The 54727-nt window shown below is 61.2% G+C and carries 58 protein-coding genes and 1 tRNA gene (1 of these 59 running past the window's edge); 26 read left to right on the top strand and 33 right to left on the bottom strand.

Going from position 1 to position 54727, the window contains the following annotated elements; genetic code table 11:
- Window positions 1-57 precede the first annotated feature (57 nt).
- Window positions 58-828 (bottom strand): hydroxyacylglutathione hydrolase, encoded by a 771-nt coding sequence (gloB, locus tag ACN0SY_RS12435; RefSeq protein WP_417687467.1) that lies wholly within the window; start codon window positions 826-828, stop codon window positions 58-60.
- Between the two features lie 133 nt (window positions 829-961).
- Here gloB and ACN0SY_RS12440 point away from each other — a divergent pair, with 133 nt between their 5' ends.
- Complete coding sequence (locus ACN0SY_RS12440; protein WP_417687469.1) at window positions 962-1732, top strand: class I SAM-dependent methyltransferase; 771 nt, start codon at window positions 962-964, stop codon at window positions 1730-1732.
- Between the two features lie 15 nt (window positions 1733-1747).
- Here the strand turns inward: ACN0SY_RS12440 and metW are convergent, their stop codons facing one another.
- Complete coding sequence (metW, locus tag ACN0SY_RS12445) at window positions 1748-2383, bottom strand: methionine biosynthesis protein MetW (protein ID WP_417687471.1); 636 nt, start codon at window positions 2381-2383, stop codon at window positions 1748-1750.
- A 1-nt stretch (window position 2384) separates the two neighbouring features.
- Complete coding sequence (gene metX, locus ACN0SY_RS12450; RefSeq protein WP_417687473.1) at window positions 2385-3581, bottom strand: homoserine O-acetyltransferase MetX; 1197 nt, start codon at window positions 3579-3581, stop codon at window positions 2385-2387.
- A 192-nt stretch (window positions 3582-3773) separates the two neighbouring features.
- On the opposite strand from metX, the gene ACN0SY_RS12455 reads away from it, so the two are divergent.
- From ACN0SY_RS12455 to ACN0SY_RS12465, 3 genes are read left to right on the top strand one after another with little or no spacing between them, the layout of a single operon-like run.
- On the top strand, window positions 3774-4637 hold the full coding sequence (locus ACN0SY_RS12455; RefSeq protein WP_417687475.1) for a chorismate mutase: 864 nt from the start codon (window positions 3774-3776) through the stop codon (window positions 4635-4637).
- Between the two features lie 5 nt (window positions 4638-4642).
- Window positions 4643-5770, top strand: coding sequence for a histidinol-phosphate transaminase (gene hisC, locus ACN0SY_RS12460; RefSeq protein WP_417687477.1), 1128 nt, complete (start codon window positions 4643-4645; stop codon window positions 5768-5770).
- Between the two features lie 35 nt (window positions 5771-5805).
- Window positions 5806-6735 carry a prephenate/arogenate dehydrogenase family protein gene (locus ACN0SY_RS12465; RefSeq protein WP_417687479.1) on the top strand — a complete coding sequence of 310 codons (930 nt, stop codon included), beginning with the start codon at window positions 5806-5808 and terminating at the stop codon, window positions 6733-6735.
- 10 nt (window positions 6736-6745) lie between these two features.
- Here the strand turns inward: ACN0SY_RS12465 and ACN0SY_RS12470 are convergent, their stop codons facing one another.
- Window positions 6746-7606 (bottom strand): polyprenyl synthetase family protein, encoded by an 861-nt coding sequence (locus ACN0SY_RS12470; RefSeq protein ID WP_417687931.1) that lies wholly within the window; start codon window positions 7604-7606, stop codon window positions 6746-6748.
- A 389-nt stretch (window positions 7607-7995) separates the two neighbouring features.
- Here ACN0SY_RS12470 and mtgA point away from each other — a divergent pair, with 389 nt between their 5' ends.
- From mtgA to ACN0SY_RS12485, 3 genes are all read left to right on the top strand, one after another.
- Complete coding sequence (mtgA, locus tag ACN0SY_RS12475; RefSeq protein ID WP_417687481.1) at window positions 7996-8697, top strand: monofunctional biosynthetic peptidoglycan transglycosylase; 702 nt, start codon at window positions 7996-7998, stop codon at window positions 8695-8697.
- Between the two features lie 167 nt (window positions 8698-8864).
- The gene (gene rpmF / locus ACN0SY_RS12480; RefSeq protein WP_417671222.1) at window positions 8865-9050 is read left to right on the top strand and encodes a 50S ribosomal protein L32; all 186 of its coding nucleotides are present in this window, start codon (window positions 8865-8867) and stop codon (window positions 9048-9050) included.
- A 179-nt stretch (window positions 9051-9229) separates the two neighbouring features.
- Window positions 9230-9652 (top strand): hypothetical protein, encoded by a 423-nt coding sequence (locus ACN0SY_RS12485; protein ID WP_417687483.1) that lies wholly within the window; start codon window positions 9230-9232, stop codon window positions 9650-9652.
- 20 nt (window positions 9653-9672) lie between these two features.
- On the opposite strand, the gene ACN0SY_RS12490 is transcribed toward ACN0SY_RS12485, so the two are convergent.
- The 3 genes from ACN0SY_RS12490 to ACN0SY_RS12500 all read right to left on the bottom strand — a co-directional run bounded on the left by ACN0SY_RS12490 (window position 9673) and on the right by ACN0SY_RS12500 (window position 12524).
- On the bottom strand, window positions 9673-10314 hold the full coding sequence (locus tag ACN0SY_RS12490) for a septation protein A (RefSeq protein WP_417687485.1): 642 nt from the start codon (window positions 10312-10314) through the stop codon (window positions 9673-9675).
- Between the two features lie 159 nt (window positions 10315-10473).
- Entirely contained in the window at window positions 10474-11202 is a 729-nt protein-coding gene (gene phbB, locus ACN0SY_RS12495) for an acetoacetyl-CoA reductase (RefSeq protein WP_417687487.1), read from the bottom strand.
- A 140-nt stretch (window positions 11203-11342) separates the two neighbouring features.
- Window positions 11343-12524 (bottom strand): acetyl-CoA C-acetyltransferase, encoded by a 1182-nt coding sequence (locus ACN0SY_RS12500; protein ID WP_417687489.1) that lies wholly within the window; start codon window positions 12522-12524, stop codon window positions 11343-11345.
- A 306-nt stretch (window positions 12525-12830) separates the two neighbouring features.
- On the opposite strand from ACN0SY_RS12500, the gene phaR reads away from it, so the two are divergent.
- Complete coding sequence (gene phaR, locus ACN0SY_RS12505; protein ID WP_417687491.1) at window positions 12831-13412, top strand: polyhydroxyalkanoate synthesis repressor PhaR; 582 nt, start codon at window positions 12831-12833, stop codon at window positions 13410-13412.
- Window positions 13413-13482: 70 nt separating this feature from the next.
- Here phaR and ACN0SY_RS12510 read toward each other — a convergent pair whose 3' ends face one another.
- Entirely contained in the window at window positions 13483-13914 is a 432-nt protein-coding gene (locus ACN0SY_RS12510; RefSeq protein ID WP_417687493.1) for a GlcG/HbpS family heme-binding protein, read from the bottom strand.
- 126 nt (window positions 13915-14040) lie between these two features.
- On the opposite strand from ACN0SY_RS12510, the gene ggt reads away from it, so the two are divergent.
- Window positions 14041-15636, top strand: a complete 1596-nt coding sequence (gene ggt, locus ACN0SY_RS12515; protein WP_417687495.1) for a gamma-glutamyltransferase — start codon at window positions 14041-14043, stop codon at window positions 15634-15636.
- Between the two features lie 23 nt (window positions 15637-15659).
- Here the strand turns inward: ggt and ACN0SY_RS12520 are convergent, their stop codons facing one another.
- The 6 genes from ACN0SY_RS12520 to ACN0SY_RS12545 all read right to left on the bottom strand — a co-directional run bounded on the left by ACN0SY_RS12520 (window position 15660) and on the right by ACN0SY_RS12545 (window position 21790).
- Window positions 15660-16019, bottom strand: coding sequence for a hypothetical protein (locus ACN0SY_RS12520; RefSeq protein WP_417687497.1), 360 nt, complete (start codon window positions 16017-16019; stop codon window positions 15660-15662).
- 94 nt (window positions 16020-16113) lie between these two features.
- Entirely contained in the window at window positions 16114-16446 is a 333-nt protein-coding gene (locus ACN0SY_RS12525) for a hypothetical protein (protein ID WP_417687499.1), read from the bottom strand.
- Between the two features lie 235 nt (window positions 16447-16681).
- Window positions 16682-17038, bottom strand: a complete 357-nt coding sequence (gene rplT / locus ACN0SY_RS12530) for a 50S ribosomal protein L20 (RefSeq protein WP_417687501.1) — start codon at window positions 17036-17038, stop codon at window positions 16682-16684.
- Window positions 17039-17064: 26 nt separating this feature from the next.
- On the bottom strand, window positions 17065-17262 hold the full coding sequence (rpmI, locus tag ACN0SY_RS12535) for a 50S ribosomal protein L35 (protein WP_417687503.1): 198 nt from the start codon (window positions 17260-17262) through the stop codon (window positions 17065-17067).
- 225 nt (window positions 17263-17487) lie between these two features.
- Window positions 17488-18405 carry a response regulator gene (locus ACN0SY_RS12540; RefSeq protein ID WP_417687505.1) on the bottom strand — a complete coding sequence of 306 codons (918 nt, stop codon included), beginning with the start codon at window positions 18403-18405 and terminating at the stop codon, window positions 17488-17490.
- Window positions 18398-21790, bottom strand: a complete 3393-nt coding sequence (locus ACN0SY_RS12545; protein WP_417687507.1) for an ATP-binding protein — start codon at window positions 21788-21790, stop codon at window positions 18398-18400. The genes ACN0SY_RS12540 and ACN0SY_RS12545 overlap by 8 nt, the downstream gene beginning before the upstream one ends.
- Window positions 21791-22139: 349 nt before the next feature.
- Here ACN0SY_RS12545 and urtA point away from each other — a divergent pair, with 349 nt between their 5' ends.
- The 6 genes from urtA (at window position 22140) to ACN0SY_RS12575 (ending at window position 30767) form a co-directional block, all read left to right on the top strand.
- A complete protein-coding gene (gene urtA, locus ACN0SY_RS12550) occupies window positions 22140-23387 on the top strand; it encodes an urea ABC transporter substrate-binding protein (protein WP_417687933.1) in 1248 nt (415 codons plus the stop codon).
- A gap of 98 nt (window positions 23388-23485) precedes the next feature.
- Window positions 23486-25117: an urea ABC transporter permease subunit UrtB gene (urtB, locus tag ACN0SY_RS12555; RefSeq protein ID WP_417687509.1), complete on the top strand. Its 1632-nt coding sequence runs from the start codon at window positions 23486-23488 to the stop codon at window positions 25115-25117.
- The gene (gene urtC, locus ACN0SY_RS12560; protein ID WP_417687511.1) at window positions 25114-26343 is read left to right on the top strand and encodes an urea ABC transporter permease subunit UrtC; all 1230 of its coding nucleotides are present in this window, start codon (window positions 25114-25116) and stop codon (window positions 26341-26343) included. The genes urtB and urtC overlap by 4 nt, the downstream gene beginning before the upstream one ends.
- Window positions 26344-26347: 4 nt before the next feature.
- Window positions 26348-27094 carry an urea ABC transporter ATP-binding protein UrtD gene (urtD, locus tag ACN0SY_RS12565; protein ID WP_417687513.1) on the top strand — a complete coding sequence of 249 codons (747 nt, stop codon included), beginning with the start codon at window positions 26348-26350 and terminating at the stop codon, window positions 27092-27094.
- Window positions 27095-27100: 6 nt separating this feature from the next.
- On the top strand, window positions 27101-27796 hold the full coding sequence (gene urtE / locus ACN0SY_RS12570) for an urea ABC transporter ATP-binding subunit UrtE (protein WP_417687515.1): 696 nt from the start codon (window positions 27101-27103) through the stop codon (window positions 27794-27796).
- A gap of 82 nt (window positions 27797-27878) precedes the next feature.
- Window positions 27879-30767 carry an AsmA family protein gene (locus ACN0SY_RS12575; protein ID WP_417687517.1) on the top strand — a complete coding sequence of 963 codons (2889 nt, stop codon included), beginning with the start codon at window positions 27879-27881 and terminating at the stop codon, window positions 30765-30767.
- Window positions 30768-30779: 12 nt separating this feature from the next.
- Here the strand turns inward: ACN0SY_RS12575 and phnN are convergent, their stop codons facing one another.
- From phnN to phnG, 9 genes are all read right to left on the bottom strand, one after another.
- Window positions 30780-31364, bottom strand: a complete 585-nt coding sequence (gene phnN / locus ACN0SY_RS12580; protein WP_417687519.1) for a phosphonate metabolism protein/1,5-bisphosphokinase (PRPP-forming) PhnN — start codon at window positions 31362-31364, stop codon at window positions 30780-30782.
- Window positions 31357-32499 carry an alpha-D-ribose 1-methylphosphonate 5-triphosphate diphosphatase gene (locus ACN0SY_RS12585; RefSeq protein WP_417687521.1) on the bottom strand — a complete coding sequence of 381 codons (1143 nt, stop codon included), beginning with the start codon at window positions 32497-32499 and terminating at the stop codon, window positions 31357-31359. The genes phnN and ACN0SY_RS12585 overlap by 8 nt, the downstream gene beginning before the upstream one ends.
- Window positions 32496-33230 carry a DUF1045 domain-containing protein gene (locus tag ACN0SY_RS12590; protein WP_417687523.1) on the bottom strand — a complete coding sequence of 245 codons (735 nt, stop codon included), beginning with the start codon at window positions 33228-33230 and terminating at the stop codon, window positions 32496-32498. Before ACN0SY_RS12590 ends, ACN0SY_RS12585 begins: the two co-directional genes overlap by 4 nt.
- 89 nt (window positions 33231-33319) lie before the next feature.
- Window positions 33320-34018, bottom strand: a complete 699-nt coding sequence (gene phnL, locus ACN0SY_RS12595) for a phosphonate C-P lyase system protein PhnL (protein WP_417687525.1) — start codon at window positions 34016-34018, stop codon at window positions 33320-33322.
- 18 nt (window positions 34019-34036) lie between these two features.
- On the bottom strand, window positions 34037-34828 hold the full coding sequence (gene phnK, locus ACN0SY_RS12600) for a phosphonate C-P lyase system protein PhnK (protein WP_417687527.1): 792 nt from the start codon (window positions 34826-34828) through the stop codon (window positions 34037-34039).
- A complete protein-coding gene (locus ACN0SY_RS12605; protein WP_417687528.1) occupies window positions 34825-35766 on the bottom strand; it encodes an alpha-D-ribose 1-methylphosphonate 5-phosphate C-P-lyase PhnJ in 942 nt (313 codons plus the stop codon). Before ACN0SY_RS12605 ends, phnK begins: the two co-directional genes overlap by 4 nt.
- Window positions 35763-36887 carry a carbon-phosphorus lyase complex subunit PhnI gene (locus ACN0SY_RS12610; protein ID WP_417687530.1) on the bottom strand — a complete coding sequence of 375 codons (1125 nt, stop codon included), beginning with the start codon at window positions 36885-36887 and terminating at the stop codon, window positions 35763-35765. Before ACN0SY_RS12610 ends, ACN0SY_RS12605 begins: the two co-directional genes overlap by 4 nt.
- A gap of 4 nt (window positions 36888-36891) precedes the next feature.
- Window positions 36892-37542 (bottom strand): phosphonate C-P lyase system protein PhnH, encoded by a 651-nt coding sequence (gene phnH / locus ACN0SY_RS12615; RefSeq protein ID WP_417687531.1) that lies wholly within the window; start codon window positions 37540-37542, stop codon window positions 36892-36894.
- Entirely contained in the window at window positions 37542-38030 is a 489-nt protein-coding gene (phnG, locus tag ACN0SY_RS12620) for a phosphonate C-P lyase system protein PhnG (RefSeq protein WP_417687533.1), read from the bottom strand. Before phnG ends, phnH begins: the two co-directional genes overlap by 1 nt.
- Before the next feature lie 118 nt (window positions 38031-38148).
- On the opposite strand from phnG, the gene phnF reads away from it, so the two are divergent.
- Window positions 38149-38883, top strand: a complete 735-nt coding sequence (gene phnF / locus ACN0SY_RS12625; RefSeq protein ID WP_417687535.1) for a phosphonate metabolism transcriptional regulator PhnF — start codon at window positions 38149-38151, stop codon at window positions 38881-38883.
- A 17-nt stretch (window positions 38884-38900) separates the two neighbouring features.
- Here phnF and ACN0SY_RS12630 read toward each other — a convergent pair whose 3' ends face one another.
- The 3 genes from ACN0SY_RS12630 to ACN0SY_RS12640 all read right to left on the bottom strand — a co-directional run bounded on the left by ACN0SY_RS12630 (window position 38901) and on the right by ACN0SY_RS12640 (window position 41301).
- Window positions 38901-40448, bottom strand: a complete 1548-nt coding sequence (locus tag ACN0SY_RS12630; protein ID WP_417687537.1) for a CHAD domain-containing protein — start codon at window positions 40446-40448, stop codon at window positions 38901-38903.
- Window positions 40449-40512: 64 nt separating this feature from the next.
- Window positions 40513-41031 carry a cupin domain-containing protein gene (locus ACN0SY_RS12635; RefSeq protein ID WP_417687539.1) on the bottom strand — a complete coding sequence of 173 codons (519 nt, stop codon included), beginning with the start codon at window positions 41029-41031 and terminating at the stop codon, window positions 40513-40515.
- A 185-nt stretch (window positions 41032-41216) separates the two neighbouring features.
- Window positions 41217-41301, bottom strand: a tRNA-Leu gene (locus ACN0SY_RS12640).
- A 175-nt stretch (window positions 41302-41476) separates the two neighbouring features.
- On the opposite strand from ACN0SY_RS12640, the gene ACN0SY_RS12645 reads away from it, so the two are divergent.
- From ACN0SY_RS12645 to ACN0SY_RS12660, 4 genes are read left to right on the top strand one after another with little or no spacing between them, the layout of a single operon-like run.
- On the top strand, window positions 41477-42055 hold the full coding sequence (locus ACN0SY_RS12645; protein WP_417687541.1) for a YqaA family protein: 579 nt from the start codon (window positions 41477-41479) through the stop codon (window positions 42053-42055).
- Between the two features lie 17 nt (window positions 42056-42072).
- The gene (locus tag ACN0SY_RS12650) at window positions 42073-42582 is read left to right on the top strand and encodes a disulfide bond formation protein B (RefSeq protein ID WP_417687543.1); all 510 of its coding nucleotides are present in this window, start codon (window positions 42073-42075) and stop codon (window positions 42580-42582) included.
- Entirely contained in the window at window positions 42582-42836 is a 255-nt protein-coding gene (locus tag ACN0SY_RS12655; RefSeq protein ID WP_417687545.1) for a hypothetical protein, read from the top strand. The genes ACN0SY_RS12650 and ACN0SY_RS12655 overlap by 1 nt, the downstream gene beginning before the upstream one ends.
- A gap of 53 nt (window positions 42837-42889) precedes the next feature.
- The gene (locus ACN0SY_RS12660; RefSeq protein WP_417687547.1) at window positions 42890-43321 is read left to right on the top strand and encodes a metallopeptidase family protein; all 432 of its coding nucleotides are present in this window, start codon (window positions 42890-42892) and stop codon (window positions 43319-43321) included.
- A gap of 45 nt (window positions 43322-43366) precedes the next feature.
- Here the strand turns inward: ACN0SY_RS12660 and ppa are convergent, their stop codons facing one another.
- Entirely contained in the window at window positions 43367-43906 is a 540-nt protein-coding gene (gene ppa, locus ACN0SY_RS12665; protein ID WP_417687549.1) for an inorganic diphosphatase, read from the bottom strand.
- A gap of 261 nt (window positions 43907-44167) precedes the next feature.
- Between ppa and ACN0SY_RS12670 the strand changes: the two genes are divergently transcribed.
- The gene (locus tag ACN0SY_RS12670; RefSeq protein ID WP_417687551.1) at window positions 44168-44341 is read left to right on the top strand and encodes a hypothetical protein; all 174 of its coding nucleotides are present in this window, start codon (window positions 44168-44170) and stop codon (window positions 44339-44341) included.
- Here ACN0SY_RS12670 and ACN0SY_RS12675 read toward each other — a convergent pair.
- On the bottom strand, window positions 44338-44931 hold the full coding sequence (locus ACN0SY_RS12675) for a GNAT family N-acetyltransferase (RefSeq protein WP_417687553.1): 594 nt from the start codon (window positions 44929-44931) through the stop codon (window positions 44338-44340). The genes ACN0SY_RS12670 and ACN0SY_RS12675 overlap by 4 nt on opposite strands.
- Window positions 44932-45279: 348 nt before the next feature.
- On the opposite strand from ACN0SY_RS12675, the gene ACN0SY_RS12680 reads away from it, so the two are divergent.
- The gene (locus ACN0SY_RS12680) at window positions 45280-45687 is read left to right on the top strand and encodes a DUF2794 domain-containing protein (RefSeq protein WP_417687555.1); all 408 of its coding nucleotides are present in this window, start codon (window positions 45280-45282) and stop codon (window positions 45685-45687) included.
- Here ACN0SY_RS12680 and ACN0SY_RS12685 read toward each other — a convergent pair whose 3' ends face one another.
- From ACN0SY_RS12685 to ACN0SY_RS12700, 4 genes are all read right to left on the bottom strand, one after another.
- Window positions 45688-46071 carry a GFA family protein gene (locus ACN0SY_RS12685; protein ID WP_417687557.1) on the bottom strand — a complete coding sequence of 128 codons (384 nt, stop codon included), beginning with the start codon at window positions 46069-46071 and terminating at the stop codon, window positions 45688-45690.
- A gap of 142 nt (window positions 46072-46213) precedes the next feature.
- The gene (locus ACN0SY_RS12690) at window positions 46214-46972 is read right to left on the bottom strand and encodes a Bax inhibitor-1/YccA family protein (protein ID WP_417687559.1); all 759 of its coding nucleotides are present in this window, start codon (window positions 46970-46972) and stop codon (window positions 46214-46216) included.
- A 173-nt stretch (window positions 46973-47145) separates the two neighbouring features.
- Window positions 47146-49716, bottom strand: coding sequence for an ABC transporter permease (locus ACN0SY_RS12695; RefSeq protein ID WP_417687561.1), 2571 nt, complete (start codon window positions 49714-49716; stop codon window positions 47146-47148).
- Window positions 49713-50441, bottom strand: coding sequence for an ABC transporter ATP-binding protein (locus ACN0SY_RS12700; protein ID WP_417687563.1), 729 nt, complete (start codon window positions 50439-50441; stop codon window positions 49713-49715). Before ACN0SY_RS12700 ends, ACN0SY_RS12695 begins: the two co-directional genes overlap by 4 nt.
- A gap of 132 nt (window positions 50442-50573) precedes the next feature.
- Between ACN0SY_RS12700 and ACN0SY_RS12705 the strand changes: the two genes are divergently transcribed.
- From ACN0SY_RS12705 to thpR, 3 genes are all read left to right on the top strand, one after another.
- A complete protein-coding gene (locus tag ACN0SY_RS12705; RefSeq protein WP_417687565.1) occupies window positions 50574-51212 on the top strand; it encodes an arylesterase in 639 nt (212 codons plus the stop codon).
- Window positions 51213-51257: 45 nt separating this feature from the next.
- A complete protein-coding gene (locus ACN0SY_RS12710) occupies window positions 51258-52310 on the top strand; it encodes an aldo/keto reductase (protein ID WP_417687567.1) in 1053 nt (350 codons plus the stop codon).
- Window positions 52311-52536: 226 nt separating this feature from the next.
- On the top strand, window positions 52537-53073 hold the full coding sequence (thpR, locus tag ACN0SY_RS12715) for an RNA 2',3'-cyclic phosphodiesterase (RefSeq protein ID WP_417687569.1): 537 nt from the start codon (window positions 52537-52539) through the stop codon (window positions 53071-53073).
- 10 nt (window positions 53074-53083) lie between these two features.
- Here the strand turns inward: thpR and ACN0SY_RS12720 are convergent, their stop codons facing one another.
- A complete protein-coding gene (locus tag ACN0SY_RS12720; RefSeq protein ID WP_417687571.1) occupies window positions 53084-54259 on the bottom strand; it encodes a glycosyltransferase family 4 protein in 1176 nt (391 codons plus the stop codon).
- Between the two features lie 86 nt (window positions 54260-54345).
- On the opposite strand from ACN0SY_RS12720, the gene ACN0SY_RS12725 reads away from it, so the two are divergent.
- Window positions 54346-54727, top strand: the 5' end (the start) of a protein-coding gene (locus ACN0SY_RS12725; RefSeq protein WP_417687573.1) for an alpha/beta hydrolase. It continues 386 nt past the right edge of the window; only the first 382 of its 768 coding nucleotides appear in the window; it begins with the start codon at window positions 54346-54348; its stop codon lies off the right edge, out of view.

The raw sequence follows: 54727 nt of genomic DNA on the forward strand, positions 1-54727 counted from the left end.
TCAAGATATATTTTTGATCATAAGGATTAATTTTGTACATGTCGTGTTGGGACGTAGCTACGCCTTGTCCTTGCGGGTGCGGATTTCCGCGAAGACGTCAGCGTCAGAGGCAGCGGTCATGCCAAGAGCGGCTTTGACGGATGGCTCATTGGCGCGCAGGAAGGGGTTGGTTGCCAGCTCCTGCGCCATGGTGGTCGGCAAGGTCGGCTTGCCCGCCGCACGCAGCGTGTCGACCTCGGCAGCTCGAGCTTTCAGGGCCGCATTGTCAGGCTCGATGGTCAGGGAGAAGCGGGCATTGGACTGGGTGTATTCGTGGCCGCAGTAGATGGTCGTGTCTGCGGGCAGCTTTCGCTTCAGCGTCGACAGCGATGCCCACATCATTTCGGCATCGCCCTCGAAGATGCGGCCGCAGCCGAGCGAGAAAAGCGTGTCGCCGGTATGGGCTATCTTCAGCTCAGGGAAGAACCAGGAAATCTGGTCGAGCGTATGGCCCGGCGTGCCGATTGCCTCGACGCTATAAGGCCCAACCGTGATCGTGTCGCCATCAGCGACCGTCTCGTCGAAGCCGGCAACTTTGCCACGGGACAGTTCCGGCCCGACCACATGAGCACCGGTTTTAGCCTTCAGTTCGTCCAATCCCTGAACATGGTCCCAGTGGTGGTGGGTGATCAGGATGTGGCTGAGCTGCCAGCCAGTTTCTTGCAGAACCTCCAGATACGGCTTCGCGTCGGGCACGTCGATGGCGATCGTCGTGCCGCTGTCCGGATCATGAATCAGCACGCCGAAATTGTCGGACAGGCAGGAAAACTGGCGGACTTCGGCGGGCATGGGGCTTTCTCTCCGGGAATTTGCGATCAAATCACTGCTCACAAGGTGGCAAGACTGTTGCCCCGAGACAAGGGGCGGGTTGCGAAACCTCTCGGATCAAGGTTCAATCGCGCCAGTTTGATGCGGGCGGACCATGTATCTCGACGTTGCCGATTTGCGGACCTTCTATGACCTGCCGTTGGGTCGCCTGCTCAGGGTGCTGATCGGCGGACGTGTGCGCACACTCTGGCCGAGCCTTGAGGGACAAAGCCTTCTGGGGATCGGCTATGCCGGACCTTTCATGCGGCCATATCTTGGAAGCGCAGAGCGCTGCATTGCAGCGATGCCGGCGCAGCAGGGCGCCGTTGGCTGGCCTCGAGAGGCGGACAATGCGGCGACCCTCGTCGAAGACAGTCGCTTGCCGTTTTCCGATGCCTATTTCGACAGGGTGATGGTGGTTCATGCACTCGACCATGCCGCCGACCCTTCGGCGATCCTGCGCGAAGCCTGGCGGGTTCTGGCGCCGGGTGGACGGTTGATCGCCATCGTGCCGAACCGGCGCGGCCTTTGGGCTCAGTCGGAGCTCTCTCCCTTCGGTTATGGGCGTCCTTACTCGCGCGGGCAGCTGCGCAATCTTCTCAAAAGCTGTCAGTTCGACGTCATCGGTCAGGAGGAAGCCCTGTTCCTGCCACCGTCGCGGCTTCGGTTCGTCCTGCGTTCCGCGCGGACGTGGGAGGGCCTCGGTCGTCGCCTTTGGCCGGCTTTTTCCGGGCTGTTGATCATGGAAGCGGAGAAGAAGGTCTACCGGGGAATTCCCGTGGAAGGCAGCCGCAGCGCGTTGCGGGTCTTGAGGCCGGTCTTTATTCCTGACGGTGCCCCGGCCGGTTTCAAGCCGATGCGCTACGACAATCCCGACGAGGTCTGAGGGTGCGGTCCGGCCTTATGGCCGCCTGAGAACGAAGACGGCCTGCTCGGCGACGATGTTCCAGACCCACCAGGGAGCCGAGAAGGCGATCTTGTCGCCCTGTCCGCTGAGCGCGACGGCGGTCTCCACCCGGGCCTCCAGTTCCTTGCACAGCTCGACAAAGTCGCGCAGGGAGCAGAAGTGAATGTTCGGCGTGTCGTACCATTCGTAGGGCAGGTACTTGGTGACCGGCATGCGGCCGCGGAACAGCAGCTGCAGCCGGTTGCGCCAGAAGGCGAAATTCGGGATCGAGATGATCACCTTGTCGCCGATGCGCAGAAGCTCGTCGACCACCTTCTTCGGATCGCGAGTTGCCTGCAGGGTCTGGCTCATGATGACGACGTCGAAGGACTTGTCCGGGTAATCGGCAAGGTCGGTGTCGGCATCGCCCTGGATCACCGAAAGGCCGCGCGCCACGCTCTTGTTCACGCCGTCCTGGGAAATCTCGACACCGCGTCCGTCGACCCGGCGCTCGCGGGCCAGAAGATCGAGCAGGGTGCCGTCGTTGGAGCCGATGTCCAGAACGCGCGCGCCTTCGGGCACGAAGCTGGCGACGACGCGGTGGTCGCCGCGAATGGCAAGTCCGTTGAGGCTCTGGTCCTTGGCGGTCATGTCAGTCGGACCCTCCAGGTGCGGGAATGCCGCGGGCATGGGCTGCACCCGTTATGAAGCCCCGGATGGTGGAGAACATTTCCGGCACGTCCAGAAGGAAGGCGTCGTGGCCACGATCGCTTTCGATCTCCACGAAGGAGACGTTGGCGGCGGCGGCGTTCAGCGCCTTCACGACAGCACGGCTTTCGGATGTCGGGAACAGCCAGTCCGAGGTGAAGGACATGATGCAGAAGCGTGTCTTGCTGTCCTTGAAAGCGGCAGGAAGCGACCCGAACTCCGCGGCCAGGTCGAAATAGTCCATCGCCCTGGTGACATAGAGATAGGAATTGGCGTCGAAGCGATCGACGAAGGTCATTCCCTGGTGGCGCAGATAGCTCTCGATCTGGAAATCGGCATCGAAGCCGAAGGTCAGATCTTCACGGTCCTGAAGGTTGCGTCCGAATTTCTGGTGCAGGGACTCGTCCGACATATAGGTGATATGCGCGGCCATGCGGGCAACCGCCAGACCCTTGGTCGGGCGCTTGCCTTCGGCAATGTAGCTTCCGCCGCACCAGTCCGGATCGGCCATGATTGCCTGACGCCCAACCTCGTGGAACGCGATGTTCTGGGACGAATGGCGTGCACCGGTGGCGATTGGAATCGCGGCAAAAACACGGTCCGGGTAGCTCGCCGCCCATTGCAGCACCTGCATGCCGCCCATCGATCCTCCGACGACAGCAAACAGGGTGTCGATGCCGAGCCTGTCGATCAGCCGCATCTGGGCGCGTACCATATCGCGGATCGTCACGACCGGCAGATCGAGGCCATAGGGCTTGCCGGTTGCCGCGTTGGTCGTTGCCGGGCCGGTGGTGCCGAGGCAACCGCCCAGGACATTGGCGCAAATGACGAAATAGCGGTCGGTGTCGACCGGCCGGCCCGGGCCGACCATGCGTGTCCACCATCCGGGCTTGCCGGTGATCGGATTGGTCGAAGCAACATACTGGTCGCCGGTAAGCGCGTGACAGATCAGAACCGCGTTGGTCTTGTCCGCGTTCAGCTCGCCGTATGTTTCATAAGCGATCTGCCAGGGTGCCAGCGAGGCGCCGGAATCCAGTTCCAGCGCTTCGCTCTCTCCGAAAACGGCGAGCTTGCTGCTGGGGCGGTCAGCCTCCTGCAGGGCGCGGTTGGCTGAATCTGTCGCTTGGGTCTCGTCGGCCATAACTCTTGTTTCGCTCAGGAGCGCTGTGCTTTTGCGGGTCCGGTCAGGTCGCGGCAGCCTGCCGGCCACCGGGAACATTGCAGGTAGGGTGGCTGAGGTTGCAGTGTCAATGATTTCTTTTGCGTTTAGGTACCGTGGTGCCTATGACTATCAACCTCATTTTTGCTTTTCCGCAGAGGTTCCGAGGGGTTCATGTCTTCAAGACCCGACACTGAATCGGCACGGGCGGAGCTCAGGCTCCAGCTCGATGCGCTTGATGCCAAGCTGCATGACTGTCTGATCGAACGCTCCCGGATTGTCGACGATCTTTCGCAGATCGATGCAGGTACGGGCTACTCGCTGCAGCCTGGCGATGACGCGGATTTGATGCGCCATCTTGTTGAGCATCATCAGGGAACGCTGCCTCTGCATGCGGTCGAACATATCTGGCGCATGCTGATCGCGGCCGGGCTTGGCGCAGATCGTACCGTCAATATCCATCTGGACGGCAGTGCCGACCTCCTTGGAATGCTCGACGTCGCGCGGTTCCATTTCGGTTTTTCCTGCGAACTGATCGCGGGTTCGGATGCTGCCGACGTCGTAGGCGCAATTGCCGATGGCGAAGGCGACCTCGGTCTCATTGCGCTTGAGGATCGCGCCGACCTGCCCTGGTGGCGTGGACTGAGCCTCGATGGTGCCGAGATCACGGCGCGGCTGCCATTTCTGGTCAACGACGAACGCCCGGCGGATCTGCCCGCCTTCGTGATTGCGCAGGCCTCCGCAATCGCGGTAAAAGCCGGTCGCGACACCATCGTTTATGATGCCCGCTGGAGCGGCGCGCTTCCCGGAAGTCTGATGACGCAAGGCCTTGAAGTTGTCAGCTTCCACCGGTCAATGAGCGGCGTCGACGCCCTGCTCGCCGTTTCCGCGGATCTGAGTGAAGACCAGATCCTGGCAGCCTGCGAAGAAGCCGGGGCGGTGCCGGATGTATTGCGTATGGTCGGGGGCTACAGCTCGCCGATTGATGTTGAGGGCGATGCGGACGATGATTTCGGTGCCGCAGCCGCCGAAGGATGATCTGAATGAACGACGTTTCCACGCCACAAGTCAGTGACGAAAACCTACGCCGCCCGCAGCCGCGTCCCGGTGTGATGGATATTGCGGCCTATGTGCCGGGCAAGTCCAAGGGCTCGAAGGGCGTCACCGTACACAAGCTGTCGTCCAACGAGACGCCGCTTGGCGCGAGCGAGAAGGCCAAGGCCGCTCTTGCTGCTGTCGCCGAGCATCTGGAGCTCTATCCGGACGGCGCGTCGACTGCCTTGCGCGAGGCCATCGGCGGCGTCTACGGCCTCAATCCGGAGCGCATCATCTGCGGTGCCGGTTCCGACGAGATTCTGAGCCTGATCGCCTATGCCTATCTCGGCCCGGGCGACGAGGCGATCTATTCCGAGCACGGTTTCCTGGTCTATGACATCGCGATCAAGGCAGCCGGTGCGACGCCGGTTGTGGCTCCGGAGAAGAACCTGACCACGGATGTCGATGCCATTCTGGAGCGGGTGACCGAGAAAACCCGTATGGTCTTCATCGCCAACCCGAACAATCCGACCGGCACCTATCTGCCGTTCGAGGAAGTGCGCCGCCTGCACGCGGGCCTGCCTCCGCACGTCCTGCTCGTTCTCGACGCTGCCTATGCGGAATACGTTCGCCGCAACGACTACGAGAGCGGTATGGAACTGGCAGCGACTGCGGAAAACGTCATCATGACGCGGACCTTCTCGAAGATTTACGGCCTTGCGAACCTACGCCTCGGCTGGGGTTTCGGTCCGGCACATGTCATGGATGCGCTGAACCGCATTCGTGGTCCCTTCAACGTGAACGGCCCAGCGATTGCAGCGGGCATCGAGGCGGTGAAGGACAAGGCATTTGTCGAGCGAGCGGTCGACCACAATGAAAAGTGGCTGCCGTGGGTGACGGCCGAACTGGAGAAGCTGGGTCTTGAAGTCACCCCAAGCGTGGGCAACTTCGTTCTGATCCACTTCCCGGATGTGGACGGCAAGCGTGCAGCTGACGCGGATGCCTATCTGCTGGAGCGCGGCTGTGTTCTGCGTCTCGTCGGCAACTATGGCCTGCCGAATTCCCTTCGCATGTCCATCGGCTCTGAAGTGGCCAACAAGGACGTCGTTGCCCATCTGGCCGAGTTTATTGGCTGATATCTGACCCTTCTGCCTGGCAATCTGTTTGACTGATGAGTGAACCTCTTTTTGACCGCCTGGCCCTGATCGGCATCGGCCTGATCGGATCCTCTATTGCCCGGGTTGCGCGCGAGCGCAATCTGGTGCGGGAAATCGTCATTTCGACCCGTTCGGAAAAGACGCTTGCCCGCGCCGAAGAGCTGGGCCTTGGCGACCGATATTGCCTCGATGCGGGTGAAGCAGTCGAGGGGGCGGATCTCGTCATTCTTTGCGTGCCGGTGGGTGCCAATGAATCGGTTGCGAAATGGATTGCGCCGTCGCTGAAAGCCGGCGCCATCCTGACGGATGTCGGGTCGACCAAGGGCTCTGTGGTGCGTCAGGTGCGCCCGCATGTGCCTGACGGTGTTCATTTCATCGCCGGGCACCCGATTGCAGGTACTGAACAGTCAGGTCCCGATGCCGGTTTCTCGAGCCTGTTCGAGAACCGCTGGTGCATCCTGACGCCCGATGGCTCGGGTGATGAGACCGCAATCGAAAGTCTCTCCGCATTCTGGAAAGGCTGTGGATCAAATGTGGATGTCATGGACGCGGACCATCACGATCTGGTCCTCGCCATCGTCTCGCATCTGCCGCATCTGATCGCCTACAACATTGTCGGAACGGCTGACGATCTGGAGACGGTGACAAAGTCGGAAGTGATCAAATACTCGGCCTCCGGTTTCCGAGACTTCACGCGACTTGCTGCTTCGGACCCGACCATGTGGCGGGACGTTTGCCTCAACAACAAGGACGCGATCCTGGAAATGCTGGCCCGGTTTTCGGAAGACCTGTCGGCCATGCAGCGGGCCATCCGCTGGGGGGATGGCGACGCCCTGTTCGACCTCTTTACGCGGACCCGTGGCATTCGCCGGTCGATCATCGAGGCCGGGCAGGAAACCGATGCCCCGGACTTCGGGCGCTCCCATTCGAAGAAGGACGCCTAGCGCCCGCGCCTCAGTGGTTTCGGTGTGCGATGAAGGCCGCAAGGGCAGACAGCGTCTGCGCCTTTTCGCCGAACGGCGAGAGGAGTTCCTGAGCTTCCGTCAGCAGCCTTGAGATCTCGCTTCTGGTCGCCTCGATGCCAAGCAAGCCGACGAGCGTGGCCTTGCCCGCTTCAGCATCCTTACCGGTTGCCTTGCCGGTCATCTCCGGGGTTGCCTCGACGTCGAGAAGGTCGTCAGCCAGCTGGAAGGCAAGACCGATGATCTCGCCGAAACGCGTCAGGCGCTCGACGTCATCCTCGCGGGCATCGGCAAGGATTGCACCGGCGCGGCAGGCATAGCGCAAGAGCGCACCCGTCTTCATCGCCTGAAGCGTGCGGATTTCCGCTTCGCTCCGCTCCCGGCCTTCCGATTCGAGATCCAGCATCTGGCCGCCGGCCATACCGCCGATGCCTGCAGCGCGGGCCAGTTCGCGAGACAGGCGCAGGCGCACAGCAGCATCCGCATGGACCCGTTCGTCGGCGATCACATCAAAGGCAAGCGTCAGCAAAGCGTCGCCTGCAAGGATCGCGGTTGCCTCATCGAAGGCCTTGTGCACGGTCGGCTGACCGCGGCGCAGGTCGTCGTCGTCCATGGCCGGCAGGTCGTCATGGACCAGCGAATAGCAGTGAATGAACTCGAGCGCCGCACCGGCAACGGCTGCGCCATCGTCCGTCCGGCCGAACAGGGCAGCCGCTTCGAGCACGAGGACGGGACGCAAGCGTTTGCCGCCGCCGAGGGAGGCATAGCGCATTGCCTCGACGAGGCGTTCCGGGCGAGTCGTTTCGCCTGCGCTGGCATCTGCTGTCAGCAAGTCCTCCAGAACCGCTTCCATGCGCGCAGCCTGATGCGCCAGGTGAGGCTTGATGTCGATGGTCAAGACAGGCTCCTTGGAGGATGCGCGGGCAGTTGGACGCCCCGGTCACGGAAGTTCCGGTTTCCCTGACGCCAATAGGCTGTATCGTCAAGAGCCTGGATAAAAAATCATCGTCCCGGCGTAACCGAAGGGCAATCTCGCGCGTTTCATTGATGGCGGTCCTGATGGCAGGGTTCCGGCATCTTCTGAATGTGCTATTTCAACAGTCTCATGGAATTTGCCGCCTCCGAGTTGTGGATGAAGCAGGCAGGCTGTCGCGGACAACAAACGGGATCTGAATGGGGCGGGGCAAGACATCCGATACGAAGACAAAAGGGCAGACGAGCAGGCCGTCTGAGGGCCGTTTGATGCGCCTCCGGTCCGCGCTGAAGGATCGTTCGTCATGGCGTCGCTGGATAATCCGGATGCTGGTTGTCATCGTGCTGCTTCCGCCTGTCCTGACTGTTTTGTACGCCGTGGTGCCGCCGGTCAGCACCCTCATGCTGGGCCGCTATGCCCAATTGCTCTGGGTCGACAGGCAGTGGAAACCGCTGGAAGAGATTTCTCCCCATCTGGTCCGCTCGATTATCACCTCTGAAGACAGCGGTTTCTGCGTACACGGCGGCGTGGAATGGGAGGCGTTGCAAAAGCAGGTTGATGTTCTTTTGAATGAGGGGGAAAGCCCGCGCGGTGCGTCGACCCTGACCATGCAGACGGCCAAGAACCTGTTTCTCTGGAATGGCCGGAGTTTCGTTCGCAAGGGACTGGAATTACCGCTGGCCCTCATGCTGGACGCGATGCTGACCAAGCGGCGGATCATGGAGATTTATCTGAATATCGCGGAATGGGGCGAGGGCATCTTCGGCGCGGAAGCTGCCGCCCAGGCCTGGTACGGCATTCCGGCCAAGGACCTGTCCCGGACACAGGCGGCGCGTCTTGCAACGGCGCTGCCAAATCCCCTTGGGCGCAACCCGGCGAAACCTTCGTCGGGGCACCGGAAACTGGCCGCGACGAACCTGTCCAGGGTGAAGGTTGCGGGAGATATTTTCTCCTGCGTCCTCGGATCTTGACCCCGGCCCAACTCTCCTGTACGTCCGGTCAAGAAAATTCGCTATATGGGCTGGCAAAACCTGTGCGTTGCCTGTATAACGCCGCCCATTCCAACACGCTGCGTGATGCCACGCCCCGGGCTTTCCCGGTCCGGGCCGCGCGACTATGGACCACGGAGAAGAACAAAATGGCCGTACCGAAGAGGAAAACTTCGCGCATGAAGCGCGGTTTTCGCCGTTCCGCGGACGCCCTGAAGCAGCCGACTTACGTCGAGGACAAGGATTCGGGCGAACTGCGTCGCCCGCATCACGTTGACCTGAAGAGCGGCATGTACCGGGGCCGTCAGATCCTGACTCCGAAGGACGACGTCTAAGGATCGGGATTTGCCGCCAGGCATAACGAGATCAAGGCCGGCCCATTGGGTCGGCCTTTTTCGTTTTCGACCGGCTTCCCGCCCTGGTGCATGGCCTCTCGGCGCGCCCGCTGCCGAACGAATCTGATAAGACTAATCCTGACCAGCCGCATCGGCGGCTCCTGATCGAGGAACACTCCATGGGTCTGCTTGCTTCCCTGCCGCTGACGCTCCTGCCGCTCATTGCCTACAACCTGATTGCCTTCTCGCAAGGGACAGGCGCGGCGTTCTCCGCCGAATTCCTGTCTGTTGCGATGGTCTCGGGAGCGGTGTTTTCCATGGCCGTGAGCGATCTTCTGATCGCAGGTGCCTTGGTCATGCTGTTTTTCGAGATCCTGAAAGCGACCCGGATCGGGAGAGCGGCCCTTGTCGACCATATCCTGTCGGTGCTGGTCTTCGTCGCCTATCTGGTGGAATTCCTCGTCGTCGCGAATGCGGCAACATCGGTGTTCTTCATCCTGATGGCGATCTCGCTGGTCGACGTGATCGCAGGCTTCTCGATCTCCATCACCGGTGCGCGCCGGGATGTTGCCTTCGGCCACCATGGGGACGGGCCGTATTGAGAAGGTGAAATGGCGAGGCCTCAGGCCTCGCTGCTGTCTTCCATAATCGCATGCCGCTGGATCAGCGGCAGCTGGGTCATGGTGAAGACGAGGGTGATCGGCATGACGCCGAAAACCTTGAAATTTACCCAAAAGTCCGTCGAGAAATTGCGCCAGACAACCTCGTTCAGGATCGCCAGGACGAAGAAGAACAGGCCCCAGCGCCAGGTCAGGATGCGCCAGCCCTCGTCGGTCAGCTTGAACGCACTGTCGAAGACATAGCCGAGCAGGGATTTGCCGAACAGCAGACCGCCAAGCAGGACCGCGCCGAACAGCGAATTGATGATCGTCGGCTTCAGCTTGATGAAGAGATCGTCGTGCAGCCACAGCGTCAGGCCGCCGAAGACCAGCACGACAGCGCCTGTCACGAGCGGCATGATCGGCAGCCGCTTTGTCAGCGACAGGGAGGCGACCAGTGAAATGGTGATCGCGACCATAAAGGCGGCGGTGGCCAGGAAGATCGGTTTGCCAAGCGCCTGAAGCACCGGAAAGGCTTCCGCGATCTGCTCGCCGCGTGAGTTGAACAGGAAGAAGACGGCCAGCGGTCCGAGTTCCAGTGCGAGCTTGAGAAGGGGCGAGAGTTCCTTGCGGGCCGGATCGTTCGGATCGCGTTCAAATTCCATCGTGCTCTGTTGCTCCTGCGAACTGGGTAGCCATGACTTGTACGCAGATAGGCACCCGGGGTCGGGCAGGTCAAGGTTTGACAGCGTGTGTTGGCTTGAATGACAAAAAAGGCGCCCGGTGAGGCGCCTTTCATTTGTTTCTTTCGTCAGGCTCTTGCCTTAGCCGTTGGCGATGTACTGGCCGCCGTTGATGGTCATGACGGCGCCGGTCATGAAGGCCGCTGCGTCGGAGGCCAGGTAGACTACGGTGCCGGCGATTTCCTCCGGATGGCCAAGACGGCCGACCGGGATGCCGGAGACAATGGATTCCAGAACCTTCTCGGGCATGGCTGCGACCATGTCCGTGTTGATGTAGCCCGGGCACACGCAGTTGACGGTGATGCCCTTGAAGGCATTTTCCTGCGCCAGCGCCTTGGTGAAGCCGATCACGCCTGCCTTGGCCGCCGAATAGTTGGTCTGGCCCATCTGGCCCTTCTGGCCGTTGATGGAGGAGATGTTGATGATGCGGCCGGAGCCACGGGCGCGCATGCCCTCGATCACCGGGCGGGTCATGGTGAACATGCTGTCGAGGTTGGTCGACATCACGGCCTTCCATTGGTCGAAGGACATCTTGTGGAACATGCCGTCGCGAGTAATGCCGGCGTTGTTGACGAGAACCTCGATCGGGCCGAGTTCTGCCTCAACCTTGGCGATGCCGTCGGCGCAGTCCTTCTCGTCGGCAACGTCCCACTTGTAGACGTGGATGCCGGTCTCTGCCTTGAAGGCCTCGGCCTTTTCGGTGTTGCCGGCGTAGGTTGCCGCTACCGTGTAGCCAGCGTCCTTGAGACCTTTGGAAATCGCCTCCCCAATGCCGCGTGTTCCACCCGTAACCAATGCGACCTTGCTCATTCCTTCCTCCTTGTTCACCCCGTCTTCGAGCCTTGCCGGCCCGCGTTTGCACTGTCATGGCAAAGCGCGTTTTGCCCCGCCATGACAGATATCAATTGTGGCTAGACCATTCGGCCTAGGCTGTCCGTCGGATGGCGCGCTTAGCGCTCCAGGCACATGGCGACACCCATGCCGCCGCCGATGCAGAGCGTTGCGAGACCCTTCTTGGCGTCGCGGCGGCCCATTTCGTGAAGCAGCGTGCAGAGGATGCGTGCGCCGGATGCTCCGATCGGGTGACCGATGGCGATGGCGCCGCCGTTCACGTTGACGATGTCCGGGTTCCAGCCCATGTCCTTGTTGACCGCGCAGGCCTGGGCCGCGAAGGCTTCGTTGGCCTCGACGAGGTCGAGGTCGGAAGCGGACCAGCCGGCCTTTTCCAGGGCCTTGCGGGAGGCAGGGATCGGGCCCGAGCCCATGATCGCCGGATCGACGCCTGCGGTTGCCCAGGACGCGATGCGGGCGAGCGGCGTCAGGCCACGGCGCTCGGCTTCGGCAGCACTCATGACGAGGATTGCAGCGGCGCCGTCGTTGATACCGGAAGCGTTTGCGGCGGTGACCGATCCGTCCTTGGTGAAGGCCGGGCGGAGCTTTGCAACGCTGTCGAGAGTTGCGCCGTGGCGAATGTATTCATCGTCCTCGACGATGGTGTCGCCCTTGCGGCCCTTGACCGTGACCGGGGTGATCTCGTCCTTGAATTTGCCTGCCTTCTGGGCGGCTTCGGCCTTGTTCTGCGACGCGACGGCGAACTCGTCCTGCTGCTCGCGGGAGATCTGCCACTTCTCGGCAACGTTTTCGGCGGTCTGTCCCATGTGGTAGCCATTGAAGGCGTCCCACAGGCCGTCCTTGATCATGGTGTCGATCATCTTGTAATCGCCCATCTTGTAGCCTGCACGCATAGGCGCGCAATGCGGTGACAGGGTCATGTTTTCCTGGCCGCCAGCCATCATGATGGTGGCATCGCCGCACATGATCTGCTGCGCTGCAATCGCGACGGTGCGAAGTCCGGACCCGCAAACCTGGTTCAGGACCCAGGCTGTCGAGTTCTCGGACAGGCCGGCTGCGATGGCCGCCTGGCGCGCCGTGTTCTGGCCGGCGCCTGCGGTCAGAACCTGGCCGAAGACGACTTCATCGACTTCGCTGCCGGACACGCCGGCCTTTTCGAGCGCGGCCTTCATGACCGTTGCGCCCAGCTCATGTGCCGCAACATTGGCAAATGCACCGTTGAAGGAGCCAACGGGCGTGCGTGTGGCACTGACAATCACGACATCGTTAGAAGCGCTCATCATAAACTCCGGGTGTTTTCCTCCAGGATGGGTACTTCAACGCAGCGTCACCCATGCTGCACAAGCGAAGCTACCCTCTCGAGGCTGACTAGAAACGTTGGTCCTGTTCAAGTCAACCGGATTGCCCCGTATGTGGCGGCTCTTTTTCGCACCCGCGGGATTATCCTTTCGTCGCTGCACACAAAAAGGCTGGCAAGTCCTACGCCCTTTGGCTTAGTCTGGTTGCCGGAGGAGACGGTGACAGCCTCTATGAGCTTGTCATCAAACGGGAACTTGCCGCGAGGCTCCTTGAAACGGAAGACGGGAATGGCAAAGACCAGCGAGCCAACAATCATCAAGAAATACGCGAACCGCCGACTCTACAACACGGGCACCAGCACCTATGTGACGCTCGAGGACCTGGCGGTCATGGTGAAGGGGGAAGAGGACTTCATCGTATACGACGCCAAGACGGGCGACGACATCACGCGGTCGGTTCTGACGCAGATCATCTTCGAACAGGAAGGCAAGGGCCAGAATCTTCTGCCGATCGCATTCCTGCGCCAGCTGATCCGCTTCTACGGCGACAGCATGCAGGGTCTCGTGCCCAGCTTCCTGGAATACTCGATGACGTCCCTGACGCAGGAGCAGGAAAAGTTGCGCTCGCAGATGAGTGAAGCTTTTGGCGCGACCGCGTTCGAGGCGATCGAAGATCAGGTCAAGCGGAACACCGAGATGTTCGAGCGGGCCATGAAGATGTTCATGCCGTTTTCCGCCGGCGACAACGCTGGGGCAAGCGCTGCGGCGCCGACCAAGCCGGCCCGGTCGGAAGCTTCTGATCTCGATGACATGAAGCAGCAGCTTGCCGACATGCAGGCAAAGATCAACGCCTTGAGCGACAAGAAGTAAAAAGAACAGGATTGCCGGGCCCGAAATGTGTCAGGGTCCGGCAACTCTTTTTCATCGAGTTTATCGGGCTTTAGCCGCAGTCTGCCACGAGCTCGACGGCAGCGACGCCGGCCAGCGCAGCGGCCTCGTCATTATCGGAGGTGTCGCCGGTGATTCCGACCGCGCCGACGACGTCGCCATCAGCATCCTTCATGAGAACGCCGCCCGCGACGGGAACGATCGTGCCGCCGGAGACGCCGTTCAGCGCCTGAACGAAATGCGGGCGGCTTTCGGCATTTGCGTTCAGCCATCGCGTGCCGGTGCCCACGGCAAGTGCGCCAAACGCTTTGCCGGTGGCGATCTGCGGGCGCATGATGGACGAACCATCCTGGCGCGACAGGGCAACCAGGTGTCCACCTGCATCCAGAACGGCGACCGTAAGGGGCTTCAGGTTCAATTCGGCGGCTTTGTCAAAGGCGGCGGAGATGATTTGCTCGGCCATTGAAAGAGTAAGTTTGCGCATCCGGTGTGTTCTCCCTTACAACATGGGCTCCAAAAGTACCCGAGGGCTACCAGATCGCCCGAGGAGCTACCAGCAGCATAACAACCAAAGATTTCCTCCCGGGAGGAAAAACTCTGGAGGTGGATTTTGAGACGGGATTTCGAAGCTCCGGGCCGTTCGCCGGTCTTTGCGCGGCAGGCCGCTGTGGCAACATCGCATCCGCTCGCGACCAGCGCCGCACTGGAGGTTCTGCAGTCCGGCGGGAATGCCGTCGATGCTGCAATCGCAGCCTCCGCTGTTCAGGCCGTCGTTGAACCGCAAATGACGGGGATCGGCGGCGACTGCTTTGCAATCGTGACCGAGCCGGACGGCCGGATGGCCGGGTTCAATGGCTCCGGCGGCGCCCCCAAGGCACTCAATCCCGAACTTCTGGCTGAGAAGGGCGTCGACGAACTGACGCCGACCTCTCCGCATTCCGTTACCGTCCCGGGCGCGGTTCGCGCATGGGAAACACTGTTGAAGGCGCACGGCACGCGCGATTTCAAGACCTTGTTCAAGCGCGCGATCGAGTATGCCGAAAGCGGTTTCCCTGTAGCGCCGCGCGTTCAGCACGACTGGGCGGAGAATGTCGCCCGGCTGAACACGACACCGGCCACCAAGGCGGCCTATCTGCCGGGTGGTGAAGCTCCGGTAGTCGGCCAGATCGTCAAGTTCCCGCAGCTTGCGGAAACCCTGAAGGCGATCGGCAGCGGTGGTGCCGACGCGTTTTATACCGGCCCGGTTGCTGAAGATATTGTCTCGGCGCTCAAGGGCCTTGGCGGGGTCATGACGAAGGAAGATCTCGCCGCCTGCCACACGACCGCGGTCTCACCGATCATGCGTGACTACCGTGGCTACACGATCGCCGAGCTGCCACCGAACGGACAAGGCGTGATCGCTCTGGTCATTCTCGGCATTCTCGAACGTTTCGACCTGGCGAGCCTGGACCCTCTGGGGCCGGAACGGCTGCACCTCGAAATGGAAGCGGCGCGCATCGCCTATGGCGTTCGCGACAAGTTCGTCACGGATCCGGGCTACATGGATATCTGCCATTCCGGTCTGATCGACGAGGCCTATATCGACAAGCTGGCGGCCATGATCCATCCGCATCAGAAGCTTGCCGAGATCCCGGGAACAAGTCTTGCTCCCCAGACCGACACAATCTACCTGACCGTCGTCGACAAGGACGGTCTGTCGATCTCCTTCATCAATTCGATCTTCAATGCCTTCGGCAGTGGGATCCTGGCTCCTCAGAGCGGCGTGCTGCTGCATAACCGCGGCGCAGTTTTCAAGTCCAAGCCGGGTCATGCCAACACGATTGCCGGCGGCAAGCGCCCGATGCATACGATCATCCCTGCAATGGGCCTGAAAGATGGTGCTCCGTGGCTTTCGTTCGGCGTCATGGGCGGGCACTATCAGGCCTGTGGCCATGCTCATCTGATCACGAACATTGTCGACTATGGCATGGACGTTCAGATGGCGATCGATTTCCCGCGCATGTTCTTCGATCTGAATACCCATGCGTTGGAAGCCGAGAAGATGATCCCGCAATCGACCGTGGATGGATTGATCAGCAAGGGCCACGAGGTCAAGCGCGCTGCAGGTGCAATCGGCGGTAGTCAGGCGATCATGATCGACCGGGCGAAGAAGCTGCTGATTGCGGGTTCCGATCCGCGTAAGGACGGGCACGCCGCCGGTTACTGACCGGCTGCCACCTTCGCCACAATTCAAGCTGTGACGGATACTAGGCTGCCGGACATGCGGGGCGCCTGGTATCGTGCGCCTTGCATCTGGGCGTCCGCATAGGCTGGCCGCTGTACGGCTGCGCCGATCAGTGCGCTCATGGCCGCATAGGTCTCCGGCGCGATCTGCTCTTTAGAGTAGACGATATCAGCTGCTTGCGGCTGGCCCGCACTTGCGCGTGTGAAGTCATCGGCGGTGGCCGTGCGCTTGGCGTCGACTGTCATCATGTTCCGCGCGGAGTAGGCCGCGCGATGGTCGACAAAGGAAACCGGTGTGACCTGCATCATGTGCCTCCCTGTGTCGGCCGGTCTGCGGCCAGTGGTTGGGGCGGGCGGAGCAGGCATTCCCTGCTCCTGTCACTATAGATAGTGACGATTTTGGCGATCCAATGTGCTGCAGATCACGATTACGCGTGTTTTGCGCAGTGTGGACGAGGCTCTAGAATTCCAGGGCGATAACGTGGCCGACCGAACGCTTGCGCGGGCTGGCCGCAGTCTCGCGATAGCGGCTGGAGCCGATCTCAGGTTCAGTCTGGCGCTTGAAGCGGGTCTGCGGGTCGCCGTCGCGGGTCGCGATCAAATGGGCAAGGAACGTGGAATTGGGGCGATAGCGGGCAACGAAGCGGTCGTGATCCTGTTCGACGGGGTTGTCTGTCACGATCACCTGAACCTGAAAAGGGCGTTCCTCGCGCAGCTGCTCGCGATTGTCCTCGCGGCGGCGGCGCTGCTTCAAATTGGAACGTCCAAGAGTCTTGATCGGTTCAATACGCACGTGGATTGCCTCACCTGTCCCACTTCGGCACGGTCCCTCCGTACCTGACGGGAACTTCGCAATGGCTATGCCACTTTTAGCGTTTGTTAACCTTTGTGTCGCGGAAAACCTTACGTCTGCGACGAAAAGGTTAACGGATGAGGCTGCGAGCTCAGGGTTTGGGAACGCAAAAAAGGCGCGCTCCTTTCAGAACGCGCCTTTGAATGACGTCAGTTGTCAGACTGTCGGGCAGGCCTTAGGCCAGAGCGCCCTGTGCCTGAGCAACCAGAGCCTTGAAGGCGTCCGGCTGATGAACTGCGAGGTCAGCAAGAACCTTGCGGTCGACTTCCACGCCAGCCTTGTTCAGGCCGTCGATGAAGCGGCCGTAGGTCAGGCCTTCCTGACGAGCGGCAGCATTGATGCGCTGGATCCAAAGCGAACGGAAGTTGCGCTTCTTGGCCTTGCGGTCGCGGTAAGCGTACTGTGCTGCCTTTTCGACAGCCTGCTTTGCGACGCGGATGGTGTTCTTGCGACGGCCGTAGTAGCCCTTGGCAGCCTTCAGAACCTTCTTGTGACGAGCATGGGCGGTAACGCCCCTTTTAACGCGCGACATGTGATAACTCCTCTAGATGCTCTGGCTTAGGCGTTCGGCAGGTACTGCTTCACGATCTTTGCATCCTGCGGTGCCAGCGTGGTGGTGCCACGGGCGTTGCGGATGAACTTCTTCGTGCGCTTGATCATGCCATGACGCTTGCCGGCCTGAGCAGTTTTCACCTTGCCGGTCGCGGTCAGTTTGAAGCGCTTCTTCGCTCCAGACTTCGTCTTCAGCTTGGGCATTTTGCATCCTTTCGTTGGCGCGGAGAAAACTCCGCTGACTTTTTGGTGCATCGAGATGTCGCCACGGCATGCCCTTGAAGATCGGGGCGGCTGTTTCTCAGGGTCGGAAGGACCAACCCAAAGGCACAAATATCCAGCTCCCGAAGAGCCGGACGACTCTGGACCGGTGGCTTATAGGGGGACTTGGCGCAGCATGCAACCGGTTTTCAGCCAGTTTGGCCCGATTCAGAGCTCATGCAGCACATGGGCGGCGCGCACAGCTGCCGATGCCCGGTTTTCGACGCCAAGCTTCTGGTAAATCTGTTCCAGATGCTTGTTCACGGTGCGCGGGCTGAGGCCCAGGATTTCGCCGATATCGCGATTGGCCTTGCCCTTGGCAATCCAGAGAAGAACGTCGGCTTCGCGGGCCGTCAGGCCGAAATGCTGCTGCAGCACTTCGGTCTGGTTCGGATGATCGCTGGTGGTCATGCGAAACAGGAACTCGTCCGGACCGATGGAGCCGAGATACTGCATCTGCAGGGATAATCCGCCGCCGGGCGCAACCGCGAAGGGGTCTGCCTGTGAGCTTGCCGCAAGGGCCGTTCCTGCTAGCCACTCCGCGAGATGGTTGCCGATAGACTGGAGAAGGGTTTCGGCATTTCCGGTAGCGGCCAGCAGCTGGTGGGTCTGCGGCGTGGACCAGCGAATGCCGCCGGCCCTGGAAATTGCGATGAGATGCCGCCCGGCGGCGTCGAGTGCGATACGGGCGCTCTGCACGGAGCGGGCATTGGCGAGGTGCACGCGAATGCGGGCCTGCAGCTCGTCGATGTTGATCGGCTTGGTCAGAAAGTCGACACCACCGGAATCCAGCGCATTGACCACATGCTCGGTCTCGCTGAGGCCGGTCATGAAAATGACCGGGACATGCTGGAGGTGGCTCTTGGCCTTGATCTGCCTGCATGTATCGAACCCGGACAGCCCTGGCATGATGGCGTCCATCAGGATCATGTCCGGCGTGACACGGTCGGCCACGGACAGGGCGGCAGTGCCGCTGGTGGCGACCAGAACCGTGATGCCGGCATTCTCCAGTGCCTGGGTCAGAAAGCCCAATGTCTCGGGGGAATCGTCGACGACGAGAACGATATCGCGTTTTGCTTCAGTCATCGGTCCCCAGCTCTTCCAGAACTTTCGTATATCCCGCCAGATCGAACGCCCTTATGCGGGTACGCAATATATCGACTAGAGCCGAGTAGTCAGGATTATCGGACAATTCATCCAGCTTGGCTTCAATACCATGGACGTATCCGATTTCACCCAGACTGATCAGCTCGCGGATATGGCGCGCTCCCGGACTTTGCAGGGTGTGCGACGCGCCGCCGTCCTGTTCGGGGCGCAATCTGGGCTCGGTCGTCCATGTCAGCTCCAGATGCTTGCCGATCTTTTCCAGAAGTTGGCGAAGGTCGAACGGCTTGGCCAGGGTGTCGTTATGAAGGTCGAGGCCGTCCGGTCGCAGGGAGCCGTCACCGATATTCGCCGAAAGCATGACGATCGGGCCGGCTTCGCCGCGGTCTCGCAATTGCTTGACCAGCTCCCATCCGTTGAGGCCGGGCATGAGGATATCAATGAGGAAAAGGTCGGGGTGCTCGTTTTCAGTCATCGTGAGGCAAGCGGCTGCGTCTTCGGCAATGAGCACATGGAAGCCTAGCGGGCTCAGGATCTCCTGAAGAAGGACCCTGTGATCGGGGTTGTCGTCGATCACCGCAATCGTGCGGCGCGGACCTTCGTAGCCGCGGACGATCTCTTCCGAGGGGGCGGTCGTCGGAGGATTGGCGACGGCCGCGAGCATCAGGCGAACCACAAAGGTCGATCCCTTGCCGGGCTCGCTGGACAGCGCAATGGCGCCGCCGAGTGTTTCGGTCAAAAGCTTGGTGATCGTCAGGCCGAGACCAAGTCCGGGTGTCCGCTTGGCCTTTACTTCCTCTCCGCGCCCAAAGGCCTCGAAGACCTTCGATTGTTCGGCAAGGGCAATGCCCGGGCCGGTGTCGGTGACGGTAAAGGTAGCAACCTGGGACCGATAGCCGACTTTCAGTGTGACGGTTCCTGTGTCGGTGAACTTGATGGCGTTGGACAGTAGGTTGACCAGGATCTGGCGCAGGCGCTTTTCGTCGGTCCGGACATAGCGTGGCAGATTGTTGCTGCGCTCATGAACAAAGCCGAGGCCCTTGGCGGCGGCCTGCATGCGGAACATGTCGACGATCTGGTCGAGGAAATCGTGGATGTTGATCTCGTTCGAATAGACCTGCAGGCGACCGGCCTCGATGCGTGAAATGTCGAGAAGGCCGTCGATAAGGCCGGACAGATGCTCTGCGCTGCGCCTGATGGTGTTGATGTTGGACTTGCGCGCTTGCGGGATCGTGTCGTCCCGCTCCAGAACCTGGGCATAGCCGAGCACCGCGTTGAGCGGTGTGCGGAGTTCGTGCGAGAGACCAACGACATAACGGCTCTTGGCCATATTCGCCGCCTCGGCGTCCTCTTTTGCCTTTTGCAGGGCGGCGTCGGTCTTGCTGTGTGCGTCGATTTCCTTCTGCAGCAACGCGTTCTGCCGGGCCGACTCCTCCTCGGCGACGTGGCGGGTATCGTGGGCGAGCACCAGGAACCAGGATGCGATCCCGGCGGCGACGGCGAAGACGAAGAAGATCAGGGCGATTGTCTGCCCGATGATGACCTCGGCATCCGGATATTGTTCGACGGCCTGCCGGTGGATGATCCAGAGCACGGTGCCAATGAAGGCCATGGCGACCGTGGCGGTAATGCCATAGCGGCCAAGCCGGGTGCGCAGGTGCCCGAGAGTCTTTTCCGGAAGGAAATGCTCTGCGACCACGCCCATCTGGTAGCTGATGCGGGCCTTGGGCTTGCACAGGTCGTGGCACCGGGCATCCAGCGAACAGCACAGCGAGCAGATCGGGGCCTGATAGGCCGGACAATAGGCCATGTCCTCCGGCTCGAAAGGGTTTTCACAGATCGAGCAGGTGATGGTGTGCCGGTCCTGCCAGTGATTGCGCGGCTTGCGCGCGAGATAGAACCTGCCCTTGGTCGCGACTGCGATCGCCGGGGCGGCTACGAAGGCGACAAGGCTGGCGATAAATGTGGCAAGTGCGGCGGGTTCTTCGCCGAAATGACCATAGTAGGCGAGGATCCCGATGGTCGCGGCGAGAAGCATGGAGCCGGTGCCGACGGGATTGATGTCGTAGAGATGCGCACGCTTGAACTCGATGCCCGGTGGTGACAGGCCCAGCGGTTTGTTGATGAACAGATCGGCGGAGATGGCCGACAGCCACGCCATCGCAACGATGGAGAAGACGCCGAGGGTTTCTTCCAGCAGCTTGTAGATGCCGAGCTCCATGAGCAGCAGGGCGATGCCGACGTTGAAGACCAGCCAGACAACCCGTCCCGGGTGGCTGTGCGTCAGGCGCGAGAAGAAATTCGACCAGGCAAGAGAGCCCGCGTAGGCGTTCATGACGTTGATCTTGAGCTGGGAGACCACGACGAAGGCCGCCATCAGGATCAAGGTTATGTGCTCTGAGGGGATCATGTAACCGAAGGCCACCGCGTACATGCGCGAGGGTTCGCTGGCGTGATCGGCCGGTATGCCCGCAGACAATGCCAGAACGGCCAGAAAGGACCCTGCCAGCATCTTCGGAGCGCCAAGGACGACCCAGCCGGGTCCGGCCAGGAACAGGGCGAAGCGATGACGCTTGCGCGCAAATTCGTTCGCCGGCAGGAAGCGGAGGAAATCCACCTGCTCGCCGATCTGCGCCATGAGGGCAAGGATGACCGCCGAGGCGGCGCCAACGCTGATCAGGTTGATGCTTGCGGTAAAATCCGTCGTCGCGGGCTTCACGGCGTTGGTGGCGTGATCGATCCCCGAAAAGCCGATCCATTCTCCGAACATGTCCCAGTCCGCATAGGCAATGAACACGAACGGCAGGATGTTGAGGATAATCCAGAACGGCTGGGTGATGAGCTGGAAGCGGGAGATCAGGGCGATGCCATGGGTCACCAGCGGGATGACGGCAACCGCACTGATGATGTAGCCGATCCAGAGCGGGACCCTGAACGCGAATTCCAGCGCACTCGACATGATCGAGGCTTCGATGGCGAACAGGATGAAGGTGAAACTGGCGTAGATCAGCGATGTGACCGTCGAGCCGATATAACCGAAACCGGCACCTCGGGTCAGGAGGTCGATGTCGACGCCGTGCCGCATGGCATATTTCGCGATCGGAAGACCGACGATCAGAAGCACGAGGCTCCCTACCAGAATGGCGACGAAGGCGTTCGCCGTGCCGTAGGACAGGGTGATCGCCCCGCCGACGGCCTCCAGCGCAAGAAAGGAGATGGCACCGATGGCGGTTTGCGAGATCCAGCGGGAGGAAAACCGGCGCGCACTCTTTGCCGTAAAGCGCAGGGCGTAGTCTTCCAGGGTCTGATTGTTGACCCATTGGTTGTATTTGCGTCGAACCGGCAGGATCCGCTGGCGAGCGTTCATCTAAATGCCTTCACTCTGGTCATTTGCCTATTAATTGAGCGGCGGCGGCCTGCGCGCGGCGTCAATACTCCTGTATTTCAGCGGAAATTCTGCTGAGCCGTCCCCTCCAAAGCAGGCTTCGTGCCGCTTTAGGCATCACCGCCGGATTTTGCAGGAAACCGGGGCTGCGTTATTTGCGCAAAAGGCGCAGCCGCTTACGTCAAATGACGTATGTCACCGTGTCATGATCCCGCCCACGATCCTCCTCCGACGGCAGCCCTCCACCTGCCGCAGAACACCAACAGGGTTCATTCAGAGGGGACACAGCATCATGAAAAAGGCACTTACAGGTCTCGCCCTTGCAGGTTTGATGACCGGCACCATGACCGGATTTTCCTATGCGCAGGAAGAGACAATCAAGGTAGGCATCCTGCACTCGCTGTCCGGCACGATGGCGATTTCCGAAACCACGCTCAAAGACGCCATGCTGATGCTCATCGAAGAGCAGAACAAGAAGGGCGGCATTCTCGGCAAGAAGCTGGAAGCAGTCGTCGTCGACCCGGCTTCCGACTGGCCGCTGTTTGCAGAAAAGGCGCGCGAGCTCATCGAAGTGAACGGCGTTGATGCCGTCTTCGGTTGCTGGACGTCCGTTTCGCGCAAGTCCGTTCTGCCGGTTTTCGAAGAACTTAACTCGCTGCTGTTCTACCCGGTTCAGTACGAAGGCGAAGAGTCCCAGCGCAACGTGTTCTACACCGGCGCTGCCCCGAACCAGCAGGCGATCCCGGCGGTCGACTACCTGATGAACGAAGAGGGCGTCGAGCGTTGGGTTCTGGCCGGTACCGATTACGTCTACCCGCGTACCACCAACAAGATCCTCGAGGCTTACCTGAAGGCCAAGGGTGTTGCCGAAGAAGACATCATGATCAACTACACGCCGTTCGGTCATTCCGACTGGCAGACGATCGTGTCCGACATCAAGGCTTTCGGTTCCGCCGGCAAGAAGACCGCAGTGGTCTCCACCATCAACGGTGACGCCAACGTTCCGTTCTACAAGGAACTCGGCAACGCAGGCATCAAGGCAGAAGACATTCCTGTCGTCGCCTTCTCCGTCGGCGAAGAAGAACTCGCCGGTCTCGACACCGGTCCGCTCGTTGGCCACCTGGCCGCCTGGAACTACTTCCAGTCCGCAGACACTGACGCCAACGCCGAGTTCATCGAAACCTGGAAGGCGTTCATCGGTGACGAAAACCGCGTCACGAACGACCCGATGGAAGCTCACTACATCGGCTTCAACATGTGGGTTAAGGCTGTCGAGAAGGCAGGCACCACCGATCCGGACGCCGTCATCGATGCCATCGTCGGCGTCTCCGTACCGAACCTGACCGGCGGTTACTCGGCCATGATGCCGAACCACCACATCACGAAGCCGGTTCTCATCGGTGAAATCCAGGAAGACGGTCAGTTCGAGACCGTTTGGGAAACGTCCGGCCTCGTCGTTGGCGATGCATGGTCCGATTACCTGGAAGGCTCCAAGGATCTGATCTCCGATTGGCGCGCACCGCTCTCCTGCGGCAACTTCAACACCGCCACCGGCAAGTGCGGCGGTTCGGGCTCCTGATCGCCTGACCAGTGAAACCGGAGGTGGGCCGCACGGCCCACCTCTCTCCCCTTCTCCTCATCGGGAGGAGGTAAAGACGCAAATTACGCGGTGGACCCATGTCCCTTTTGAGATCGCTTTTCCTTCTCCTTGCGCTTGTTCTGCTCCCGGCCGTTGCCGGATGGCACCCGGCCTCCGCCCAGGAGGACCTCGAAACCCTTCGTCCGCTGATCAACGCGCTGGCGGAAGGCAAGTACCAGGAAACCGAACAGCAGATCGGGGATCTGGCGGCCACCGGCAATTCGGCCGTCGCGCCAGCGCTTGAAGCCCTTGGGGACGGCGACCTCTATGTCCGCAAGTCGGACAAGCAGGTCTTCATCGCCAAAAAGTCCGGCAAATCCTATTCCCTGACGGATCCGCTGACCCTGGAAGCCGCAGGTGAAGCCGGCAGCCGCGAAGTCGGCAAGATCAAGGTCAACAACAAGCTGCGCCGGGTCATCCGCGCGGCACTCGGGTCCCTGACCCTGATGGCCCCCGACCCGAAGGTCCGCAAGGCTGCAGCCGAAGCCGTATTCAAAGCCAAGGATCCCGAGGCGATCGAAAGTCTCGACGCCGCCATTGCAAAGGAGACCGAAGACGATGTTCGTTTGGTCATGGAGCAGGCCCGGGCCGCAGCCGTTCTCAATTCCGACCGTGGTGACGCTGACAAGCTTGCGGCGATTGAAACCCTCGAGTCCATGGGAAACCGGGACGCCCTATCCCTTCTGATCGGACTGCAGGACAGTTCCGAAGGGGCCGTGAGGGACGCTGCCACAACCGCGGTGACGCGCATCAACAAGAGCCTTGCCCTCTGGGACAATCTCCAGAACGTCTGGTATGGCCTGTCTCTCGGATCGGTTCTCCTTCTTGCGGCGATCGGCCTTGCGATCACCTTCGGTGTCATGGGCGTCATCAACATGGCTCACGGCGAGATGGTCATGATCGGTGCCTACACGACTTTTGTGGTCCAGGAGCTGATCCGCTCGTCCGCCCCCGGTCTCTTCGACTATTCTCTCTTCATCGCGCTGCCGCTTGCCTTCCTCGTATCGGGCGCGATCGGCGTCGGCATCGAGCGCGGCGTCATCCGCTGGCTCTACGGCCGTCCGCTGGAAACCTTGCTCGCCACGTGGGGGATCTCGTTGATCCTGCAGCAGGCCGTTCGCTCGATCTTCGGCCCGACGAACCAGGAAGTCGGCAATCCGGACTGGATGTCGGGGGCCTTCGAACTCGGTCAGCTGACCATCACCTATAACCGCATGTGGATCGTTGTTTTCGCCATGCTGGTCTTTGCCGGGCTGATGCTGGTTCTGAAGAAGACACCTTTCGGTCTCTTCACCCGTGCGGTCACCCAGAACCGCCGCATGGCCGCATCGATGGGCATCCGGACACCCTGGATCGATGCGCTCACCTTCGGCCTCGGTTCGGGCATTGCCGGCATCGCGGGTGTTGCACTCAGCCAGATCGACAACGTCTCCCCGAACCTCGGACAGGGCTACATCATCGACAGCTTCATGGTCGTGGTCTTTGGCGGCGTCGGAAACCTCTGGGGCACACTCGTTGGCGCCATGACACTCGGGGTCGTGAACAAGTTCCTTGAGCCCTACGCGGGCGCCGTTCTCGGCAAGATCTTCGTTCTCGTCTTCATCATCCTCTTTATCCAGAAGCGACCCAGGGGCCTGTTCGCCCTAAAGGGCCGGGCAGTCGAAGCATGATGACGTCTTTCCTATTCCGCACCCTCGACGCCAAGGCGGGCCTGTTCGTTGCGATCATCCTGGCGGTCATCGTCGGGGTGCCGGCGCTCAACCTCCTGACGCCGGCGGACAGTGCCTTCCACGTGCCGACCTATGCGGTCACGCTGATGGGCAAATACCTGACCTATGCGCTGCTGGCGCTGTCGGTGGATCTGGTCTGGGGCTTCTGCGGCATTCTCTCGCTCGGCCACGGCGCTTTCTTCGCGCTGGGCGGTTATGCCATGGGCATGTACCTCATGCGCCAGATCGGTACGCGCGGCGTTTATGGCGATCCGATCCTGCCGGACTTCATGGTGTTCCTGAACTGGGGCGAGTTGCCCTGGTACTGGTACGGCTTCGACATGGCCTGGTTCGCCTTCGCCATGGTGCTGATCGTTCCGGGTATCCTCGCCTTCGTCTTCGGCTGGTTCGCCTTCCGCTCCCGCGTGACCGGTGTCTACCTGTCGATCATCACCCAGGCGCTTACCTATGCGCTTCTGCTGGCCTTCTTCCGCAATGACATGGGCTTTGGCGGCAACAACGGCCTGACCGACTTCAAGGATATCCTAGGTTTCGATGTGCAGGCCGATACGACACGTGCGGGCCTGTTCGCCGCGTCGGGCATCGCTCTGCTGATCTGTTTCGTGATTTGCCGCGCAATCACCCGCTCCAAACTGGGCAAGGTCCTGGTTGCCGTACGTGATGCGGAAAGCCGCACGCGGTTCCTGGGTTACCGGGTCGAGCACTACAAGCTTTTTGTCTGGGTCGTTTCCGCAATGATGGCGGGCATCGCCGGGGCGCTCTACGTGCCGCAAGTCGGCATCATCAATCCGGGTGAATTCGCACCGGCCAACTCGATCGAGGTCGTCATCTGGGTTGCCGTCGGCGGCCGTGGCACACTGGTTGGGGCCGTCATCGGTGCGGTACTCGTCAACTTCGCGAAGACCTGGTTCACAGCGGCTCTGCCCGATGTCTGGCTTTTCGCTCTGGGTGCGCTCTTCGTCGTCGTAACCCTGTTCCTGCCGAAGGGAATTGTGGGAACCATCGGCCACGGCTGGACTGCACTGCGTCAGCGCCGGGTATCCGCCGCCTTCGAGGCAGGATCTGATGAACCGCCAAGCGCGCCGCCGAACAGTCCGGCAGCAGTTGCCAATGTCGTCAGGCCCATTCCTTCTACCGGCGGCGCCCAGCCCCAGCCTGCGGAGTAAGCCCATGTCCCGTCAGAATTCCCTGCTCTATCTGGACGGCGTGTCCGTTTCCTTCGACGGCTTCAAGGCGCTGAATGAACTCTCCATGGTGATTGGCCCGGGCGAAATGCGAGCCATCATCGGTCCGAACGGTGCCGGCAAGACAACCATGATGGACGTCATCACCGGCAAGACCAAACCGGACAGCGGAGAGGTCTTCTTCGATGGCGTCGTCGACCTGACCGGCGAAGATGAAGCCTCGATCGCCGAACTCGGTATTGGCAGAAAATTCCAAAAGCCGACCGTCTTTGAAAGCCATACGGTCTGGGACAATCTCGAACTGGCTTTGAAAGCCCCGCGCGGGCCATTCGCGACCCTGTTCCACGTTATCACGGGTGGCGAAAAGAAGCGGATCGAGGAACTTCTTGAGCTGATCCGCCTTGGCGACAAGCGCGACGAACTGGCGGCGAACCTGTCTCACGGTCAGAAGCAATGGCTGGAGATCGGAATGCTCCTGGCTCAGGATCCGAAGCTTCTGCTGGTCGATGAGCCGGCCGCTGGCATGACCGACGCGGAGACCATGGAGACGGCGGAACTTCTCAAGGACATCGCCAAGACCCACTCGGTGGTCGTCGTCGAGCACGACATGACCTTCATTCGCGCGCTGGGCGTCAAGGTCACCTGTCTGGCCGAAGGCTCGGTCCTCGCGGAGGGCTCGCTTGACTACGTTTCCGCCGACAAGCGGGTCGTTGAAGTCTATCTGGGACGGTGAGGTACCATGCTGAGCGTTGAGAACATCAATCTTCATTATGGCGCGGCGCAGGCCCTGAAGAACGTTTCCCTGACCGCCGAAGTCGGCAAGGTAACCTGCGTCATGGGCCGTAACGGTGTCGGCAAGACATCAACCCTGCGCGCCATCGTCGGTCAGCACAGCGTCAGTGCGGGCCGGATCGTTTGGAACGGCGAGGACATCTCCAGGCTTGCGCCGCATGCCCGCGCCAAGCGTGGCATTGCCATCGTGCCCCAGGGCCGGGAAGTCTTTCCGCTGTTGACGGTGAAGGAAAATCTGGAGACTGGCTATGCCTGCGTTCAGCGCAAGGATCGCTTTATTCCGGAAACGATCTTTGAACTGTTCCCGGTTCTCAAATCCATGCTGTCGCGCCGCGGCGGCGACCTGTCCGGGGGTCAGCAGCAGCAGCTCGCCATCGCCCGGGCACTGATCACCCGGCCAAAACTTTTGGTTCTGGACGAGCCGACCGAGGGTATCCAGCCGTCGATCATCAAGGATATCGGGCGGGCCATTGAGTGGCTGCGCGAACAGGGCGAGATGGCGATCGTGCTGGTCGAGCAGTATTTCGAGTTTGCCCGCGATCTGGCTGATGATTTTGCCGTGATGGATCGCGGCGAAGTGATCATGGCCGGGAGCCGTGCGGAGCTCAACGAGACGGAAGTACGCAAGCATCTGACCGTCTGATTCCGCGACGACAATTTGACAGTCACGCTCCTGCCACGCTTTGTCCTACACTGGAAGGCGAATCGTCATGGGGAAGCGACAGATGCGGCGGCTTTTGATCGGTCTGGGAGGCCTGTTTTTTCTGCTGGTCACGTTTGTGCTAGTGGTGCCCTTGTTTTTGCCCAAGGACGCCATCAAGCAGCAGGTGATCGCAGAGGTCGAGAAGGCGGTCGGCTGGCGTTTGCGCCTTGATGGTCCCGTCAGCTTGTCGCTGCTTCCGGGGTTTTCGCTGATCGCGGAAAGGGTAGGACTTTCCGGCGAGGCCGGTGCCGATGGAATCGAGTTCGCAAAGGCGGAAAAGATCGAATTCGGCCTGGCTTGGGCAGGCCTCTTTGGGGGTGATATCCAGATCACCCAGATCAGTCTGCAGCAGCCCGATATTTTTCTCGAAATCGCTGCTTCCGGTTCCACCAGCTGGGCTCCGCGCCGCGACCTGACGCCAGCCGAAGAGGCTGCCGAAATCCTGTCCGGGGAACTGGTTGTCGAACCCGCCGCCGCGCCGCAGGCCGCGGACACTCAGCCGCAATCCGAAACGCAGACAGCCTCTGCTTCGCGCTCGGTGCTTGATCGCCTGCGGATCGACCGGGTCGATATTGCCGACGGCAAGCTCACCTACCATGATCGCCGCAGCGATCAGCGCTACGATGTCTCCGCACTCAATTTGACCCTGGAAGCGCCCGATCTGACGGGCGATGTGACTCTCGACAGCACTTTCGTGTGGAAGGACTTGCCTGCAGGTGCCAAGGGCGAGGTCACCAACCCGCTGGGCTTGATCGCCGGCGACCAGGTGCCGGTCGATATCACCGTGACACTCGACGAGAACACTCTGGGCGTCGCCGGAGAGGTCGGAATCGAGCCGCTCCGCGGACAGGTTGCGGTCTCCGGCACGGGGCCGTCCCTGCAGCGCCTGGCAAGACTTCTTGGAAGCGAACTTGCCGTTGATCCAGGCGCCTACTCGGTATTCACCCGCATCGAGGGAAGCGGCGTATCCGCCTCGCTGTCCGATATTTCCGCCAGTGCCGGCAATCTGGGCTTCGACGGCAATGTCGAGGCGGATCTGCGCGGCGACGTTCCCTCGGTCTCCGGGCGCCTCGTTCTTCGGGACAGCGGGCTTGAAGATCTCCTGACGCTTGCCGGTCAGGCGTTTCCGGCAAAGGGGGTATTGTCGGGAGACGTTGCCTTTGCCGCTGCCGGAGCCGAACCCGAGGCGCTGCTCGCGACCTTGAATGCCCGCGGTGCGCTGAAGGTCCGTGGTGGAGAGGTGTCGGGCCTTGGCCTTGCCAATGCAATGGGTGGCGACGCTTCCGCCGACGTGGTGAAGGACATTGGCCTGGAACTCGCGTTCAATGGGCTGGATGAACCGGCGAACCTGCGCGGCGCCCTAAGTTGGCGCGGTGAGAGTTTCACGGTGACCGGCAGCGCGACTCCCGCACCGCTTCTCGATGGCCGCTCCGCGCCTGTGTCGGCGAATATCAAGGGCCGCAAGCTGAGTGCCGGCTACAATGGGACCGTGTCGAGCGCCAAGGGCCTTGCCGGAGCGGTTTCGGTCGAGACGGCGAACCTGCGTGAACTGATGGCCTGGATGGGGCAGAAGGTCGAGGCAGGCTCGGGGCTGAAAAACTTCAAGGCATCCGGTGTGATGTCGGTCGCGGGAAACAATATCCGCTTCGAGGAAACACGTTTCACTCTTGATGAGACATCGGGGGAGGCCAATGGCGAAATCGTGCTGGCGGAGCGACCGGTCGTAAAGGCGAGGCTGGCGCTGTCGTCTCTTGTTCTCGATCCCTATCTTAGCGGAGATGGAGGATCAGGTTCATCTGGCGGCTCAGGCAATGGCAGTAGCGCGTCGTCTGGCGGTGGTTCCGCTCCCGCCCCACGCCAAGGCAATGGCTGGAGCGATGCGCCGATTGATTTCAGTGGCTTGAATGCCGCCGACGTGGACTTCGGGATAACAACCAAGGAAATCCGCTGGCAGAAGATCAAGATCGACGAAAGCGGACTGTCGGCGACCATCCGGGGCGGCGTCTTGAATGCCAATCTTGAAAAACTCCGCCTTTACGGCGGTTCCGGCACAGGAACCGTGCGCATTGATGGTGCGTCTGCGCTGCCGACAGTCGCTGCGGCGCTGAACATGAGCGGGCTCAACGCCTATCCGATCCTCTCGGATGCCGCCGACTTCAAGTGGATCGAGGGAACTGCCAACATTTCCCTGAACGTGACGACTACCGGGGCGTCGCAGCGGGCGATGGTTCAGGGCCTTGGCGGGGACGCGGCTTTCAACTTCGCCGACGGCGCCATCCGAGGCATCAATATTCCGAGAATGATGCGCGGCCTTTCGGTCGAGACGCTTCTGGGTTGGCAGCAAGCCAGTGAGGAGAAGACGGACTTCAGCTCGTTCAATGCCTCGTTCGACATCGCGAATGGAATTGCCACGAACTCGGACCTGTCGCTTGTCGGACCGCTCGTGCGCATGACCGGCCAGGGAACAACGGACATGCCGGCACGCACATTGAACTGGCGACTCGAGCCGAAGGTTGTCGCCAGTCTGGAAGGGCAGTCGGCCAAGCCGCGCGACAACGGCGCGGAAAAGAAACTCGCAGGGCTCGGTGTTCCGGTCGTGGTCAGGGGCCCATGGGACAAGCCGCAGATCTATCCCGATATTGCGGGGATCCTGGAGAACCCGGCAGAGGCCTACAAGCAGCTGGAGAACATGGGCGGAGAGCTGAGCAAGATCCTCAAAGGTGGAAAGCCGGATGAGCAACTGGTCGACGCGGCCAATGATGCGCTCAAGCGGGCAACCGGGGGCAAGACCCAGATCGATGTCCAGAAGGTCATCGAGGGCGAGGTCGATGACAAGGAGATCCTGAAAGCGGTTGAGGACGGGTTCGGCCTTCCGTCCGGCTTCCTCGGATCCTTCGGCAAGAAGAAGTAGCGCGGTTTCGCGCTATAGCCCCAGCTCCAGAATGATCCGGTCGACGCCTTCTTCGACAGTCCCGGTGTTGTCGATGCGGACGACGCCGTCGGTTTCCCGAACGTCGAGATTGGCCCGGCTCAGGCGTTGCTCGATCTGCTCCCGGCTCTCGCGACCGCGCTCCGCCAGGCGTTCGGCGAGAACTGCGACGGGAGCCGTGATCAGCAGAACCGTGACATTCCGGTATTTTTGGAAGGCCTTGGGCAACGCCCGGCGCGAGCCGTTGGCGATGACTGTTTCCCCCCTGCGTATGGCTTCGTCGTAGCGGCTGGGAATGACATAACCGAGGTCATGGGCTTCCCATGCGAGCGCCATATCTTCGCTCTCCACGATGCGCCGGAAGTCATCCATCGTGAGCGTGTCATGGTCTTCCGCTTCCGCCTGCGCGGAACGCGTGATCGCACGACGGGCAAAGTGGATGCCGGATCTGCCTGCGATCCGCTCGTGTAGTCCGGCGAGCAGAGTGTCCTTGCCGGCACCACTTGGGCCAACTACGAGGATCATGCGGCCAGGGCCGGTTTTCTCGCTCGCTGCCGGGTTGTTTCCTGTTTCAGGCAACACGGCGACCTTCCCGCCAGACTCCGCGCACGATCGGCAGGTTGCCGACCAGTTTGACCTGAACGAGATCGGCCCTGCGGCCAACCTCGAGGCGGCCGCGGTCCATCAGGCCGATGGTTTCGGCCGGCGTGGATGTCACCATGGCAATGGCCCTTGGCAGGCTGATGGCCTCGACCTCATCGGCGAGCTGAAAGGCAGCCTGGATCAGGGAGACGGGTACGTAGTCGGAGGACAGAACGTCCAGGCAGCCGGCTTCGGCCAGCGCGCGTGCCGATACGTTGCCCGAATGAGAGCCGCCGCGCACGACGTTCGGCGCTCCCATCAGCACCGACATCTTCGCATCGTGGGAGGCCTTGGCGGCTTCCAGCGTGGTCGGGAATTCGGCGATCTTCGTGCTCAGGTCGATAGCTTCGGCAACATGGTCGAGCGTCGCGTCGTCATGGCTGGCAATCGCGATACCGCGTGCCATGGCGTCAGCGGAGATCCTCTTGCGGTTTTCAGGAGCGAGGCTGCTGGCGCGTTCCTGCCGCGCCTTTATGAAGCCTGCCATCTGCTCGTCGGAGAAGCCCTTCTTGCCCTGGTAGTAGGTCTTGTAGGCGTCGAGCGAAACGAACTGGCGCTGCCCCGGCGTGTGGTCCATCAGGGAGACGAGGCGGATCTTGTCGTCACCGTCGAAGACCGAGTAGGCGTCCATGACGTCCGGTGCGGAGACTTCGCAGCGAAGGTGGATGAAGTGATCCGCGCGAAGACGGTTCTCTGCCTTGCCGGTCTCGATTGCATCGGCCAGCTCGCGCATGTCTTCGGCGCGCAGGTCCGCGTCTTCGTCCATGCCGACGCGGAGCGCATCGAAGACCGTGGTGATGCCGGCGCAGGCGATCTGAGCGTCATGGGCCTGGACCGCGGACACCGGGTTCCAGCGGACTTTCGGGCGCGGTGCGTAGTGGACTTCGAGATGATCGGTGTGAAGCTCGACAAGACCGGGTAGCAGGAAATCACCTTCACAATCATGGCCGGAAGCCGCGCTCGCAGCGGAAATGTCCGAAATCAGCCCATTCTCAATGGCAAGGGAGCCATCTTTGACAGCGTCGGGAAGGATCAGGCGGGCATTCTTGAAAAGGCCGGGAGTGGCGCTCATGTCGAGACCTCAGTGGTACGAAGGGCGGCTATTGGTGTGAGCGAGCCCGAAAGGGGAAAAATCGTGTGGACCTTGAAGAGCGCTCCGCGCTCGGACTCGGTGTAAAGGCCGAAGTGACCGACTGATCGCCGTGTTCCGGTGAGGCCCGAAAAATGCTGCCCCGCTGCCTTTTGCAGCAGTGCGGCCTCTGCATCATGGTCGAGCTTGTTGCTCAGGGTCATGTGAAAGCGGAAGTCGTCGAAGATGTAGGGATAGCCCCAATCCTTCAGGTTGCGATCCTGCGTTAGTGTCAGCCCGCTCTTGCGTCGCCGCTCCAGATCACTCGCCGCCAGTGGCGCCCTTAGCGGTTCGAAATGGCGCATGCAAACTTCTGCAAAGGCGGCCAGCTCCGGCGCTTCGTCGACGGGTACCAGGGCAAGGAACTTGCCAAGGGCGCGTGGCTGCAGTCCGGCGAACTCGAATGGCGCGATGCATCGACTGAGCGCCCGGCACGCTTCGACCAGATCCTCCTCGCTTGTCCCGGCCTTCAGCTCGAACGGTGCTTTCAGGGTGCCATGAAAGCCGTAGCGGCGGGGATCGATCGTCAGATCGGCGAAGCGGTCTGCCGATAGGCCGCCGGCGTGCGGCTGGGGCAGCGAGGCACCGGTATAGGGATCACGCCCGAGCCAGGCGTTGCCAGCCCGCATCAGGGCATCATCGGCAGGCGCGGCAAAATAGATGGCGTAACGCATGAAAGGGTCCGGAAGGCTGGGAGGTCTGATCGGCATCAGAGCCATAGGGGCAGCTGATGTCGATCTTGTGACATGGTTGGCAGGCCGGATCAGGCGGCAGCCCGGAAGCCGGTGACGTCGATGATACGGTCTGCAATGCGCTCGCGTACATCCTGATCGTGAAGAATTCCGAGCATGGCAACGCCCTGAGCCTTCTTTTCATCGACCAATTCCACCACGACGGACCGGTTGGCAGCATCCAGAGAGGCGGTCGGTTCGTCGAGAAGCAGGATCGGGTAATCGGCAATGAAGCCGCGAGCGATGTTCACGCGCTGCTGCTCGCCGCCGGAGAACGTCGCTGGCGGCAGGTCCCACAGGCGCTCGGGAACATTCAGGCGGGCGAGCAGGTCGCGTGCCCTGGCAAGAGCGCCGGGTTCCTCTGCACCTTGCGCGATCAGGGGCTCCGCGACGACTTCAACTGCCGACACGCGCGGGATGACGCGCAGGAACTGGCTGACGTAGCCGATCGTGTCCTTGCGCAGCGTCAGAACGCGGCGGGGTTCGGCGTCGGCCATGTTTATGATCTCGTCGCCGCAAGTGATCAGGATCTGGCCCTGGTCGCAGCGGTAGTTGCCGTAGATCATCTTCAAGATGGAGCTCTTGCCGGCGCCGGAGGGGCCGCCGAGAACGACACACTCGCCGACATCGACGGAGAAATCGACCTTTGAAACGACGGGAATCGTCGTGCCGCCCTGCAGGTGCATGGTGAAGGACTTGCCGACATTGTTGAGATAAAGGCGTACGGGCATTTTCGTGACGCTCCGGCTTCAGACCTGAAGGATGGATGATACAAGCAGCTGGGTGTAGGGCTCGCGCGGATCGTCGAGGACCTGATCGGTCAGGCCGCTCTCGATGACCTCGCCCTGGCGCATGACCATGATCCGGTGCGACAGCAGGCGCGCGACGGCAAGGTCGTGGGTGACGATGATCACCGACAGCCCGAGATCGCTCACCAGCCGGCGCAGAAGGTCGAGCAGGCGCGCCTGCACCGAGACGTCGAGACCGCCTGTCGGTTCGTCCATGAAGACGAGGCGTGGATGGGTGACCAGGTTGCGGGCGATCTGCAGGCGCTGGCGCATGCCACCCGAGAAGGACCGCGGGTCGTCATCGATCCGGTCGGCCTCGATCTCGACGCGGCCAAGCCAGTCGGTGGCGGTCTCACGGATGTTCCCGTAGTGGCGCTGGCCGACGGCCATGAGCCGTTCGCCGACATTCGCACCGGCCGACACCGTCATGCGCAGGCCATCGGAGGCATGCTGATGGACAAAGCCCCAGTCAGTGCGCATCAGAAGACGGCGCTCGGCTTCGGTCAGCTGGTAGAGATTGCGCATCGTGCCGTCGCGCATGCGGTACTCGATGGCTCCGGCGGAAGGGGCGAGGCGGGTCGACAGGCAGTTGAGCAGGGTGGTCTTCCCGGATCCGCTTTCCCCCACGATGGCCAGAACCTCGCCCGGCCAGAGCTGGAAGTTGACATCCCGGCAGCCGATGCGGTCACCGTAGAAGCGAGTCACACCGTTGACGTTCAGCAGCGGCTCGTCGTTGGATTGAAAGGTCGTCATTGCGCGCCCTCCTTGCTTCCGGACAGAACAGAGGCGGCAGGATCCGCCGCCATCGGGCCAAGGTGTCCGGCCTCACGCCGGTCTTCGCAGAAGTCACTGTCGGAGCAGACGAACATGCGTCCGCCCTTGTCATCGAGAATGACCTCGTCGAGATAGACGCCTTCGGCGCCGCACAGGCCGCAAGGCTTGTCGAACTTCTGCACTTCGAACGGATAGTCGTCGAAATCGAGGCTCTTGACCTTCGTGTGCGGCGGGATCGCGTAGATCCGCTTTTCGCGGCCGGCCCCGTAGAGCTGCAGCGCTTCCATGTCGTCCATCTTCGGATTGTCGAACTTCGGCGTCGGCGAAGGGTCCATGACATAGCGGCCATTGACTTCGACCGGATAGGCGTAGGTCGTGGCGATATGGCCGTTCTTCGCGATGTCTTCGTAGAGCTTCACATGCATCAGGCCGTATTCGGCCAGGGCGTGCATCTTGCGGGTTTCGGTCTCCCGCGGCTCCAGGAAACGCAAGGGCTCGGGAATTGGAACCTGGAAGACGATGATCTGGTCGTCGCGCAGGGTTGCTTCCGGGATGCGGTGGCGCGTCTGGATGATGCTGGCCTTTTCCGTGCTGGTCGTGGTTTCGACGCCGGCTGTCTTTTCGAAGAACCCGCGGATGGCGACGGCGTTTGTGGTGTCATCCGAGCCCTGATCGATCACCTTGAGCGTATCGGCCTGTCCGAGAATTGCCGCTGTGACCTGAACGCCGCCCGTTCCCCAGCCATAGGGCATGGGCATTTCACGCGAGGCGAACGGCACCTGATAGCCGGGGATGGCGATACCTTTCAGGATCGCCCGGCGGATCATCCGCTTGGTCTGCTCGTCCAGATAGGCGAAATTGTAGTTGCCTTCGTCAGGTCCGGTTGTTGCCGTCATCGGCTGTGCTGAGAGGGTCATTCGGCAGCCTCCTTGCCGGAATGTTGAAGATCTTCCTGGCGTTCACGGGCGGCGAACCACTCGGCGCGCATGCGGCGAACCAGATCGAGTTCGGCCTGGAAATCGACGTAGTGCGGCAGTTTCAGGTGTTCGACGAAGCCGGTGGCCTGGATGTTATCGGAGTGGGACAGAACGAACTCCGTGTCCTGCACCGGGGCGGTTTGTTCCTCGCCGAGCTCCTGCCAGCGCAGGGAGCGGTCGACCATGGACATGGCCATGGCCTTGCGCTCGACCTGACCGAAGGCGAGCCCATAGCCGCGAGTGAACTTCGGCGGAGCCTTGGCGGAGCCGGAGAACTGGTTGACCATCTGGCACTCGGTCACCTTGATGCGGCCAAGAGTGACGGCAAAACCCAGTTCCTCGGCAAAGAACTCGACTTCAACCTCGCCAAACCGTATCTCGCCCGCAAACGGGTGGCTGCGGGCGTATCCGCGCTGGGACGAATAGGCGAGGGCCAGGAGAAAGCCTTCATCGCCGCGGGCAAGGTTCTGCAGGCGCAGGTCCCGGTCTGCCGGGAAGGACAGCGGTTCGCGGGTCAGATCACCCACGGGAGTTCCGGGTTCCGGCAAGGGATCGGCTTCCATCAGGCCCTCGTCTGAAAGAAGGTCCGTCACGCGCGGCATCGGTTCGTCCAAAGCCGTCTGGCGGGGCGCCTCTTCCGGGAGGTCGTCCGCCTCCGCCGCGAGCGCAAAATCCAGAAGACGATGGGAATAGTCGAAGGTCGGCCCGAGCAACTGTCCGCCGGGTAGATCCTTGTAGGTAGCGGAAATGCGCCGCTCCACCTGCATCTTGGCCGTGTCGAGCGGTTCGGAGTAGCCGAAACGCGGCAGTGTCGTTCGATAGGCGCGAATGAGGAAGGCGGCCTCGATCAGGTCGCCGCGGGCTTGCTTGATCGCGAGGGCGGCAAGGCCCTCGTCATAGAGGGAGCCTTCGCCCATGACCCGGGCCACGGACAGGGCCAGCTGTTCGACGATCTGATCGACGGTCAGCGAGGGTACGCTTGTGTCGCCGCGGCGGCGCTTGGCCAGAAGCTTGTGGGCGTTGCGAATGGCCTTCTCGCCGCCCTTGACTGCAACATACATGGGCTCAGGCCTCCGTTGTAGAAAGCTGGGAAATGCTGGTGGAGCGCGAGATCGCTGCCAGTTCGGTCTTGCCCGCGAAGATCACATCCACGCCGCGCGGAAACTGGGCATTGTTCGCTTGCATCTGGGTCCAGAAAGATGCCGGAACCGGCGTCGTGCCAAAGCGCGTGACCGATTTGATCCCAGGCCCCGAAAGTTCCAGGCCTTGCGGTCCTGTGAAGCTCTGGCCCATCAGGATGATGGTGGCCGAGCGGTCGGGATATTCCGGTGTACCTTGTGCGAAATTGGCCAGGTTGGTGAGTTTTTCCGGCGTGCTGACCAGCGCGAAGGCGGCGTCCACCGGCATGTCGACAACGGGTGCCCCGGTGTGGAAGCGCAGGAAGGCAACCGCATCCGGCGAATGGGCGAGAGCCGGATCCAGCCAGAACGGGGTGTCGTAGTCGAGAAGCGTCAGCGCGATTGCCGCGGCCATCGGTGTCAGGGGCGCGGGGACCTGCGACAGTGGCGGGAGGAACGACTGAAGCGTGCCGGGGCGGGCCATGGCTTGCATCACGGCACGAAAGCACTTCTGTGCGTCCTGAACCGGATCTGCGAAGCCGGGAGCAAGACGGGCTGTGGCGGACGCTGCCTCGGACAGATGGGTGGAATACGTCATCAGTCGTCTCCGCGAACCATGGTGAAGAAATCGACCCGCGTTGCCGCGGTTTCCTCGTCAACCTGCTTGCGCTCTTCCAGCCGCAGGTTTTCGAGTGGCGCAACGACCTCGCTCTCGACGGTGGCCGTCATGTCCGGCATCTGCCACAGGGCGTCGGCGATGGCGGCATTCAGGCTGTGCTGCTTGTTGCGGCCCAGGATGTAGGAACTGCCGGTCTCGCCGCTTTCCATCCGCACGACGCAGCGTGTGACGGTGACTTCTCCAAGATTGAACGGGCTTCCGGTTCCGCCCATGCGGCCACGAACCATGACCAATCCGGTCTCCGGGGTGCGGATGACGTCATGGGCAGGAAGCGAGCCCAGCTTGGCTAGCGCCTCCTGAAGTGTGTCGGGAGCGGCGTCGGACAAGACGGCCATGACAGCCTTGCGGCGAAGCTGGGCGCTCGCTGAGTCGCTCCGGCTATCGGGTTGTGTGCTCTGGGCGGACATTGTTGGATCCATCTGGCAGCGTCCCTGAAAAGAGGACTTGAGCAAATCATCGATTTGTCTATTTGTATAGACGAATTTTCGAATTGACTCTCTGCTAGCGGGATTTGATGACGGACACATGACGACGCAGGTAAAAATCGATCGCGGAGCGGGAATTGCCGTATGGCGGCAAATCGCGGAATGGCTGAAGGCCGAAATCGCAGCCGGCACCTATGCCGAGGGTGCGCGCGTGCCGACGGAGGCCGATATTGCAGGCCGCTTCGACGTCAATCGACATACGGTTCGCCGTGCCATTGCTGCGTTGACCGCGGAAGGTATCCTGCGGGCAGACCAAGGCCGTGGTACCTTTGTCGCGGCCACGGCGATCGACTACCCGATCCGGAGCCGTACCCGGTTTTCCGAGATCATTTCCGGGCAGGACCGCACGCCGAGCGGTCGGATGATCGGCAGCGGCACAGAGCCGGCCGATGCGTTGCTGTCAGAGGCCCTTTCCGTGCCTTTGGGTACCCCACTCTTGCGCATCGAGACCCTGCGGGTCGTCGATGGAATCCCGGTCCTCGTCGGTACAAGCTGGTTCGAGCAGGCCCGGTTTCCGGGGCTTCTTGCCGCCTATGCCGAAACGGGATCCTTCACCAAGGCATTGAGTGTCTGCGGTATCGATGACTACACGCGAAAACAGAGCAAGGTGACAGCGGAGCTTGTCGATCAGGAAGATGCGGCCGTGCTGGGTCTGGTTTCCGGCCAACCGGTCCTGGTTGTCGAAAGCCTGAATGTCGATCCGCAGGGAACAGCAACCCAGTACACCCGAACGCGCATGGCGGCAGACCGCCTGCAGGTCGTGATCGAGAATTGAAGTTCAATGGCCGTCCGTTAGCGCCAGAATTTCGGTGCGGCGCTGGCATCGGCCCAAAATTCCCGGGCATGCAGCCACATATGCTGCGATTGAGCCTCGTGCCAGCCGACCGCATAGCCGGCGACAGGTCCGATGGCGCCTCGAGCCTTCGGGACTGTCAGAAGCTTTTCCGCAATTGCGACGTCGTTGAGATAACCGAAGATATCCTGCAAGCGCCGCAGTTGTTTCAGGAACGGTTTCACCTTCTTCTTCGGGTAAAGGCCGCCGAAGAATTCCACTCCGTAGCGCAGCTTTTTCAACGCCTTGCGCATCTCGTGGCGCTCTGGGATCGTCAGATCCTCAATCCGCTTGCCGTATGAAGCGACTTTTTTCCACTGCCTGTCGAGTGCGGAGCCTGCAAGGGATTTGACCGGTGCCGCCAGCCGATCGGTCTGGTCGCGCATCTCCGGAGCGAGCCAGCCACGCGTTTCGGTGTAGGCAGCGAGTGCGAAGATGAAGCGATTTACCTCCTCACTCGCCAGATAGGCGGCAACGTCCCTGGCCGTCTGCCCCCGAAGCGTTGCCAGTTGAGCTTGAAGGGGAGCAATCGCGAGGCCATCCGGCAACTGATCGGCCAGGGGCGCGACGATGTCATCCTTGAGAGCGTCGACGTCCCTCAGTTTTCCGACTTCCGCTGCAATCGTCTTCGCGAGGTTATCCAGCGGAGCGAGCGTGTCCCGGTTTAGCGTGGGACGGAATAACCGAAACGCGCTGCGCAGGCGTCTGAGGCCGATCCGCATCTGGTGCGGCCCTTCCGGATGGTGGTTGTCGAGAATGCACGCCCGGTTCGCTGCGATCTGTTCCAGGCAGGAGCGAAGAACATCTCGAAAGGCCTGCTCGACCGTGGTTCCCGGCTCAAGATCGATCTTGCTTGTCAGGTGCGGTGTCAGGCGGTCGGTGTCCTCACCGCCGGCAAGGCGGAAGCCGCGTTCGGACTTGCTGCAGGGAGAGAACCGGAACGGGGCCGGTCCCAGCAGACCGCTGGCTGCAAGATACAGGCTGGCGGCACTTCCTGCCTGAAGTTCCAGCTCGACCTCGGACAAGGGGCTACGCTTGTCGCCGGCGATGATCTCGCCATTGTCGAAAGCGACCTCGATCCGTGCGCCGTTGTCGTCCGACAGGATGCGTTTGGTCCGCCGCATCACCGTTTCACAGGCCTCCGACAAGGGGGAGCCGCTTAGTGTGTCCAACAGAAGGCTGAGCGCGTGCGGATCGTCTATCACCTTGAAGTCAATGGCGCGTCCCTCGACCGGATGCTCGACCTCAATGGCCGAAGACAACCCTCCGAAAACACCGGTGCCGATCTTGGCGGTCTGTAGCCATCCCTTGCCCACCTTGCGTACACGTAGCGAGATCCTTGCGCGGCGAAGCGCTTGGTCCTCGGTATCGAAATAGATGGAATGAAGGGTTTGGGTCACCGCCCGGGAGGAGGTGAACCCATCTGGGACGGGGACCTGTTTTACGAGGTCCCGCCAGTTTGGAAGGACTTCGAGCTTGAGCTCGATTTCTCGTTCTGATTTGGCCATTGACGGAAGCGTAGTGGAGCCGCTGGTCGCTGTCCAGAAACCGAGTGCGGCCTGCGGCGTCTCGTCAACCCAGGCTGTTGCCTGTGGGAGCCTTGTCGAGACCGGCCATTCGCCTCAGTTTGCCGACCGCGCGACCGAGGAAATGCAAGTAGGGCGGCAGCACCCGACAGCTGAAGGCGATCTTGCGCACATAGTGTGGAACGTCCCAAATAGCCGAGGTCCCGGCCGGGAAGTGCATGGTTGTTCCTGGCCTGCCGACATAAACTTGCCCGTCATTGTCGGTGATGACGACTTCGCCGTCCAGAATGAGAACGGTCTCATCCCATTCGAAGTACCACCTGAACTTGCCCTTGGTACATGACCAGTGATCAATGCTCGACCAGCCGCGATTGCCGCTGACGAGATTGTGGCTCTTGGCTTGGGGGGTGCCTTCGATGATCCACTCCTGCCGGATGGGGGCATCCTTCATCAGGTCCAGATTCAGCAGCGCGTAGTCGAACATGCCTTCGATGGCACCGTTGCCCATGAGATCGGTACGGCTCTCATATGTCGGCAATTTTCTGGTTTCGGCTGAAGCTGACATTTGGGCTGACCTCCCGACCCTCGCCTGATTGTATTGGCGGACCATAGGCGCATTGCGCTCAACAGCAGGTTAAGGCCTTCGCGGCCGCTCGCAAAAATTGACGGGACGCCGGTGGTCCGGGTGCAACAGGGAATGAGCTTGCGGGAGATCTTGGAGCGCCGGGAAAGCGCTATCAGTTCGCCAAGTGGTGCCCCTGGCCCGACTCGAACGGGCACTTCCGAAGAAAACGGATTTTGAATCCGTCGCGTCTACCAATTCCGCCACAGGGGCCCTGTGCGAAGTCGCTGGATAATAGCTACCGCCATCGCGGCGTCAATCCTTTCAGCGAGGTTTCCTCGGTCTTGTTTCAAACTGCAGTTCGGTAGGCATAGACGCCGGATGACAAGCGCTCTTGTCGCGTCTCAGCGATGGTGACTTTCGATCCGCAAGAGGCTATGGAAAGGGCATGTTGCGCCGCTTATACGATTGGACCTTGTCCCTCGCGTCCGGCCCGCGCGCGCCTGCTGCGCTCGGCACGGTATCCTTTGTCGAAAGCTCGGTCTTTCCGATTCCCCCCGACCTCCTGTTGATCCCGATGGTGATCGCCCGCAGGGAGGCCGCGTGGAAGTTTGCGCTCCTGTGCACGGTCATGTCCGTTCTCGGCGGTATCGCTGGATACCTGATAGGTCAGTTCCTGTTTGTCCAGGTCGCCGAGCCAATCCTGTCCTTCTACGGCTACCTCGACAAATTCGAACGATTCAGCGAGATCTTCAATTCCTGGGGTTGGTGGTTCGTCTTCATCGCGGGCCTGACCCCGTTCCCCTACAAGGTGATCACCATTGCCGGTGGCGCCACGGGGCTGAGTCTGCCGGTCTTTATTGCGGCTAGTGTGATTTCGCGCGGCATCCGCTTCCTGGTGGTCGCAGGCCTGATCTACCACTTCGGACCGCCGATCCGGGATTTCATCGAGAAGCGCCTCGGACTGATGTTCACCGTTTTCGTCGTGGTTCTTGTCGGCGGCTTTGCACTGATCAAGTTCCTGTAGGGTCGGGGAGGTCTCTCATGCGTCTGCTCACTTGCCCGAAAGTCCTTGCCGCCCTTGTACTCGCGACGGGACTTGCGACGATCGGAACGGCCTGGGGCTTTCAGATCATCGGAGGATACATTCCCTGTGCGCTCTGCCTCGAGCAGCGTGTGCCTTACTACACCGCTCTTCCCCTGACAGTCTTTGCCTTGTTGTTGATGTGGCGCGGGCGACCGGTTCTCGCCGCCTCACTCATGCTGCTCGTCGCCTTGATCTTTGCCTACGGCTCCGGACTGGGTATCTACCAGGCGGGAGCCGAATGGGGTTTCTGGCTGGGGCCGAATGATTGCGGCGGCGGCAGCTTTGCGCCGACAAGCGCGTCCGGCTTGCTTGGTGATCTGAAGAAGGTCCGGATCGTGAGCTGCACGGAAGCGAGCTGGCGCATGTTCGGTCTCTCTTTCGCCGGGTGGAATGCGGTTGCCTCCGGCGGACTTGCCGTCCTCGCCCTGCTGAGCGCCTTCTTCAGCTACCAGCGCCGGGGCGTTTGATGAGCGGCCGCCACGACGACCAGGAACAGAAACGTCAGGATGCCTTGCGGGCAATCGACCGTGTCGAGGCGGAAAGCGAGACGATTGCCGGTTCGACATTCGTGCGCATGGCGCGCCAGGCGCAGGATCATTTCGGGGCGGCGGACAAGGACAGCGAGGACGCAGTAGAGATCTGGGGGACAAGGGTCGGCCGCGGAGCCGGGCTCGTTTTTGCCATTGGTCTGGTCATCTATCTCGCCGTCACCTACCTTTGAGGGGCGGGTGGCATCGCATCCCCCGGGACAACAAGAAACAATGGAGTTGAGCGATGGCGTCGATCTATCCCAGGCGCATGAGCGGCTGGGCTGACAAGGTCGCTCCGGGACTGGATATATTCGAGGCTCTTGCCAGCGATACGCTCGCGGCGTTGCCGCATCACATTCTTGAGCAGTGCGGCAGGATCCAGATCAGTCTTGCCGAATATCCCGATGACGCGGTGCTGGATGCTCTTGGAATCGAGGATCCTTATGACCTTCTGGGCCTGTTCGAAGGCAATGGCCTGACAGAAGGCGCTGCGGAGCTCGTCACGGGTCAGATGCCCAACCGGATCTGGCTGTTCCGGCGCCCGATCCTCGACTATTGGGCGGCGAATGACGAAACGCTCGGCGACGTCGTGGCCCACGTTCTTGTCCATGAGATCGGCCATCATTTCGGCCTGTCGGATGACGATATGGACAAAATAGAAGCCGCCACGGACTAGGTGCCCGCAGCGGCTTTAGGAACTTCCTGCAAGTCCGGGCCGGTCTTACTCGGCAGCTTCGCCCTTGGCGCGCTCGATGGACTCGAGGATGAGCTTCTTGGCGGTCTCGACACCTTCGACACCGATCACCTTCACCCACTTGCCGGGCTCCAGATCCTTGTAGTGCTCGAAGAAGTGCTTGACCTGCTGAACGGTGATCTCCGGCAGATCGGACACGTCGTTGATGTTGTCGTAGCGCTTGGAGAGCTTGTGGCTCGGAACCGCAAGGATCTTCTCGTCCTGACCGGACTCGTCTTCCATCAGGAGAACGCCGATCGGGCGGCAATTCATGATGGCGCCGGGAACGATCGGGCGCTGGTTTACGACAATCACGTCGATCGGATCGCCGTCGCCGCACAGGGTGTGCGGAACGAAGCCGTAGTTTCCGGGATAGCGCATCGGCGTGTAAAGGAAGCGGTCGACGTACATGGCGCCGGCATCCTTGTCCATTTCGTACTTGATCGGTTCGCCGCCGACGGAAACTTCAATGATGACGTTGATGTCTTCGGGCGGGTTCTTGCCGATCGGCACGGCATCAATACGCATGCTGCTTGACTCCTGTTGTCTGTTGCTGGGTCTATTGCAGGGTGAGGGAGCGAGCGCAAGCCCTTATTGCTGCGATGCAACCTTATGATGAACCTTGTGATGTGTTGGTCCCATGCAAATGGGGCAATCTCGGGAGAAATGAGTAGGCAAATGGTTACCAGACTTGCCACCGGCTTCGCACTTGTGCTGGTGCTCACCGGCGCAGGCAAGATCAACAGCGCCTGCACCCAGATCACCCTCTAGAACTGCGAAGAGTTGAGCGTGCCGTCGGAAGAGGGGTCGGATCGCGGGCCCTGGAGCTACGCCGGATACAAGGGGCGCAGCGTCTGGGCAGCGGAGGGCGACCTCAGGATGTTCGTTTCCTTTGGCGACAATCCTGATGCCAATGTCCCCGCGCATGAAACTGTCGACAACTTCACCGGCGCTTTGCCCTAATCGTTCCGAAGGTGTTCGGGCCAGCCGTAGATCGACAGCTCGTAGCGTTGGCCCTTGATCAGGTAGGACGAATTCGCGGTGAGCTTGCCGCCGGTCGCGCGGTAGAATGCGCGGGCCGGTTCATTGACCGAGAGCACCTGCACGGCCAGTCCGTTCAGGCCCGCTGCGGACAGGTCTCTGCGAATATCCTCAAACAGCGTGCGGCCAAATCCCAGGCCCTGGTGTTCTGGAAGCAGGTAGAGCTCGTAGATCTCACCCTCGTAGCTGAGGTTGGGAATGCGGCATGTTCCGAACGTACCGTAGCCGACAGTCTGGCCGCTGACTTCCAATACCTTGATCCTGACACCGCGCGCGAGCGCCTGCCGCCACCATTGCGGCGGCCGCCGCGCGATCAGGCGATCGAGTTCGACGCCGTTCAAGAGTCCGCGATACGCACCCAGCCAAGCCGCGCTGTGTATGGCGGCAAGGTCTTCGCAATCGGGCGCTTTGGCGTCGCGCAACTCGATGAAGGCTGTTTCCATCATCAAACGATACAGGACGTTTGGAGGAAGCAGAAGTAGGATTGCGTTGGATATGAAAAGGGCCGGCATTAAGCCGGCCCTTCAGTTGCCCTGATGTTTCGTACGCAAATACCTGATCCGATCAACTCTGACCCCGGGGGGCTGGGGGGCTAATGCGTTCCGAAGCCGAGTGCTCAGGATCCATCAGGGTATGATTTCAATATGGATATCCAAAGTGGCTTGCCAAAGGCTGGAATGAGGCGAAAACGTGATTTTTTCTCTGGTTTCGGTGGAAGGGTCGGCAGTCGTAAAAACCGGCAGACTTGCCAAAGGACTGCGCTCTTGGGCATCATGACAATCTGATGACCGCGCGGTGGTTCAACCGGCAGCGATTTTTCGTCTGCGTAGCAGGTGTCAGGAGGGGAGCAAGGAGGCGCAATGAGCGATACCGAAGACGATTCCTTTCTCTCGGAGAATGCGCGGCAAGCACCTGTCAGCCCGCGGTCGGCACCATCCCTGCCACCTTCTCCACCACCGAAGCCGCTGGTGTCCTTCAATCGCCGTGAACTCGATACGATCCTGCGTCTTTACGGACGAATGGTCGCCGACGGTGAATGGCGCGACTACGCCATTGACCTTCTGAAAGACCGGGCGGTGTTCTCCGTTTTCCGGCGTAGCTCTGAAATGCCGCTTTACCGCATCGAGAAGGATCCCAAGCTCGCCCGTCGTCAAGGGGCTTATTCAGTGGTGGCGGCAGGTGGCATGATCCTCAAACGCGGGCAGGATCTGGCCCAGGTGCTGAAGGTTCTGGAAAAGAAGAAGCACCTGCGTCTGGTCGACGCCTGATCAGTATTTATCGATCTGAGGCAGTCCGTCGGTTATGTCGTAATAGTCGCCCTTGTCGGCGACGAAAATGTGCTTCGTCACTTTGAGGCCGGTCGGCGAGTCCACGCACCCTGCGGCGATGCTGACGCTACTTTCGTTGTTCATGCGATAGAACAGGCTCGAGCCGCAGAATTTGCAGAAGCCTCGTTTCGCCCAGTTAGAAGACTCGTACCACTGGAGGCCTTCGTCGCAACTGAACTCGAGTGTTGTCGCAGCTGCCTGGGTTGCGGCCCACTGGTGGCCGCTGGTTCGGCGGCACTGGCTGCAGTGGCAAATAGTGACCTTGTCGCTTTCATTGTCGGCGGAAAAGGCAACCTTCCCGCAATCGCAACTGCCCTTGATCATCTCTTCCTCCAAATGTCTTCTTCTGAAAATCCCGGCATTCATCTTGCCCAGCCGGCGACGAGGTTTTCAAGGCGTGCGACGAAAAGAAAAGGCCCGATCTGGTGACCGGGCCTTGGCTTGCTCTGATTGATGCGATCAGCGCTTATTCGCGGTTGCCGAACAGCTGCAGCAGCATCAGGAACATGTTGATGAAGTCGAGGTAGAGACGCAGGGCGCCCATAACGGACTTCTTCGTGGCAACTTCGTAGCCGTCACCTTCGTAGTACATTTCCTTGATCTGCTGGGTGTCGTAGGCGGTGAGGCCGGCGAACACGAGAACGCCGATCACGGAGATGGCGAACTGCAGGGCGGAAGAAGCCATGAAGATGTTGACCAGCGACGCGATCACGATACCGATCAGGCCCATGAACAGGAACGAGCCCCAGGCCGACAGGTCCTTCTTGGTGGTGTAGCCGAACAGGCTCAGCGCACCGAAGGCTGCTGCGGTGATGAAGAACACGCGCGCGATCGATCCGCCGGTGTAGACCAGGAAGATCGAGGACAGGGAGATACCCATCACGGCCGCATAGACCAGGAAGGTCATGCGCGCGGCGGATGCGCTCATCGACTGGATGCGGAACGACAGGAACATGACCATGCCAAGCGGGGCGAGCATCACGACCCACTTGAGCGGCGAGCCGTAAAGCGCCATGCCGAGCGGGGTCAGTGCCATGCCACCGGCAGTTTGTTCAACCGCCAGGAAGACAGTGCCGAGCGCAAAGAAGCCGGTCAGCGCGAGGCCAAGCGTCATGTAGTTGTAGACGCCCAGCATGTAGGACCGCAGGCCCTGATCGATAGCTGCATCGGCATGAGTGCCGGCCACCGAATACGTCGCCTGGGAATTTCGGTCAAAGGTCGACATTCTTAACTTTCCCCTTTGTTGTCGTTTAGCCGCGAGGAGAACCTCGCAACACTATTCGCACGGAATATGGGAGGTTTAGTTTAACAGAACAAGACGCTCTTTCCGAAAAAAACCATTACAAATCTTTCATTCCCACTTCTTCGCGTGCCGGTTTCCAGATCAACCCTCTGGCATCAAAGATTTCGCAGAACCGGGGCGGGCTTTTCGCCAAGGACCTTCCACGTACCGACAAGGCCGAAGCCTACCGTCAGCACCAATGCGACGAGTGCCGCTGTTGCCGCTGTCAGCGGCAACATGACGAAGCTTCCGTTCATCACCTGGGTGATCACGAACCAGGCCGCCAACCCTCCTGCGATGAGGGCGAAGATGGCGGTCGCGAGACCCAGAATGGCGTATTCGAGACCATAGGCAAGGATCAGACGGCCACGCGTTGCTCCGAGGGTCTTCAGGATGACAGCATCGTAGATCCGATTGCGGTGTCCTGCGGCAAGCGCACCGGCCAGAACCAGAATGCTGGCGATGAGGGTGATGGAGGACGCGCCCCGGATTGCCCAGGCGAGCTGGGCGACCAGATCATTCACCTGAGAGATCGCATCCTTGACGCGTACAGTGGTGACAGTCGGGAAGGCATTGGAGACCTTACGGAGAAGGTCAAGCTCTGTTTCTGCGGCGACTTCGCCCTCCCAACCGAGCGTCATCAGGTTGGAGTGCGGCGCGCCGGCAAATGTATTCGGCGAGAACACCATGACGAAGTTGATGGCGAGCGAACGCCACTCGACCTTGCGTGTATTGGCGATCCGGGCAGTGAGCTCGCGCCCGAGGACATTCACAGTGACTTCATCACCGACCGCGAGTCCGAGCTCACGTGCCGCTTCGTCCTCGAAGGAAACGAGCGGAAAACCGGTGTAGTCCTCGGACCACCATTCGCCACTCGTGATTTCTGAGTTGTCCGGAGCGCTCGCCTCATAGGTGATGCCTCGGTCACCGCGCAGGATCCAGCGCACGTTCGGGGGAGCGTCGATCTCGCTGACCGGGACGCCTTTCAGCGAGACGAGTCGTCCGCGCAGCATGGGAACGCTCCGCATGCTCGCCTTTTCGGTCTCGGCTTGAAGCAAGGCCTCGAACGCGTCACGTTCATGGCTCTGGATGTCGATGAAGAAGAAACTCGGGGCCTGATCGGCGATAGTTGCCGTAAGCTCGCGGCGCAGGTTGCCATCGATAAGGGCGAGGGCGACCAGCAGTGACAGCCCGAGCCCCAGCGACAGGACGACGGAAGGGGTCAGGGCGCCTGGCCGGTGGATGTTGGCGATGGCCAGCCGCAGTTCCGTCGAGCGGACGCTCGGCATACGCCTGGCGAGTGCCATGATGGCACGCGCCACGAGCACAAGCAGCACAAAGGCCGCCGCGGATGCGCCGATGTAGATCACTGCAATGCGCTTTTCGTAGGCGAGCAGGATGGCGATCCCGGCCAGGGCCGCAACAGTAACCGCGGTTGCGAACAGGTAGCGCTTGCGCGGCAGTTGCCGGGCGCGGGTCGAGACCATGTCGCGGAACAGGGCGGTGGGGGGCACGTCGTGGGCCTGACCCAGCGGCCAGAGTGCAAAGGCGAGGGCTGTGAGGACGCCATAAAGCAATCCGAGGCCGAGTTCGGTCGGGTAGATGGCGGCGGCCATATCGATCGGCAGGAGGCCGGAGAGAGCGCTGCTTGCAACGAAAGGAAGAACGGCGCCGATGACGAGGCCGATGGCAATGCCGATCCCGGCAAGGAACAGCATCTGGATCAGGTAGATTTGAAATGCGAAGCCACCGGTCGCGCCGAGACATTTGAAGCTTGCGATGACCTCACGCTTCGTGGCGAGAAAGGCGCGGATTGCATTGGCAACGCCGACGCCGCCGACGACGAGGGCGGTCAGGCCGACAAGGGTCAGGAACTGGGCGAAGCGGTCGATATTGCGCTGAAGTCCGGGAGCGGCATTTGCGCGGGAGCGGATGCGCCAGCCGGCCTGCGGAAACTCTTCGCCCGCCTGCTCGATGACCCGCGACAGAGCTTCATCCGAGGCGGAGCCATCCAGCTTGACCCGGTACCGCCAGCGGACAAGGCTGCCCGGCTGGATCAGGCCCGTATCCGGCATTGCGTCCTGGGACAGCATGAGCCTGGGCCCGAATTCCATGCCGCCGGCCAGCTTGTCAGGTTCGTTGATGATGGTATCCGAGATGCGCACGGTCGCCTTGCCGAGGCTCAATGTGTCACCGACCGCAAGGCCGAGCCTGGCCAGAAGGGATGGGTCTACGACCGCGCCCCATATGCCGTCCTGTTGCGACAGCGCTTCCGCGAGACGCCCCCCGCTCTGGAGCTCCATCGTTCCGAATAGCGGATAGGGGTTGTCGACGGCCTTCAACTCGACAAGGGACTGGTCGCCGCTCTCGGGCAGGCGCGCCATGGCGCGCATGGTCGCAACCTCGGAAACGGATCCCAGCTCCTCGAGCCAGGCCCGTTCTGCCTCACCCGTCTGGCGATGAACGATTGCGAAGGAAAGATCTCCGCCAAGGATCGATTGCCCTTCCGCCGAAATGCCTTCGGTCAGTGAGCGGGAAATGGAGGTGACCCCGGCGATGGCAGCAACGCCTAGGGCGATGCAGGCGATGAAGATGTAAAAACCCTTCAACCCGCCGCGCAATTCGCGCAGCGCAAAACGAAGGGCGAGGGGAAAGCCGGTAGGGGCCTGGCTGACAAAGGCACTCATGCGCCGACCTCTGCCGCTTGCGATCGGGCAGGGGCCGAACTCCGGTTCCGGTCGTCTTCTATCTCTCCGGAGCGCAGCCGGATCATGCGATCACACTGTTCTGCGAGCGATGGATCGTGGGTGACAAGAACGAGGGTCATGGCGCGCTCGCGCTGGGCCTTGAACATGAGCTCAACGATCTGCGCGCCGGTGCTGTCGTCGAGGTTACCGGTCGGCTCGTCGGCAATCAGGATCTTCGGCTGAACCACGAGTGCGCGGGCAACGGCCACGCGCTGCTGTTCGCCGCCCGACATCTGCGACGGGTAGTGGCCGAGGCGGTGGCCCAGCCCGACGGCTTCCAGTTCACGGCGCGCCTTGTCGAATGCCTGCCGGTCGCCGGCAAGTTCCAGCGGAACCGCGACGTTCTCCAGAGCGGTCATGTTGGGGACGAGGTGGAAGGACTGGAATATGATGCCGACATTGGCACCACGGAAGCGGGCCAGTTCATCTTCGGACAGGGGCGAAAGATTCGAGCCTGCTACGACCACCTTGCCGCTGTCCGAACGCTCGAGGCCTGCCATGACCATCAGCAGCGTTGACTTTCCCGAGCCGGACGGACCGACCAGACCAACGGCTGTGCCCGACTCGATCTCCAGGTCGATGCCCTTCAGGATGTGCACCCGGCCGGCACCCTCTCCGAGGCTGAGGTGGACTTCCTTGAGATCGATCGCCGGTCGGTTCGTCATATGTGCCCCTCAAGTGTCTGGCTTATTGCAGCTATTGATGCCTGCCTCGTGCATGCCGGTTCCCTGCCGGTATTGCCGACAAGGCCTTCTGCGACCATATGGGTCCAAGATACGGAGGGATCCAGACCTGCCATGCGCGCAAAATTGTATCATTTTGTCTTTGCCTTTTGCTTTTCCGCTCTCATCTCAGGCGTTTCGGCCAAGGCAGATAGCTTGAAGCTCGTGGTTCTCGGCGACAGTCTGTCGGCCGGCTACCAGCTGCCGCCGGAAGAGGCCTTCCCGAACCAGCTCCAGGCAGCTTTGACCGAACGCGGCCATGACGTCGAAGTGGTGAATGCAGGGGTGTCCGGCGATACGTCGTCGGGAGGTCTTTCGCGCCTTGACTGGTCGGTTGGTCCCGATGTGAAGGCGGTTATTGTTGAATTAGGCGCAAACGACATGCTGCGGGGCATTCCACCGGAAAAAACCCGCGAGAATATCGAGGCCATTGTCTCGCGCCTGACGGAGCGCGGGGTCGCCGTTCTCGTGGCGGGCATGATGGCCCAGCGAAATCTCGGTGAGGACTATGCGGCCGAATTCGATCCGATTTATCCGGAAGTCGCCGCTGCTCACGGCGCTCTCCACTATCCATTCTTCCTCGAAGGAGTGGCGCTCGATCCGGACCTGAACCTCGCCGATGGAATGCATCCGAATGGACAGGGTGTTTCCGTGATTGTCGCGAATATGCTACCTCTCGTGGAGCAACTTCTAGAACGGGCCGGTTCGTTCTGAACCCAGTCCCGCCCCACATGCAGTTTCAGTTTTAAGGAACAAGCGATGGATTACCGCCGCCTTGGCCGTACCGATATTACCGTCAGCTCCCTGTGTCTTGGCACCATGACCTTTGGCGAGCAGAACACCGAGGCCGAGGGGCACGCCCAGATGGATCTGGCGGTCGACCGGGGAGTGAATTTCTTCGACGCCGCCGAACTCTATCCGATCCCACCCAGCCGGCACACGCAGGGCCGCACCGAACGCATCATCGGCACCTGGTTCAAGGAACGTGGCGGTCGCGACAAGATTATCATGGCGACCAAGGTTATCGGCCGTTCCGACATGGACTGGTTCCGCAAGGACGGGTCCAAGGGCAGGTTGACTCGGCAGCAGATCGAGGAAGCGGTCGACCAGAGCCTGAAAAACCTGCAGACCGACTACATCGACCTCTACCAGATCCACTGGCCGGACCGGAACGTTCCGGGCTTCGGCGCAAATCCCACCCGCTGGGAAGACGTTGAACCGGCGTCCGACGAGAACTCGATCCACAGCACGCTCGAAGTCATGGCTGACCTCGTCAAGGCGGGCAAGATCCGGCATCTCGGCCTGTCCAACGAAAGCGCATGGGGCACCATGACCTATCTGAAGGAAGCCGAAATGCACGGTCTTCCGCGTGTCGTCTCGATTCAGAACGCCTATTCTCTGGTCAACCGGACGTTCGATACCGGTCTTGCCGAGGTTGCCTTGCGCGAAAATGTCGGCCTTCTGGCCTATTCGGCGCTGGCGCAGGGGTATCTCACGGGGAAATACCGGGACGGCGCTGCGCCGGCCGGGTCACGCAAGGTGCTGTTCGATCGCCTGCAGCGCTACGAGCGCGCTGGCGCTCAGGAGACCATGAATGAGTATCTGGACCTTGCCGCGAAACATGGACTAGATCCGGCACAGATGGCCTTGTCTTTCGCCCATTCCCGCAGCTTCATGACCTCGGTTATTCTCGGGGCAACCAAGATGGAGCAGCTGGAAAACGATCTCGGCGCCGCCGACCTGGTTCTGTCTGACGAGGTTCTTGGCGGCATCGACGACATTCATCAGCGTCGCGGCAACCCCTGTCCGTAAGTTCTTTCGTTCTACCGGATCGCGGATGGTCATGGCCTCCGCGGTCCGGCCTTCAAACAGAATCATTTTGCCGGAAAATCATCCCGTCGGAACGGGTTCGCAACTCAAGGGTGGCCTTTATCCCGGTCCGGAAACTCTCAATGATTCAAGGCCTTGCGAATTTCCCTTGCGCTGCGGCAAAAGATGATTCCTCATGGATATGTCGAAACCAGTGGAGGGGCAGCCGATGCCGCGACTGTTCACAGGTCTCGAGATTCCGGCAGAGACGGGTCTCATGCTTTCGATGCTTCGGGGAGGCCTACGAGGCGCCCGCTGGATCGACCCGGAAAACTATCACATCACTCTGCGCTTCATTGGTGACATCGATGATCGGACCGCCGACGAGGTGGCCGAAGCGCTCGATCGGATCCGCCGTGACCCGATCGATATCCGGCTGAGCGGTCTGGGGTCCTTCGGCAATGGCAAGCCGCATGCTGTCTGGGCGAGAGTCGAACCGACGCCCGAGCTGGCGGAGCTTCAGTCCGAGCAGGAACGCATCCTGCAACGCATCGGTCTGCCGTCGGAACGGCGCAAGTATACACCTCATGTAACGATTGCCCGTTGCCGCACGTCGAGCAACGAGGATGTGGCCAGGTGGCTTGCGGACCGCGGAAATTTTCAGGCTCCACCCTTCGTGGCAGGACGGTTCGTGCTCTACTCGGCCAAGGCAAGCGTTGGCGGCGGACCGTATCTGGTCGAAGAGGCCTATCCGCTGGCGGCTTGAGGCCTCCCGATCAACGTTTCAGAAGCTTGCGGTAGACCTCCAGTGTTGCCGCGCACATCGCCTCAACGGAAAAGCTTTCAGAGACATGTTGCGCAGCACGACCCGTCAGGGCGGCCCTGGCTTTGTCAGACAGGTCAAGTGCATGGCGCATGGCTTTGGCGAGGGCTTCGTGATCGCCCGGCGGTACGCGCCAGCCGGTCCGCTCGCCTTCCGAAACTTCCGGCGGAGCCAGAACGGTTTCCGGAACCGCGCCAAGATCCGACACGATGACGGGTACATGCGCTGCCTGCGCCTCGACGGCAGCGCGCCCGAAGGCCTCGGGTTCGGTGGAAGCGACGACGGAGACATCGGCGAGCGCGAGCGCAGCGGGCACGTCCGAGCAGTGACCAACAAGCTTGATCCGATCCTGCAGGCGATGCTTCGCAATCCGGTCGCGCAGGTCCCACAGATACGCCTCGCGGCCCTGCGCATCGCCTGCGAGGATCGCGATGGATTGGGTGTCGCCGGTTCGGACCAGCTCAGCCATCGCCTCGATCATGACCCTTTGTCCCTTCCAGGCGGTCAGGCGGGCAAGGTTCAGGATGACCGGGGCTCCTTCGGGAATACCCCAGTCTGCGCGCAGCGCAGTCTTCCGGTCGTCAGCAACGTTATGCGGATCAAGCGCGGTGAGGTCGGAACCCCTGTGAACCACGGTCAGTCGTTTCTTCGCAAAGGGATGGCGTTCGCGGATCAAGTCCGCTGTGTAACCTGAGTTGGCGATAACCGTATCGCCCCTTGCCATGACCGAATTATAGAAGCCCTTGAGGGCGTTGGTCTGGTTATAGATGCCGTGGTAGGTCGTGACGAAAGGGATGTCTTCCCTGCGTGCAGCCCGGAGAGCCGACCAGGCGGGTGCGCGGCTTCGGGCATGAACGAGGTCGACGCCATGTTCGCGGATGACTGCCTGCAGTCTCGCGGCATTGCGCCAGATCGTCAGTGGGTTCTTGGATTTCACAGGCAGGGCGACATGCAACGCACCCGTTTGCTGCAGCTCGTCCAGCATGCGCCCGCCCTGGCTGACGACGATGGCCTTCCAGCCTGCCTCGACGAGGGCCTTCGCCACGTCAACGGTGGTGCGCTCGGCGCCGCCTGTTTTCAGGTCGGGTATGACCTGCAGGACGACGGGCATTCCATCATTGTTGCTCACCTACGGCTCCGGCGTTGGCGCTTCTCATTGAACCCCGTCTGTGCCAATGAAGGCGCACGTCAGAGGAAAACCAGCAGAGCCATAGTATGACCCGGGACGATCCGCAATTCATAGCGGTTGGAAAAGCGGAAAATGAGCGGCAGATCGCGGTCCGGCACGATGCAGGCCGGGTGCCGGGTATCTTCTGGCTGTCTGGCTTCAAGTCCGACATGAGCGGGACCAAGGTGCTTGCCCTTGCCGATTGGGCCAGGGAACGCGATCTCGCAAGCACGCGCTTCGACTACTGCGGCCACGGCCTCTCGGGACGTGATTTCGAGGACTGCTGTGTCTCCGACTGGCTGGAGGATACGCTGGCGGTCTTTGACCGGTACTGTACCGGGGCGACGGTTCTCGTCGGATCTTCCATGGGCGGTTGGTTGGCCATGCTGCTGGCGCTGGCGCGTCGCCAGACCGGGTTGATCAAGGGTA

Source organism: Roseibium sp. (assembly GCF_048261595.1).
In the GTDB taxonomy this organism is placed as follows: domain Bacteria; phylum Pseudomonadota; class Alphaproteobacteria; order Rhizobiales; family Stappiaceae; genus Roseibium.

Coding starts and splice junctions, on each gene's coding strand:
- ACN0SY_RS12635 (WP_417687539.1), bottom strand. CDS start 41,031: ATGTCAGCTTCAGCCGAAACCAGAAAATTGCCGACATATGAGAGCCGT.
- urtC (WP_417687511.1), top strand. CDS start 25,114: ATGATGACGTCTTTCCTATTCCGCACCCTCGACGCCAAGGCGGGCCTG.
- ACN0SY_RS12685 (WP_417687557.1), bottom strand. CDS start 46,071: ATGATCAAGGGCAGTTGCGATTGCGGGAAGGTTGCCTTTTCCGCCGAC.
- phnH (WP_417687531.1), bottom strand. CDS start 37,542: ATGACGTATTCCACCCATCTGTCCGAGGCAGCGTCCGCCACAGCCCGT.
- urtB (WP_417687509.1), top strand. CDS start 23,486: ATGTCCCTTTTGAGATCGCTTTTCCTTCTCCTTGCGCTTGTTCTGCTC.
- mtgA (WP_417687481.1), top strand. CDS start 7,996: ATGCGCCTCCGGTCCGCGCTGAAGGATCGTTCGTCATGGCGTCGCTGG.
- ACN0SY_RS12695 (WP_417687561.1), bottom strand. CDS start 49,716: ATGAGTGCCTTTGTCAGCCAGGCCCCTACCGGCTTTCCCCTCGCCCTT.
- ACN0SY_RS12655 (WP_417687545.1), top strand. CDS start 42,582: ATGAGCGGCCGCCACGACGACCAGGAACAGAAACGTCAGGATGCCTTG.
- urtA (WP_417687933.1), top strand. CDS start 22,140: ATGACCGGCACCATGACCGGATTTTCCTATGCGCAGGAAGAGACAATC.
- ACN0SY_RS12705 (WP_417687565.1), top strand. CDS start 50,574: ATGCGCGCAAAATTGTATCATTTTGTCTTTGCCTTTTGCTTTTCCGCT.
- phnF (WP_417687535.1), top strand. CDS start 38,149: ATGACGACGCAGGTAAAAATCGATCGCGGAGCGGGAATTGCCGTATGG.
- ACN0SY_RS12675 (WP_417687553.1), bottom strand. CDS start 44,931: ATGCCGGCCCTTTTCATATCCAACGCAATCCTACTTCTGCTTCCTCCA.
- ACN0SY_RS12690 (WP_417687559.1), bottom strand. CDS start 46,972: ATGTCGACCTTTGACCGAAATTCCCAGGCGACGTATTCGGTGGCCGGC.
- rpmI (WP_417687503.1), bottom strand. CDS start 17,262: ATGCCCAAGCTGAAGACGAAGTCTGGAGCGAAGAAGCGCTTCAAACTG.
- ACN0SY_RS12455 (WP_417687475.1), top strand. CDS start 3,774: ATGTCTTCAAGACCCGACACTGAATCGGCACGGGCGGAGCTCAGGCTC.
- ACN0SY_RS12490 (WP_417687485.1), bottom strand. CDS start 10,314: ATGGAATTTGAACGCGATCCGAACGATCCGGCCCGCAAGGAACTCTCG.
- ACN0SY_RS12545 (WP_417687507.1), bottom strand. CDS start 21,790: ATGAACGCTCGCCAGCGGATCCTGCCGGTTCGACGCAAATACAACCAA.
- ACN0SY_RS12590 (WP_417687523.1), bottom strand. CDS start 33,230: ATGCGTTACGCCATCTATTTTGCCGCGCCTGCCGATGATGCCCTGATG.
- ACN0SY_RS12470 (WP_417687931.1), bottom strand. CDS start 7,606: ATGGAAGCGGTTCTGGAGGACTTGCTGACAGCAGATGCCAGCGCAGGC.
- ACN0SY_RS12610 (WP_417687530.1), bottom strand. CDS start 36,887: ATGTATGTTGCAGTCAAGGGCGGCGAGAAGGCCATTCGCAACGCCCAC.
- ACN0SY_RS12510 (WP_417687493.1), bottom strand. CDS start 13,914: ATGCGCAAACTTACTCTTTCAATGGCCGAGCAAATCATCTCCGCCGCC.
- ACN0SY_RS12700 (WP_417687563.1), bottom strand. CDS start 50,441: ATGACGAACCGACCGGCGATCGATCTCAAGGAAGTCCACCTCAGCCTC.
- ACN0SY_RS12465 (WP_417687479.1), top strand. CDS start 5,806: ATGAGTGAACCTCTTTTTGACCGCCTGGCCCTGATCGGCATCGGCCTG.
- ACN0SY_RS12585 (WP_417687521.1), bottom strand. CDS start 32,499: ATGAGCGCCACTCCCGGCCTTTTCAAGAATGCCCGCCTGATCCTTCCC.
- ppa (WP_417687549.1), bottom strand. CDS start 43,906: ATGCGTATTGATGCCGTGCCGATCGGCAAGAACCCGCCCGAAGACATC.
- ACN0SY_RS12645 (WP_417687541.1), top strand. CDS start 41,477: ATGTTGCGCCGCTTATACGATTGGACCTTGTCCCTCGCGTCCGGCCCG.
- phaR (WP_417687491.1), top strand. CDS start 12,831: ATGGCAAAGACCAGCGAGCCAACAATCATCAAGAAATACGCGAACCGC.
- ACN0SY_RS12500 (WP_417687489.1), bottom strand. CDS start 12,524: ATGAGCGCTTCTAACGATGTCGTGATTGTCAGTGCCACACGCACGCCC.
- ACN0SY_RS12540 (WP_417687505.1), bottom strand. CDS start 18,405: ATGACTGAAGCAAAACGCGATATCGTTCTCGTCGTCGACGATTCCCCC.
- ACN0SY_RS12520 (WP_417687497.1), bottom strand. CDS start 16,019: ATGCCTGCTCCGCCCGCCCCAACCACTGGCCGCAGACCGGCCGACACA.
- ACN0SY_RS12680 (WP_417687555.1), top strand. CDS start 45,280: ATGAGCGATACCGAAGACGATTCCTTTCTCTCGGAGAATGCGCGGCAA.
- rplT (WP_417687501.1), bottom strand. CDS start 17,038: ATGTCGCGCGTTAAAAGGGGCGTTACCGCCCATGCTCGTCACAAGAAG.
- urtD (WP_417687513.1), top strand. CDS start 26,348: ATGTCCCGTCAGAATTCCCTGCTCTATCTGGACGGCGTGTCCGTTTCC.
- ACN0SY_RS12575 (WP_417687517.1), top strand. CDS start 27,879: ATGCGGCGGCTTTTGATCGGTCTGGGAGGCCTGTTTTTTCTGCTGGTC.
- phnG (WP_417687533.1), bottom strand. CDS start 38,030: ATGTCCGCCCAGAGCACACAACCCGATAGCCGGAGCGACTCAGCGAGC.
- ACN0SY_RS12650 (WP_417687543.1), top strand. CDS start 42,073: ATGCGTCTGCTCACTTGCCCGAAAGTCCTTGCCGCCCTTGTACTCGCG.
- urtE (WP_417687515.1), top strand. CDS start 27,101: ATGCTGAGCGTTGAGAACATCAATCTTCATTATGGCGCGGCGCAGGCC.
- thpR (WP_417687569.1), top strand. CDS start 52,537: ATGCCGCGACTGTTCACAGGTCTCGAGATTCCGGCAGAGACGGGTCTC.
- ACN0SY_RS12440 (WP_417687469.1), top strand. CDS start 962: ATGTATCTCGACGTTGCCGATTTGCGGACCTTCTATGACCTGCCGTTG.
- ACN0SY_RS12660 (WP_417687547.1), top strand. CDS start 42,890: ATGGCGTCGATCTATCCCAGGCGCATGAGCGGCTGGGCTGACAAGGTC.
- gloB (WP_417687467.1), bottom strand. CDS start 828: ATGCCCGCCGAAGTCCGCCAGTTTTCCTGCCTGTCCGACAATTTCGGC.
- metX (WP_417687473.1), bottom strand. CDS start 3,581: ATGGCCGACGAGACCCAAGCGACAGATTCAGCCAACCGCGCCCTGCAG.
- ACN0SY_RS12630 (WP_417687537.1), bottom strand. CDS start 40,448: ATGGCCAAATCAGAACGAGAAATCGAGCTCAAGCTCGAAGTCCTTCCA.
- metW (WP_417687471.1), bottom strand. CDS start 2,383: ATGACCGCCAAGGACCAGAGCCTCAACGGACTTGCCATTCGCGGCGAC.
- ACN0SY_RS12605 (WP_417687528.1), bottom strand. CDS start 35,766: ATGACCCTCTCAGCACAGCCGATGACGGCAACAACCGGACCTGACGAA.
- hisC (WP_417687477.1), top strand. CDS start 4,643: ATGAACGACGTTTCCACGCCACAAGTCAGTGACGAAAACCTACGCCGC.
- phnL (WP_417687525.1), bottom strand. CDS start 34,018: ATGCCCGTACGCCTTTATCTCAACAATGTCGGCAAGTCCTTCACCATG.
- ACN0SY_RS12485 (WP_417687483.1), top strand. CDS start 9,230: ATGGGTCTGCTTGCTTCCCTGCCGCTGACGCTCCTGCCGCTCATTGCC.
- rpmF (WP_417671222.1), top strand. CDS start 8,865: ATGGCCGTACCGAAGAGGAAAACTTCGCGCATGAAGCGCGGTTTTCGC.
- phbB (WP_417687487.1), bottom strand. CDS start 11,202: ATGAGCAAGGTCGCATTGGTTACGGGTGGAACACGCGGCATTGGGGAG.
- phnK (WP_417687527.1), bottom strand. CDS start 34,828: ATGACGACCTTTCAATCCAACGACGAGCCGCTGCTGAACGTCAACGGT.
- ACN0SY_RS12710 (WP_417687567.1), top strand. CDS start 51,258: ATGGATTACCGCCGCCTTGGCCGTACCGATATTACCGTCAGCTCCCTG.